The organism is Bradyrhizobium cosmicum, assembly GCF_007290395.2.
In the GTDB taxonomy this organism is placed as follows: Bacteria; Pseudomonadota; Alphaproteobacteria; order Rhizobiales; family Xanthobacteraceae; genus Bradyrhizobium; species Bradyrhizobium cosmicum.
The window spans coordinates 1,134,242-1,190,139 of the sequence record NZ_CP041656.2 but is presented as its reverse complement, the minus strand read 5'-3'; the positions used below and the strand labels follow the sequence as shown (position 1 = coordinate 1,190,139).

Below are 55,898 nucleotides of genomic sequence, written 5' to 3'. Positions count from 1 at the left end.
CATTCGGCGATGCCCAGCACCGGGCGTCCGCCAGCGGCCTCGCGCACCGCATGCAGGCCGGGATCGCTGAAGCAGGCGAGCACGAAGGCATCCGCATCGTCACGCGTGACGCGATTGACCAGCGGCATCACCACGCTGTCGGCATCGCGCTGCGAGCTGATGCCTGGCGGCCCCTCGGCAAGTCCGACCACCTCGATGTCCGGACCGCCGGCGATGCGCAGCGGTGCGACTGCCTCGTCGATTGCCGCCGTCACCGACGCCGACGAGTTGGGGTTGATGACGAGGATACGGCGATGGCTCATGGCATGGCTCAACGGTTGGCCGCCTCGTGGCGCAGGAAGTTCTCCGCGATCTTCTCGCCGGTCGTGATCCACACGTCCGGGCACGACTTGGCGTAGGTCAGGAACTCGCGCAGCAGGCGCAGCCGCATCGGGCGGCCGCTGCATTGCGGATGCAGCACGGTCGTGACCAACGCGCCCCAGTCTCTGGTCTCGTCGAGCTCGTCCTTCCAGATCGACAGCACGTGCTCCTTCGGGAAGATCGAGCGCGGGCTGAAGCGCGCGGAGAGGCCGTGCATCCAGTCGTCATAGCTCGCGGTCACCGGCAGCTCGATCGTGCCCGGCTTGCCATCGGCGAGGCGATGGCGATAGGGACGCACGTCGTCGCGGAAGGAGGATGTGTAAACAATGCCGTGCCGTACCAGCGCGACCCGCAGCTCTTCCGTGAACTCACCGTACGGCGCACGATAGCCGGTCGGCCTGACGCCGAGCCGGCGCTTCAGCGCCTCGAATCCGCGCTCCAGCTCTTCCTCGATCCAGGGATCGCCGGGATCTGGCAAGAGATGATGATAGCCGTGATGGCCGATCTCGTGGCCGGCCTTGAGGATCGACTCGGCCATCGCCGGATGCGCGTCGACCGACCATCCCGTGACGAAGAACGTCGCCTTGAGATCGAGCTGGTCGAGCAGCTCCAGCAGCTTCGGCGTGCCGACGCGTGCTTCATAGCCGCCATAGCTCATGGTGATCAGTCGCTGCGCATGTACGGCGTCCTTGCTGGTCCACGCGCTCTCCGAGTCGACGTCGAACGACAGGAACATCGCCGATCTGTACGGCTTCGGCCACGGATATTCCGGCGCGGGATCTGCGGTGTTGGCCGGGATGAGCGGAATGCTCTGGAGTGCTTTACTGTCCAGCATTGATGGTCGCCTTCTCGAGTGCGTTGTCAGTCAGTTTCCACTTGGCGAGCAGGGTCTTGTAGGTGCCGTCGGCGATCAGCGCATCGACCGCCTCCAGCATGGCCTGCTGCAGTGCCTTTTCCTTGACCGGAATGGCGATGCCGACGAACTGCGACGCAATCGTCGTTCCGACCGGCGTGTAGGCGCCGGGCTCGAGCTCCATGATGTAGGGCAGCGTCTCGTTGCCCTGCACGGCGGCGTCGATACGGCCCTGCTTGAGCTGGGTGCGGGCATCGGCCGATCCGTCGGTGCCGACGAAGACGACCGGATTGCTGCCGCAGCTCTTCTCGCTCCAGGCATTGATCATGGCCGGGAACATGGTACGGCGGCTGGCGCCGACCTTCTTGCCGCAGAATGCGGCCATGTCCTTGAACTCCGCCGCGCGCGACTGCTGCACGAAGAAGTGCGGGCCGGTCCGCAGATAGTCGATGAAGGTCGCGGTCTCGTGCCGGCTGGCATAGTCGGTAAAGCCGGAGAGGATCGCATCGACACGGCCGGTCGAGATCGACGGCATGAACTGGTCGAAGCTGGTCTCCTGCCATTCGATCTTGAGACCCAGCTTCTTGCCGATGGCCTCGCCGAGATCGATGTCGAATCCGGACAGCGTGTTGGTGGCGGGATCGCGGAACTCCATCGGCGGATAGTTCGGCACCAGCGCGACCTTGATGCTGCCGCGCTTCGCGATCTCAGCCGGCAGCTCGATCGCAACAGCCGAAACGGTCATGACGCCAAACAGCGCCGCCGCAACCAACAATCTCTTCATCAACACGCCCCCATTGTTAGATCACTGCCGAAAGAAATGCCTTGGTGCGCTCCTCGCGCGGCGCGCCCAACACGTCCGACGCGCGCCCCTGCTCGACGATCGCGCCCTGGTCCATGTAGACGACCCGATCGGCGACCTCGCGGGCGAAGCCGAGCTCGTGCGTCACCACCATCATGGTCATGCCGCTCTTCGCCAGCTCCTTCATGACCGCGAGCACCTCGCCGACGAGTTCAGGATCGAGCGCGCTGGTCGGCTCGTCGAACAGCATCAGCATCGGCTTCATCGCGAGCGCCCGCGCAATGGCGACGCGCTGCTGCTGGCCGCCGGAGAGCTGCGCGGGATAGGAGTCGGCCTTGGCCGACAATCCGACGCGCCGAAGCAGCTCGAGCGCCTCGGCCCGCACCTCGTCAGACTTGCGGCCCTGCACCTGGAGCGGCCCTTCGGTGACGTTTTCGAGCGCCGTCTTGTGCGGAAACAGATTGAAGCGCTGGAACACCATGCCGGTCTTCAACCGTTGCCGCCCGATCGCCCGCTCGTTAAGCCGATGGAGCCTGCCGCCCTGCTCGCGCACGCCGAGGAGCTCGCCGTCGAGCCAGATGCCGCCGGCATCGATCGCGGCAAGCTGGTTGATGCAGCGGAGCAGCGTGGTCTTGCCGGAGCCGGAGGCACCGATCAGGCACATCACTTCGCCAGGCCAGACGTCCAGCGACACATTTCTGAGCGCCTGGAACTCCCCAAAGTTCTTGGTGACGGAGCGGATCGCGACAAGCGGCTTTGTCATCGGCCGAACTGCAATGTGCCGCGCGCGAAGCGGCGTTCGAGCAGCATCTGGAGCGGCGTCAGGACCGAGACCACGAGCAGGTACCAGAGCCCGGCGACGATCAGGAGTTCGATCACGCGGGAATTGGCGTAGTAGATGTTCTCGGCGTTGTGCAGCAGTTCCGGATACTGGATCACGCTCGCGAGCGAGGTCGCCTTGACCATGCCAATGAACTCGTTGCCGAGCGGTGGGATCACCACGCGCATCGCCTGCGGCAGGACGATCCGCCGCAGCGCGCGCAGCCGCCCCATGCCGATCGCCTGCGCCGCCTCGTACTGCCCGATGTCGACCGACAGCATGCCGGCGCGCATCACTTCCGACGTATAGGCGCCCTGGTTGATGCCGAGCCCGAGCAGCGCGGCGAGGAACGGCGTCATGACGTCGACGGCCCGCGCGCTCCACAGGCCGGGAATCCCGATGGTCGGAAACACCAGTGCGAGATTGAACCACAGCAAGAGTTGCAGGATCAGCGGCGTGCCGCGGAACAGCCAGGTGTAGCCGGCCGCGACGGTCTTCAGCACCGGATTGGGCGACAGCCGCATGACCGCCACGACTATGCCGAGGAAGATGCCGAGCGCCATCGCCAGCACCGCCATCACCATGGTATTGACGATGCCCTCGATAATGACTTTTGCGGTCAGGAAGCGGCTGACATAGGACCATTCGATCTGGCCGCCGGCGAAGGCGCGCACGATCGCGGCCAGCACGATGACGATCAGGGCCGCGCTGAGCCAGCGAAACCAGTGCGGCTCGCGCGCGATCCGCATCCCCGACAGGTCAGGGAAACCTTCCGCGAGTGCCGGAGCCGGCTTCATTGCGGCGCCGCGTTCAGCATGGGCTGGGCGACCGCGTTGGCCCCGAGGCCCCATTTGTCGAGGACGGCCTTGTACGAGCCGTCGGCGATCATCGCGGCGAGCTTCTCGGTCACCACCTCACGCAGGGCGGCGTCGTCCTTGCGGAACATGATGCCTTGATAGCCTTTCGCAAAGGGCTCGCCGACGACGCGGTATTTGCCGGGCTCCTGCGCTTGCGCATAAGACAGCGTCTCGCTGCCCTGCACGGCCGCGTCGATGCGGCCCTGCTTGAGCTGGTTGCGGACGTCGATCGAATTCTCACCCGGGACGTACTGGATGGCGGGCTTGCCGGCCGGCTCGCAATTCTGCTTGCTCCACTTCTCGATCTCGACCGGGAAGCTGGTGCTGCGGGTGGTGCCGACCTTCCTGCCGCAGAGATCGGTCGCCGCCTTCGCCTGGTTGTCGGCCATCACGAAGAACTGCGGCCCGGTCGCGAGATAATCGACGAAATCGGCAGTCTCGCGCCGCGAGGCGCGATCGGAGATGCCGGAGATGATGAAATCGGCACGCTTGGTCTGAAGCGAGGGGATCAGCTCGGCGAACGGCGTCTCGCTCCAGACGATTTTGAGGCCACCGAGCCGCTTGGCGAGTTCGTTGGCGAGGTCGATATCGAGCCCGACGAGTTCATTGGTCGCGGGATCGCGGTATTCCATCGGCGCGTAGGTGGAATTGACCGTGAGCTTCAACGTACCCGCCTGCCTGATCTCCGCCGGAAGCTCGGCCGCCTGCGCGGACGTCACGGCAGCCAATGCTGCCAGCCCAAGAAAATGCGAGAGGCGTGTCATGTCAGCTCCTTTGCCAGCGCCGTGCAAGAGTCAGTCCGCGTCGAGAACGGCCGGCTCGATGACGCCGGCGCGTTCGGTGATCACCCGGTACTGCTCGGGCCGCCGGTGGGCGGCGAAGTTGAACATCTTGTCCTTGCCCTGGCGGCAGAGGTCGAGATCGATGTCGGCGACGATGACCTCGTCGGTGAGCGTCTGCGCCTGCGCGACGATACGACCATTGGGATCGACGATGCAGGAGCCGCCGATCAGACCGGAGCCGTCCTCCTCGCCCGCCTTCGCCACCGAGATCGCCCAGGTCGCGTTCATGTAGGCATTGGCCTGCGTGACCAGCGTCGAGTGGAAGGTGCGCAAGGAAGCGTCCTCGGTGACGCCGCCATTGGGATCGTAGGCCGCCGAATTGTAACCGATACAGACGAGCTCGACGCCCTGCAGGCCGAGCACGCGCCAGGATTCCGGCCAGCGGCGATCGTTGCAGATCATCATGCCCATGATGGCATGAGCCCAGGCCGATCCCGCGCGGAAAGCGGGAAAGCCGAGATCGCCATAGTCGAAATAGCGCTTCTCGAGCTGCTGATAGCGCGCACCCGGCCGCGGCTCGACCGAGCCCGGCAGGTGCACCTTGCGATAGCGGCCGAGGATTTCGCCGTCGCGGTCGACCAGGATGGCGCAATTGTAGCGGCGACCATCCGGTGTCAGCTCGGCAAAGCCGACATAGAACCCGACGCGCAACGCACGCGCGCGATCGAACAGCTTCATCACGGCTGGGTTCGGCATCCCGCGCTCGAAATACTGGTCGAGCTCCTCGCCCTCCAGCAGCCAGCGCGGAAAGAACGTCGTGAAGGCAAGTTCGGGAAACACCACGAGGCTGGCGCCGCGGTCGGCCGCCTCGTCCAGCATGTCGAGCATCCGCTTCAGCGTATGCTCGCGCGTATCGGCTTTTTGCGTCGGCCCCATCTGAGCTGCGGCGGCACGAAGAACACGAACCAAGATTGCCTCCAATCTGTGCGCAGTGCTGCCTCAATGGGCGAATGAACCCTTTGATGCGACGCGCAAATCCGCATCCATTACGCGGAAGCGGGGCTGCAAAATCAATTCGTTCTGCTATGATCTTTCGGCCCTGAGTATAATCGGCAGTGATATGAACCTGCGCCAGCTCGAGATCCTGCGTGCCGTCATCCGCCATCGCACCACGGTGGCGGCGGCGGACGAACTGGCGCTGTCGCAGCCCGCGGTCAGCAATGCATTGAAGACGATGGAGGCGCAGGCCGGCTTTGCGCTGTTCGAGCGCGTCAACAACCGGCTGTTTCCGACCGCTGAAGCGATGGCGCTGTACAAGGAGAGCGAGGCGATCTTCGCGCTGCACGCCAAGCTGGAGAACCGTGTGCGCGATCTGCGCGAGAATCGCTCCGGGCATCTCGCCATCGTCGCGACGCCGCCGCTGGCCTACAGCATCATCCCTTCGGCCCTGTCCAACTTCCTGCGCCGACGCCCGGAGACACGCGTCTTCTTCGACGTTCGCCGTTATGAAGGCATCATCGAAGGCGTGCTCAGCCGCGTCGCCGAGCTCGGCTTTGCGCTCGGGCTGACGCATCATCCCGGCATCGCGCACGAGGTGGTGCACACCGGCGAGATGGTCTGCGTGCTGCCGCCACAGCATCCGCTCGCCGACAAGCCCGTGATCTCGGCCGCGGATCTGTCGGGCCTGCCTTTCATCGGGCTCGAGCGCGGCACGCGGCTTGGCGAAGCCGTACGCGACAGTTTTGCCCGTGCCGGCGCGCCGTTCCGGCCGACGGTCGAGGTGCGCTACTGCAACACGGCCTGCGTGCTCGCGGCAGCCGGCGTCGGCGCCGCGGTGGTCGATCCGTTCTCGCCGTTGCAGAACGGCGGCAACGGTCTCGTGGTCCGGCCGTTCACACCGACCACGCACGCGGTGGCCTATATGCTATGGTCGGAAGCCGAACCGCTGTCTCGCCTGGCCAAGGCCTTTCTCAGCGAAGTTCGCAAGGACAGCGCGCTCTTGGAACGCACAGCGCCACACCAGCAACATGGGGCAGGAATCGACTGAGCTTGCGCCTGCGCGCGCAGCCTTTGACCGGGAGGGCACATGGCACGCATCACCATCATCGAGACCGGGCAGGTCCCGCAAAAATATCGCGAGCAGCACGGCTCGTTTCCCAACATGTTCGAACGCATGGTCCGCGCCGAGGACCCGACGGCCACGGTCGAAATCGTCAGCATCCCGAATGGCGATGCGCTGCCCGATCCGGGCAAGCTCGAGGCCGTGCTGATCACGGGCGCCGCCGCCGGCGTCTATGACGGGCTTGACTGGATCGCGCCGCTGGAAGATTTCGTTCGCACCGCCTATGCGAACAAGACACCGATGGTCGGCGTCTGCTTCGGCCATCAACTGATCGCACAGGCGCTCGGCGGCACGGTCCGCAAGTCGGAGAAGGGCTGGGGCATCGGCCGGCACGTCTATCAGGTGCTGCCCGAGAACGGCGTCGTTGAAGGTGAAGCAGTCGCGATCGCCGCATCGCATCAGGACCAGGTGATCGAGCCGCCAGACGACGCCCTGACGATCCTCTCGTCCGACTTCACCCCGCATGCCGGCCTGCTCTACGCCAACGGCACGACGCTGTCGGTGCAGCCCCATCCCGAATTCGACGTGGAGTTCGCGCAAGTGTGCTGCGAGCTGCGCGACGGCAAGCTGCCGGATGACGTGGTTGCGACCGCGCGGGAGTCACTGGCGGAGCCGCTGGACAGCGCCAAGCTTGGCGGGGCGATCACGCGGTTCCTGGCGCGCAAATCCATCGCCTCATCCTGAAGGGCCCGCCAAAGGCGGGCGTCTCGAAGGATCGAGGCCCCCGCTGCCGCAGCGAGGCCTGCATGGTTCGAGACGCCGCTTTGCGGCTCCTCACCATGAGGATTGAGAGTTACTCAGAACGGATCGGTTCCCAGCCCCGGCACATCCGCCGGCCGCGGCCCGGGCGCGGCCCAGTGAAACCGGCGATCCTTCTCCGCGATCATGATGTCGTTGATCGAGGCCTCGCGGCGCCGCATCAGGCCGTGCTCGTCGAACTCCCACTGCTCGTTGCCGTAGGAGCGATACCACTGGCCACTGGCGTCGTGCCATTCGTACTGGAAGCGCACCGCGATGTGGTTGCCGTCGAAGGCCCAGAGATCCTTGATCAGGCGATACTCCTGCTCCTTCTCCCATTTGCGGGTGAGAAAGGCGACGATGGCCTCGCGGCCCTGAAACACTTCCGAGCGATTGCGCCAGCGGCTGTCCTCCGTATAGGCGAGCGAGACGCGCACCGGGTCGCGCGAATTCCAGGCGTCCTCGGCCATGCGGGCCTTCTGCGCGGCGGTCTCTCGGGTGAACGGCGGAAGCGGCGGACGCGACATGATGGCCTCATCGATTGGGTCGGGGCCGCAAATCTATCGCCGCATCCGCCGGAGTCGAGTGGCCATCACCCGTCGGCCGATCACTTATCGGGCGATCAGGAAATCAAATCGGCCTTCATCAGCGTACGGATCGATTTAGGGATCGGCTGGGCGCGGCCGCCGCTGATGAAGGCGACGCGCACCTCGGCTTTCACCAGAACGTCCTCGGCCCGCCGTACCTCCTGCGCCAGCATGATCGAGGCGCCCTTCACCGCGACCGGCCAGGTCACGACATCGAGCACGTCGTCCATCCGCGCGGGCTTGAGGAAATCCAGGTGCATCGAGCGGACGACGAAGGCGAAGCCGGCATCCTCGGTCGCGGGCTGCTCGAACAGCGCCTGCTGTTCGGCGCCCATCAGCCGCAGATGATTAGTACGGCCGCGCTCCATGAAGCGCAGATAATTGGCGTGATAGACGATGCCGGAGAAATCCGTGTCCTCGTAGTAGACGCGGACCTGCATGTGATGGCGGCCGTCGCGGATCTCGCCGTCGAGATGGGCTGTCACGTCGCGAGCCTCTTTGCTTTTTGCAACCGGCCCGTTTTGCGCAAAAACGGCTGGTCGCGCAAGCTCGGTTACGCCACCACCGGTCCTCGCCCCAGCGTCACCTCGACGATCTCGGGCGGCACGCCGACGCGGACCGGCATGATGCTGCAACCGAGGCCACCGGAGACGATGACGTCGCATTTCAGCCGGAAATGACCATAAGCGAGCCGGAGGCCATGCTGCGGCGGAACGGCAGGCGACCAGCCGAGCAAGCGGATCTGGCCGCCATGGGTGTGGCCGGACAGCTGCAGCGCGACGCGCGCGGGCACGCGCGGCGCGATGTTGGGCTCGTGCGCGAGCAGGATGATCGGCGCGTCGTCGGTGACCTTGGCGAGCGTCGCGGCGAGGTCGTCGGCGCCGAAGCGCACCATATTCCGGAACCGCCGCGCCGGCAGAAAAGCAAGCTGATCGCCAAGACCGGCCAGCCAGAACGGGCGGCCGTCCTTGCTGAGGCGCACGGCGTCGTTCTCGTAGACGGGAATGCCTGCCGCCTCCAGCGCACGATGCGCGATGGTCGGCCCGTAGCCGGCCTGCTGCACAGTCCTGTCGTCCCAGTAATCGTGATTGCCCATGACGGCATGGACGCCGAGCGGCGCCTTGAGGCCGGCCAGCACCCTCGCCCATTCGCGCGGCGGAATGATGCGCGTGACCTGGTGAAGAGCGGTGACATAGTCGCCGAGCAGCACGATGAGGTCGGCCTTCAGCGCATTGGTGCGGTCGACGATGGCCTCGATCCGCTCCAGCGACATCCAGGGATCGCAGGCATGGACGTCGGCGATGACGGCGATCTTCAGCGGAAAATCCGACGGCCATTGCCGCGGGGGCCGGATGATAGCGGGTCACGCGAAGCCGCAGCACAGGCTCGACACCGACGGCATAAGCCGTGGTCGAGACACCGAGCGCGGACAGGGCGCCGATGGAACGGATGAGATGCCGACGCGTGATCATGAAGGCTCGCTGATGATGCGCCTCCGTGATGCGGCTCGATTGGAGCGGAATTTGGGTGCGCTCGTGCAGATCGTCTGCACGAAATTACCGGATGTTCATGACAGACGGAGGGCTTCGCACTTACGGAGACTAGTCGTCGCTCACGCGGGCGCCAAGCGAGCCGGTTTGTGCCGAGTCAACGCGGCAGAGCGCGCGCAGAGGAGGAGCCACAGCACCACCCACAGGAGCGGCACAATCATCGTCGGACCGTCCAGGATCGCACCAATCAGAATCAGCGCGACTGGCACGAACAGCAAAGCCGTCACGCCGGTCCAGAAGGCGTTGACCAGCGGCCGACCGGAAGCATTGGAGAAGACCTTGGCCGGCAACCTCGAGCCCACCACAAAAACAAGCCATATCGCAAGGTAAGGCACGAACAGCCAAAGCAGAATGTCCTGAACTTGGGACATCGGGATCACGACTGAATCGGACCACGGCGGATAGTATCCGCGCGCCAACTCGGTCATGAACAACAGATCGTAGGCTGGGATTTGCAGCAGCCAGGCCGCGCTCGCCAGACCGACGATCCAAATGCTCTTAGGCGTCGACAGCTCTCTCCAGGCCTTCTTGCGGCTCCACAACATGAAGCCAAGCATCGTCCCCCCGGACGCAGCCAGCCCTGCGCCAGCATCGACGAGGCCCCACTTGCTGGTACGCAAATTATTCATAGACCTGTACCAGTCCTCATCGCTACATCGCCGATCCGGGCTGGCGTTCGGAACACCGGGCACACACTCCTGCCCGGTCCTGATCCGTTCCACAGCGGTAGCGTCGGTGTATGCAGGTGTCACGATGCCGATGGCGATCAGCAGGAATCCGACCGTAGTTATGGAGAGAACGAGACATGCGAGCCGATAGCGTCTCGATCCGAAGCAATCTTCAACCACGCTATCCCTCTGGCTCGCAATCGACGGCAATACAGTTCAAGCGGCGGGACACCCGACGAAGGGATCATCACCCTTCACTCTAGCAAAAATTGGATGATATTGTGCAGATACTGCGCAGATCAGTCGTCGCTCTCGTCCGTGCCGAAAAGGCCGAACTGGGTTGCCGCATCGCGCGAGGGCTCGGCGATGCCGAGATGGCGGAAAGCATGCGTGGTGAGCAGGCGGCCGCGCGGGGTGCGCTGCAGATAACCGCACTGGATCAGGTAAGGCTCGATGATGTCCTCGATCGCATCGCGCGGCTCGGACAAGGCGGCCGCCATCGTCTCGACGCCGACCGGGCCGCCGCCATAGTTCATCGCGATGGTCATGAGGTAGCGGCGGTCCATGGCATCCAGGCCCGCGGCGTCAACCTCGAGTGCGCTGAGCGCGTGGTCGGCGATCTTGCGGTCGATCTTGTCGGCATCGGCGGCCGAGGCGAAATCGCGCACGCGGCGCAGCAGACGGCCCGCGATGCGCGGGGTGCCGCGGGCGCGGCGCGCGATCTCGTTGGCGCCATCGCTGCTCATTCCGACATTGAGCACGCGGGCGCCGCGGGTGACGATGCTTTCGAGTTCTTCGATGGTGTAGAAGTTGAGCCGCACCGGAATGCCGAAACGATCGCGCAACGGATTGGTGAGAAGGCCGGCGCGCGTGGTGGCGCCGACGAGGGTGAATTTCGACAGCTCGATCTTCACCGAGCGCGCCGCCGGGCCCTCGCCGATGATCAGGTCGAGCTGAAAATCCTCCATCGCGGGATACAGCACCTCCTCCACCGCCGGACTGAGGCGATGGATCTCGTCGATGAAGAGCACGTCGCGCTCTTCGAGATTGGTGAGCAATGCCGCGAGATCGCCGGCCTTGGCAATCACCGGGCCCGACGTGGCGCGAAAACCGACGCCGAGCTCCTTCGCCACGATCTGCGCCAGCGTGGTCTTGCCGAGACCCGGAGGGCCGACGAACAGCACGTGATCCAGCGCCTCGCCGCGCTTGCGCGCCGCCTCGATGAAGATCGAGAGGTTCTTGCGCGCCTGCTGCTGGCCGACGAAGTCGGACAGCGACTGCGGCCGCAGCGCGGTGTCACCGACGTCATCGGAGCGGCGCTCGGGCGAGACCATGCGGGGCGGCGTGTTCACTCGTTGCCTCTGCGGTACTTGTTCGGCAGCAGTTCGCCGATCGTGACCACCTTCGGAGCCCGGCCATCGTCAGGCACGATCACCTTCGCCTTGGCATCGTAATCATGGATCAGTTCGCGGCAGGTACCGCAGGGCGAGACGACGGCGATGTTGCCGGGCTCGCCGGGCTTCGGATGACGCACGGCGACGATGCTCTCGATGCCGTGGTCACCGGTCTCGGTAATCGCGCGCCCGATCGCAATCGCTTCGGCGCAGATTGCGTTGCGGCCGATATAGGCATCGATATTGACGCCGGTCACGATCCGGCCGTCACGGGTGCGCATGGCCGCCCCCACCTCCTGCCAGTCGTTGCGATAGCGCTGGCTGATCGCGTTGGTCGCGGCCGCAATCAGTTCCTCATCCTTCTTGGTCAGCATGGGCGAAATATGGTCCCTGATCGGTCTGCGACGAACATAGCCTATTTCGCCAGTTCCTTCAGGCCAAGCCGAATGAGCTGCGCGGTCTCGGCATTCTCACCGGCGCTGCGCGAAGCCGAGGCGATCGCGGCGGCCGCCTGCGGCTGGCCGTAGCCGAGATTGACCAGCGCCGAGATCGCGTCCGCAACCGGCCGTGGCGCGCGCTGGTCGTCGACTGCGCCTGCAAGATGCACGACGGCTGGATCGACATTGGCGAAGGCCGGCGCCTTATCCTTCAATTCGGTGACGATGCGCTCGGCGACCTTGGGGCCGACGCCCGGCGTGCGCGCCACCGCGGCCTTGTCGCGCAGCGCGATCGCGTTGGCGAGATCGGAAGGCGCCAGCGTGCTGAGCACGGCCAGCGCGACCTTGGCACCGACGCCCTGCACGGTCTGGAGCAGGCGAAACCACTCGCGCTCCTGGTCGGTGCGGAAGCCGAACAGTTTGATCTGGTCCTCGCGGACATAGGTCTCGATCGACAGCACGGCCGCCTCGCCGGGCGACGGCAGATGCTGCAGCGTGCGGGCCGAGCAATGCACCTGATAGCCGACGCCGCCGACGTCGAGGATGACATAGTCCTCGCCGTAGGAGTCGATCAGGCCCTTGAGCTTGCCGATCATAGCCCCGCCACCTTCAGCCGCAGCGCCGTGCTCTGGCGGTGATGGGCATGGGTGATGGCGATGGCGAGCGCATCGGCGGCATCCGCGGACGGCGGCTCGGCCTTGGGCAGCAAGATCTTCAGCATCATCGCGATCTGATGCTTGTCGGCGTGGCCGGCGCCGACCACGGTCTTCTTGACTTGGTTCGGCGCGTATTCGGCGACGCTGATGCCGAACATCGCAGGCGCGAGCATGGCGACGCCGCGGGCCTGGCCGAGCTTCAGCGTCGCAACGCCGTCCTTGTTCACGAAGGTCTGCTCGACCGCAGCCTCCATCGGCTGGTGGCCGGACAGGACGGCTGCAAGCCCTTCGTGGATCGCGAGCAGGCGGCTCGCCAGCGGCAGGTTGTCCGGCGGTTCCACCGACCCGCAGGCGACGTAGATCAGGCGATTGCCGTCAGCCTCGATCACCCCCCAGCCGGTGCGGCGCAGGCCTGGGTCGATGCCGATGATGCGAACGGGGCCACGAATCGGGAGCGCAGTCATGCGCCAGTGATAGCGGTTGGCTGCCGTGGGGGAAACAGAAACAGAACGAAGGCAACAGGGGAAAGCGGGCCCCTACCCGCCCATCTTCGCCATCAGCGCGTCCGACACCTCGAAATTGGCGTAGACGTTCTGGACGTCGTCGTGCTCGTTGAGCAAATCCATCAGCTTGAGCAGCTTCTCGCCGGTCTCGTCGTCCACCGCGACCGTGTTCTGGGGCTTCCAGATCAGCGCGGCCTTGCGCGGCTCGCCGAACTTGGCTTCCAGCGCCTTGGCGACGTCGCGATAGCCTTCGGTCGAGGCGTAGATCTCGTGGCCGCCTTCGCCCGAGACCACATCGTCGGCGCCGGCCTCGATCGCGGCATCGAGCACGGCGTCGTCGGAGGCGACGCTGCGGTCATATTCGATGATGCCGGTGCGGTCGAACATGAAGGAGACCGAGCCGGTTTCACCGAGATTGCCGCCCGACTTGGTGAAGAAGGAGCGGATGTCGGAGGCGGCGCGATTGCGGTTGTCGGTCAGCGCCTCGACGATGACGGCAACGCCGCCGGGGCCGTAACCCTCGTAGCGGATCTCGTCATAGTTCTCGCCCTCGTTACCGAGCGCCTTCTTGATCGCGCGCTCGATATTGTCCTTCGGCATGTTCTCCTGGCGCGCCGCGGTGATGGCCGCGCGCAGGCGCGGGTTCATGTTGGGGTCAGGCGTCCCCAGCTTGGCCGCGACGGTGATTTCCCGCGCCAGCTTGCCGAACAGCTTCGACTTCTGGGCATCCTGCCGCCCCTTGCGGTGCATGATGTTCTTGAATTGGGAATGTCCGGCCATGCGGGTCTCGTTAAGGAATTGTCAGCCAAGGAGAGTGTGGGAAGCGCGGCCTTATAGGCCGCCAACCCACCGGAATGAAAGAGGCTCTACGACTTTAAGGTAGTACCGTAGTGTCCCGTGCCCAGTAGTCAGGCACTGTTAACCATGATTTCATTCCGGCCTGCGAAAATAGCGTCCGCCCACCCTCCCACAAGAGTGACCTGATGGCGTTCGCAATATTTCGGAAGCGTCTGCCGGACGTACCTGCGCCCGCCGCAGGCCCGCAGGTTGCGCCGTCGCCGGCCGATTCCGCGCCGGCCGGAGCTGCCGGGGACGATTCCGCCCGGGAGATCCTGGAACTGCTGGAACTTGAGCTCGGCGCCATGATCCGCCAGCTCGAGCGCGCCGCCAATTCGGTCGCCGGGGGCGCCGAGGCGACCGCCAACACGCTTGCCGCCATCCGCGACCGCACCGACGCCCTGACCGGCCGCACCAATGCGGCGCAATCGAACGCCTCCACCTTCGCGCATGCCGCCGACAAATTCACCCAGTCCGCCCAAGGCATCGGCGCGCAGGTGCGCGAGGCCGGCAAGCTCGCCGACGCGGCCAGCGCCGCCGCGCAGGAAGCGCGCGCCAATGTCGACCGCCTGCGCGAATCCTCCGCCGCCATCGGCAACGTCGTCAATCTGATCGCACAGATCGCGCGGCAAACGACGCTGCTCGCGCTCAACTCCACCATCGAGGCCGCGCGCGCGGGTGCCGCCGGCAGGGGCTTTGCGGTGGTCGCCACCGAGGTGAAGGCGCTCGCTGTGCAGACCCAGGGCGCCACGGAAGAGATCACCCGGAAGATCGACGCGCTGCAGCGCGACGCCACCGGCTCCGCGGATGCGGTGCACCGCATCTCGCAGGCGATCGAGGCGATCCGCCCGGTGTTCGAGACCGTCAACGGCGCGGTCGCCGAGCAGAACGCCACCACCAGCGAAGTCTCCGGCAACGCCGCCAGCGCATCGGAGTTCATCATCTCGGTCGGCCAGAGCGCAGCCGAGATCGATGCCGCGACCAAGGCGGCCGAAACGCATGGCGAGAATGTCGCCAGCGCCGGCCGGGCCGTCACCACTTTCGCGCAAAAACTGAAATCGCGCTGCGCGGTGCTGCTTCGCCAGAGCGAGCACGATGACCGCCGCAAGACCGAGCGGCTGCCCTGCCATCTCAAGTTCGAAACCGCGCGCGGCGTGATGCCGGTCTATGAAATCGCGATGGACGGCGTGCTGATCGGCGGACCGGACGCCGGCCGGCTTGCGCCGCAGGCCATCATCGAGGGCAGCCTCGAAGACGTCGGCGCCTGCCGCCTGCGCGTGACCGAGCAATCCAAGGCCGGCGCGCGCGCGCAGTTCGTCAATCCCGATGCCGCGCTAGCTGAGAAGATCGAAGACAGGCTCTGGTCGATCCACGAGGAGAACAGCGAGTTCGTCACCCGCGCCATGGAAGCGGGCACCGCCCTGACCCGGATTTTCGAACAGGCGGTTGCACGCGGCGAGGTCAGGATCGACGATCTCTTCGACACCGATTATGCGGAGATCGCCGGCACCAATCCGCAGCAATACCGCACCCGATATCTCGATTGGGCCGACCGCGCGCTGCCGCCGTTCCAGGAAGCGTTTCTCGCCAGGGACCCGCGCATGGCGTTCTGCGCCATGGTCGACCGCAACGGCTTCCTGCCGGTGCACAACAAGATCTATTCGCATCCGCAGCGGCCGGGTGACGCGGGCTGGAACACCGCCAACTGCCGCAACCGCCGCATCTTCAACGATCCGGCCGGGCTTGCCGCCGCGCAAAATCTGCGCTCGTACCTGGTCCAGAGCTATGCGCGCGACATGGGGAACGGGAATACGGTGATGATGCGCGAGATCGACGTTCCGATCCGCGTCCAGGGCCGGCACTGGGGCGGTTTCAGGACGGCCTACAAACTGTAGTGCACGCTCAGGCAAGACGCCGGGCGCGAATCACCTCTTTGAATAATGTTGGAATGGGAATGCCGCGGAGAGCCGGCGAACGGCTCCGATTTGAGGAAGCCCGTAAATGTCCCTCGCCCAGCTTGCCGTCATGGACACAGGATCGAACCGCACGCTCGCCGAGCGGCTGATCGACCAGCTCGCCGACCGCATCGGCGGGCTCGGCGTGGAACTCGCCGACATCGCCGGTAACGTCCAGGAAGTTGCAAGCCGCGTCGCCAACCAGTCGGAGCGGTTCCATCACCTGCAGAGAACGGCCGAGACCATGGTCGCGGCCAACCGCGGCATCGCCAATGCGTCGCAGGCGGTGCAATCGACCACGTCGGCCGCGGTCGGCGAGATCGCGCAGTCCCGCGGCGCGGTCGATACCGCGGTCAGCCACATCTCCGAACTCGTCGCGGCCGTGGAGCGGATCGAGGGGCGGCTGAGCGCCGTCGGCTCGGCGCTGGCGCAGGTCGCAAAAGTCTCCGGCGCGATCGAGGCGATCGCGAAGCAGACCAATCTGCTCGCACTCAATGCCACCATCGAAGCCGCGCGCGCCGGCAATGCCGGCCGCGGCTTCGCGGTGGTCGCAAGCGAGGTGAAGAACCTCGCGGAGGCCACCCGCCAGGCCACGCTCCAGATCTCCGACACCGTGCGCGATCTCGACGGCCAGATCGAAGGCCTGATCGGCGAGAGCAGCGACGCCTCGCAGCGTGCCAAGACCGCCGGCGAAGGCGCGCAAGCGATCTCCGGCATCATCTCGCGGGTCCAGCAGGGCTTCGCCTCGGTCGAAGCTGAGATCGACAGCGTCACGCGCGCGGCAACTTCCAATCTCGGCCATTGCGACACCGTCATCAGCGAGCTCAACGAGCTCGCCAGGGGCGTCGACCTGTCCTCGCGCGACCTCAAGAGCGCCGACCAGCGGGTGACGCAACTGCTCGACACGTCCGAAGGCCTGATCGCGATGATCGCCAACAGCGGCGTGGAAACGTCGGACACGCCGCTGATCCGCGTCGTGGTCGACACCGCCAAGCGGATCTCCGCCGAATTCGAAGCCGCGATCGATCGCGGCGAGATCACGCTCGACCAGCTCATGGACGAAAAATATCGCGAAATCCCCGGCACCGATCCAAAACAGTATCTCACCAACTACGTCGAATTCACCGACCGCGCGCTCCCCGCGATCCAGGACCCGATCCAGAAATCCGATCCTCGCATCGTGTTCTGCGTCGCATGGACCAAGGGCGGCTATCTGCCGACCCACAACCCGAACTACAGTCTGCCGCAGGGCAAGGACCCGGTCTGGAACAACGCCAATTGCCGCAACCGCCGCCTGTTCACCGACCGCACGGTCAAGAAGGTCGGGGCCAACACCAAGCCGTTCCTGCTGCAGACCTATCGCCGCGACATGGGCGGCGGACAGTTCGTGCTGATGAAGGACCTGTCCTCGCCGATCATGGTCCGCGGCAAGCACTGGGGCGCGTTCCGGATGGGTTTCCGGCAGAGCTGACGACGTCGCGACGGCCTTTCAAATCGGAAACTGCAAAACAACCCCATGCACAGTAGCCGGTGCCTGAGGAATCAATGGCTTGCGCCTCATCGCGCGCCAGGCGCCTGACGAGCCCTTGACCCGTCGGGCAAAACAGGCGCACAATGCTATTATTCCGAAATTTTGAGAGAATGCTTCTGCGAGGGTCGCTGCGCTTTCCCGAAGGGAGAGCTGTCGCGTAAAGGCGGGCTTGGCGAAGCGCCTCGCCCTTCGAGAAGACCGCTTTGCGGTCTCCTCAGGATGAGGCTGAGTGGCATTGGTACTCGTGAGGATTACGGCCGCACACGCGGTCCTCATCCTGAGGGCCCGCCGCAGGCGGGCGTCTCGAAGGATGCGTCGCAAGCAAGGACGCGTCCCCGCCCGACTTTCCCAATCGCACGACTTTCGCCATCGCATGGTTTTGCGCGTTCGCACGATCATCTGCGGCGATCGACGGCGCGCGCGATGAAACGCGTCAAAAAATGACGCTTATCATATCAATTGGCCCAAACTTCCCGCAGTGATCGCCGCACAAATTCGTGAACGTCATGGCCTCGCGTCGCAGCCGCGCAAATATGCATTGCGAGAAAATTCGAAGCTTCATCGTTTCGCATCGGTATGATTATGGTCGCGCGAATTCGCCGACCCGGTCGCCGCAAGCGATCGTCGAGCAAGGGGATGCATATGGCAACGACACTCACCGTCAACGGCGAACAGAAGACTTTCGACGCGCCACCTGACATGCCGCTGCTGTGGGTGCTGCGCGACATCCTCGGAATGACCGGCACCAAGTTCGGCTGCGGCATCGCGCAATGCGGCGCCTGCACGGTGCATGTCGACGGCAAGGCGGTGCGGTCCTGCGTGCTGCCGGTGAGCGCGGTCGCCAACCGCTCCATCACCACCATCGAGCATATCGGCACCACGCCCGCGGGCGCGAAGGTGCAGAAGGCCTGGCTCGATGCCGAAGTGGTCCAGTGCGGCTACTGCCAGTCCGGCCAGATCATGTCGGCGGCCGCGCTGCTGGCAGCAACGCCCAACCCTGATGATTCCGACATCGACGCCGCAATGGCCGGCAACATCTGCCGCTGCGGCACCTATGTGCGGATCCGCGAGGCCATCAAGCACGCCGCCAACGGCAAGCAGTCGTGAGATCAGCCATGAATGCACTCGACAATGTCTCTCGCCGCGCGCTGCTGACCGGCGGCCTCGCCACCGGCTTCCTGCTCGCCTTCCATCTGCCGCTGCGCGCCGCCATCAACGAGCCGGTGCAGCCGGAGGACAAGACCGACGGCAAGTTCGCGCCCAACGCCTTCATTCGCATCGACCCGGAAGGCGTGACCACGCTGGTGATGCCTCAAGTCGAGATGGGTCAGGGAATCTACACCGCGGTCTCGATGATCCTGGCGGAAGAGCTCGACGCCGACTGGTCGAAGGTCCAGCTACTGCACGCACCGGCCAACGAGAAACTCTACGGCAATCCGATTTTCATCATTCAGGCGACGGGAGGCTCCACATCGGTGCGGGCGTTCTGGAAGCCGCTGCGCGACGCCGGCGCCGGCGCGCGCGCCATGCTGGTGCAGGCGGCGGCCGCGCAATGGAGCGTCGACCCCGCCAGTTGCACGACCTCTAAGGGTGTGGTGACCCACAAGGCGAGCGGCCGGACGCTCGGCTATGGCGCGCTGGCAGCCGCCGCGAGCGGCCAGACGCCGCCCAAGACCATCCCGCTCAAGGACCCCAAGGATTTCGTTTACATCGGCCAGCCGTTCAAGCGGCTCGACACCCCCGACAAGGTCAACGGCAAGGCCGTCTACGGCATCGACGCCATCGTGCCCGGCATGAAGTTCGCGACCCTGGCGCAGTGCCCGGTGTTCGGCGGCAAGATCGGCAAGGTCGATGACCGCGCCGCGAAGACAATTCCGGGCGTGCGGCAGATCGTCGTGCTCGACGATCTCGTCGCCGTCGTCGGCGATCACATGTGGGCGGCGAAGAAGGGTCTCGACGCGCTCGACATCGAATGGAACGAGGGACCGAACGCGAAGATCGATTCGAAGGCGATCTGGGACGATCTGCGTGCCGCCAGCACAAAGGACGGCGTGGTCGCCAAGTCCACCGGCGACATCGCCAAGGGCCTCGCGGCCGGCGAAAAATATGAGGCGTCGTTCGAGCTGCCGTTCCTCGCGCACGCGACGATGGAGCCGCTGAACGCCACGGTGCATTGCAAGCCCGATTCCTGCGAGATCTGGACCGGCACGCAGATCATGGCGCGCGTGCAGTCTGAGGCGGCGAAGGCCGCCGGACTTCCGGTCGAGAAGGTGACGGTCAACCAGCATCTGCTCGGTGGCGGCTTCGGCCGCAAGCTCGAGCCCGACATGGTGGTCACGGCGGTTCGCATCGCCAAGCAAGTCGACGGGCCGGTCAAGGTGGTGTGGACCCGCGAGGAAGACATTCAGCACGACGTCTACCGACCGGTCTATCGCGACACGATCGCGGCGACCTTGTCGGGCGGGAAAATCGCCAGCTGGAAATACAAGATCGCCGGCGCCGCGATCCTCGCGCGCTGGCTGCCGCCGGCGTTCCAGAAGGGCATCGATATCGACGCGATCGACAGCGCCACCGACGTGCCCTACGACATCCCGAATTTCCACGTCGAATATGTCAGGGCCGAGCCGCCGGCGATACCAACGGGGTTCTGGCGCGGCGTCGGCCCCAACAACAACGTGTTCGCGGTCGAATGCTTCATCGACGAATTGGCGCGCAAGGCGGGCAAGGACCCAGTCGAGTTTCGCCGGGGCATGCTGGCCAATCAGCCGCGCTTCCTCAACGTTCTCAATCTCGCAGCTGAGAAAGCCAATTGGGGTCAACCCCTGCCGGCACGCGTCGGACGCGGCGTGTGCCTGCAGCCTTCGTTCGGAAGCTTCATCGCAACGGTGGTGGAAGCGGAGGTCGACGAGCAGGGCGAGATCAATCTGCGACGTGCCACCTCGGTGGTGGACACCGGCATCGCCGTCAACCCCGACACGATCGTGGCCCAGGTCGAGGGCGGGCTGATCTTCGGCCTGACCGCTGCGCTCTATGGCGAGATCACCATCGAGAAGGGACGCGTCCAGCAATCCAACTTCAATGACTACCGGATGCTGCGGATCAACCAGACACCCAAGATCGAGGTTCACGTCGTCAAGAGCGGCGAGGCCCCCGGTGGAATCGGCGAGACCGGCACCACGGCGGGACCGCCGGCGCTGCGCAATGCGATTTACGCTGCAACCGGCGTGGCGCTGCGGCGCCTGCCGATCGATCGGAAACTGCTGGCTGCGGGGAAAAAGGCATGAGCGGCAAGATGCGTATCCTCGGAAGCCTCGTCGTCATTGCCATCGTCGTGGCCGGCCTCGGCCTCTGGATCATCCGCGGGCCCGGCCCGCTCGACTTTTCCGGCGGCACGAAAGTGGCGCTGGCCGATTACCGCGCGGGCAAGCCCACCGGGGTGCCTGCCAAGCTGGAGAAGGCAAGTCTCGTCGAGCGCGGCGAGTATCTCGCCAAGGCGGCGGACTGCATGGTCTGCCACACCAAGCCCGGCGAGAAGGACTATTCCGGCGGGCTCGCCTTCAAGCTGCCGTTCGGCACGCTCTATTCCACCAACATCACGCCGGACAAGGACACCGGCATCGGCAATTACAACGACCAGGATTTCCTGAACGCGGTCCAGCACGGCAAGCGCCGTGACGGCGCGCGGCTGTATCCGGCGATGCCGTACACGTCCTACACTTTCATGACGGACGAGGACGTGCTGGCGGTGAAGGCTTATCTGTTCAGCCTGCCTGCCGTGCGCGCGAAGGCGCCGGACAACACGCTGTCGTTCCCGTTCAACCAACGCTGGGCGATGATGTTCTGGTCGGCGGTGTTCAATCCCGATACGCGCTTTGCGCCGGATACCTCGAAGAGCCCGGAATGGAATCGCGGGGCGTATCTTGCGGAAGCTTTGGCGCATTGCGGCGAGTGCCACACGCCGCGCAATCTCGGCTTCGCGCTGGACAACCGCAAGAAGTTCGCCGGTGCCGTCACGGCTGGGTGGCGCGCCTTCAACATCTCCTCCGACAAGGCGACCGGCCTCGGCAATTGGAGCGATGCGGATCTGATTTCTTACCTATCGCTCGGTCACGCACCGGGACACGGCTCGGCATCGGGCCCGATGGGTGAAGCCGTCGATCACAGTTTCAGCCAGTTCGCCCCCGAAGATATCCGCAGCATCGTTGCGTATTTGCGCAGCGTGCCGCCGCAGCCCTCGCCCGATCTGCCAGCCACCACGGCGCCGGTCGCGCCGGCCTCGCACAAGGACGGCGTGACGGCGGATGCCCGCGGCAAGCAGCTGTTCGCCGGCGCCTGCGCCAGCTGCCACGGCTGGAGCGGCGAGAGCCCGGTGTCGCCGATGGCAACGCTCACGGGCACCTGGGCGGTGAATGACCCCGCGGCCACCAACGTCGCGCAGATCGTGATCTCGGGCACCAAGCGCCGCACGCCTGACGGCGCGCTCTCGATGCCGGCGTTCGGCAACGCGTATACGGACGATGAGATCGCGGCGGTGGCGAATTACGTCACCGGGCGGTTCGGGACGAAGGGCTCGAAGCTGACGGCGAAGGATGTGGCGGAGTTGCGGGGGCAGACAGCGGAGTAGGTGTCGCCACTGGTGCGGCGACCGTTGTTGCCATAGAAAGGCTGCCGCACATTCGGGGCGCGGACCCGAACACAATCGACTGGCTTTCGATGTCCCTTCCACCCGCCCAAATCGGCGCGCCGCTTTCCGAGATCGATACGCCGGCGCTGATCATCGACCTCGACGCCTTCGAGCGCAATCTCGACACGATGGCGGCGGCGGTCGGCAAGCTCGGCGTTCGGTTGCGCCCTCATGCGAAGACCCACAAGTCGCCGATCATCGCGGCCAAGCAGATCGCGCGCGGCGCGGTTGGCATGTGCTGCCAGAAGGTCGCCGAGGCCGAGGTCCTGGTGGCGGGCGGGGTGAGCGATGTGCTCGTCAGCAACGAGGTGGTGGGCCTGCGGAAGCTGGAACGGCTCGCAGGCCTGGCGCGCCACGCACGCATCAGCGTTTGCGTCGACGATTCCATCGCGGTCGAGCAACTGGCGCTCGCCGCGGAGCGGGCCGGGTCGCACATCGAGGTCCTGGTCGAAGTCGATGTCGGCGCCGGTCGCTGCGGCGTCAGGCCGGGCCCGGCGGCGGCTGGCCTGGCGCGGCAGGTGGCGGATTCGCGCTTCCTGTCGTTCGGCGGCTTGCAGGCCTATCACGGCTCCGCCCAGCATTTGCGAACGCCGGAAGAGCGGCGCGCGGCCATCGCCAGCGCTGCGAACGCGACCAGGGAGACGCTGCGCGCCCTTGAGCATGCGGGCTTTCAATGCCGGACGATTGGAGGCGCGGGAACCGGGACGTTCGAGCTCGAAGGCGCGAGCGGCATCTGGAACGAATTGCAGGCCGGCTCTTATATCTTCATGGACGCCGACTACGCGAAGAACGTCGCCGACGGGGCGCGCAACGCCAGCCCGTTCGAGCATGCGCTGTTCGTGATCGCGACCGTGATGAGCACCGCTTCCGGCGAACGCGCAGTCATCGATGCCGGCCACAAGGCCCTGTCGAACGACAGCGGATTTCCGGCCGTGCTGGGCCGTCCCGACCTGCGCTATAACAGACCCTCTGACGAACATGGCCTGCTCGACTTCGACGGCGCGTCGTCGCGGCTGGCGCTCGGCGACAAGGTGACGCTCATCCCGGGTCATTGCGACCCCACCGTCAATCTCTACGACTGGTATGTCGGCGTGCGCGGCTTCAACACGCCGGATGCCCGCGTGGAGGCGCTTTGGCCGATCGCGGCGCGCGGCGCGGTCACCTGAGATTGACGCACGAGCGCGCGTCGATCTCCGCCGTCGTCCCGGACAAGCGAAGCGCAGATCCAGGCCCCATACGGCGCAGCAATAGTTTCGCGAAGACTCGGAGTGACCGTCTTCGCGCAATAACTACTCCCTGGGGTTATGGGTCCCCGCGTGCGCGGGGACGACAGTGAGTGTGGCGTCGCGCCTCAGCTCAACCAGAATTTCGGCGTCGTCGGCTCCAGCCTGCCGCCGACACGCACGGGCGCAACTCGTAGCGCGAGCCCCGTCGCATCGTCCGTTTCCACCGCAACGCCGCTGAGCGTCGCCGCGCCCGCGGCCGGCTCGAACCGGCCCGATGGAATTCCCGACGTGAACCTCCGCAGCGGCTCTTCCTTCTGCATGCCGATGATCGAGTCGTAATCGCCGGTCATGCCGGCGTCGGTCATGTAGGCGGTGCCGCCCGTGAGGATCTGGTGGTCGGCGGTCGGCACATGGGTGTGGGTGCCGACGACGAGGCTGGCGCGGCCGTCGCAGAAGAAGCCGATGCCCTGCTTCTCGCTGCTCGCCTCGGCATGGAAATCGACGACGATGGCATCGGCAGCGACGCCGAGCGGACAGGCCCCTAACTCGCGCTCCAATGCTGCGAAGGGATCGTCGAACGGGGTCATGAAGACGCGGCCCAAAGCGTTGACGACGAGGGCATGCTTGCCGTTCTTGGTTTCGACCAAAGCGGCGCCGCGGCCGGGCGTGCCGCGCGGATAGTTGGCGGGGCGCACCAGGCGTTCGGCGCGCTCGATGAACACCAGCGCCTCGCGCTGGTCCCAGGAATGATTGCCGAGCGTCACCGCGTCGGCGCCGGCGTCGAGAAACTCCTGATAGATCGCTTCCGTGATGCCGAAGCCGCCGGCGGAGTTCTCGCCGTTGACGACGACGAAATCGAGCGACCAGTCCCTGACCATGCCGGGCAGATATTCGGCGATGGCGTTGCGCCCGGCACGGCCGACGACATCACCCACGAACAGAATGCGCAACTTCAGAACTCCGGAAATCGAATACGTCCGATTCCGTTAGCACATAATCCAGCGCGACGTCGTGGGCTAGTGCCGGAACGGCCTCGATCTCTTGCGCTGCAAAAGCAAGCCCGATGCCGACGATCTGCTTGGTCTTGCGCAAATGCGCAAAGGTGAAATCGTAATGCCCCGCGCCATAGCCGATGCGATGGCCGAGACGATCGAACGCCGCGAGCGGCGTCAGCATGATGTCGGGGATGACCTCGGCGGCAGCCGGTGATGGCTCGGGAATGCCGAGCGGGCCCATCATCAGGCGGTCGTTCGGATGGAAGATGCGGAACACCAGCGACTGGCCGCGCGCGGTGACGCAAGGCAGCGCCAGCGTCGCGCCCGCTTCCGCGAGTTTCTTCAGCAGCGGCATCGGATCGATCTCGTTGCGGATCGGCGAATAGCCAGAGACGATGCTGCCCGGCAGCAGCTTGAACGGCAACCCGCGTTTGGCGAGCTTTGTGGCGGCAGCGGTGCGCTTCTTCTCGCTCAGCGCGTCGCGCGCCGCGAGGGCTTTGGCGCGGAGTTCGGCTTTGGAGTTGGGCATGCGCGTTTTCGCTCCGCCGTCATCGTCCGCAACAGCGGACGGACATGACCCTGAGAGTGAACTGGACCGCCGGTTTGTCGTGGACTCAATTCGAAGAACGCAATTCAAGAAATAACAGTACGAAGCCGCGAACGCCGTTGAAGCACTCGATCCCGGAGTTCCCTACGAAAGTAGGTGGGCACCATATGCTCGGGCCCACGGGCCCGAACAGGGACAGTTCCCTAAAGGATCGATAAGGCCCCGGGGATATATGGCTCCTGACGCGCGTCGCAGCCTCGCCTTCGCAATGTAACAACGATACTGACGAATCGCCAGCCCGGCGAGCGGGTCGCCGCTTTCGCGCGGCATTCACGGGTCTTACCCTCCCCTGGAGGGGGAGGATCGTGACGCATGGAGCGAAGCGAAATGCGGCGCGGGGTGGGGGTGATCTCTCCACATCGCACACTGCCCGTGCTGAGAGATCACCCCACCCCGCTCGCGCTTCGCGCGATCGACCCTCCCCCTCCAGGGGAGGGTGGGCGCGCGGATACATCGAGTGCTACCCGATCGCGATGCCGCCTCCGACGGTCCGGTTCAGGACCTGGGTCGACTTCTCGATCCGCTCGGCGGCGGCGTTCAGCGCGTTGACCACGGCGGTCTGGGTCAACCGGGCGCGCTCGACGGCGGCGTTGCGGAAATCCCGGAGCTCGGTGAGCTCCTGCTCCATGGTGCGGATGCGGTTGCCCGAGTCGACCAGCTCGTCGCAGACGGTCAGCGCGGCCATCACGGTGAGCCGCGCATCGCCGATCTCGCCGAATTTTCCGCGCAGCGACTGAATCCGCGTCTCCAGGCTCTCGGCGAGCTTCAGCAGCCGCACCTCCTGGCCCTCCTCGCAGGCCATGCGGTATTGCCGGCCGTTGATGGTGACATTGATGTGGCTCATCCATCCTCTCCGGTATCGAGCACCGAGCGTATCGTGACGATGGCCGAATCCAGCCGGTCGGAGATCTCGCGGTTGGTGCGCTCGAGCTTGCGCGCCTTCACCAGCGCGCCGTCGAGCTCATCGGCCAGCCGCGATCGATCCGCGCCCAGCGCCTGGATCCGCGCGGCAAGCTCGTTCTCGTCGCGATCGGCATCACGTCGCCGCTCCACCGCGCTTTCGAGCGCGTCGAGCGCCGCCGTGAGCCTGCGGGTCGCGATCTCGATCTCGACGGCGGAGGACTCCGTCATGGCAGAGCTGTTGGACACCCGATCGTTCATGCAGTCAGCGGCGGAACCTGTGGCCTTGCCCTTGGACTTTGCCTTGGGCTTTACCCTGGAGCTTGCCGTCCGGCAAAAGACTCGGTTCGGCAAGCGGTTAGAAGCAGAAATTTACGTGGCAAGCTAGGGAAGCGCAACGCCGCCGCGAAACTATGCACTGCTAAGCAACTTTTACGGCCAAACCGGCGTTTGATTGCCTTGGCCTGCCGGAACCGAGGTGCTAATTCAGCCCCGACCCCAGTGGCCGAAAGGCTCTTTCCCGCGCGGGCACAACCGTCGCCAAGCGCCTCATTTCAGACGGATTTCAGACATGACGCAGGTCGATCACAACCGTATGGCCAACGCGATCCGCGGCCTCGCAATGGACGGCGTGGAGAAGGCGAAATCCGGCCATCCGGGCCTGCCCATGGGCGCCGCCGACATGGCCACGGTGCTGTTCACGCAGTTCCTGAAATTCGACGTGGCTGCACTGGACTGGCCCGACCGCGACCGCTTCGTGCTGTCCGCCGGCCATGGCTCGATGCTGCTCTATGCGCTGCTGCATCTGATCGGCAGCCCCGAGATGACGATCGACCAGCTCAAGGATTTCCGCCAGCTGGGATCGCTGACACCCGGACACCCTGAGCACGGCCATACCAAGGGCGTCGAGACCACCACCGGTCCGCTCGGCCAGGGTCTTTCGACCGCCGTCGGCATGGCGCTCGCCGAGAAGATGCTCGCCGCCGAGTTCGGCAAGAAGATCGTCGATCACCACACCTATGTGCTCGCCTCCGACGGCGACCTGATGGAAGGCGTGTCGCAGGAAGCGATCGCGCTGGCCGGGCACTGGAAGCTCAACAAGATGATCGTTCTCTACGACGACAACGGCATCTCGATCGATGGCCCCACCTCGATCGCCGATTCCGTCGACCAGGTGAAGCGCTTCAAGGCGTGCGGCTGGGCCGCCGAGAAGATCGACGGCCACGACCCGATCGCCATCGCCGCCGCGATCACGCGCGCGCAGAAATCCAACAAGCCGACGCTGATCGCCTGCCGCACCACCATCGGCTTCGGCGCGCCGCATAAGGCCGGCACCAACAAGGTGCACGGCGAAGCGCTCGGCGCTGACGAGCTCAAGGCCGCCAAGGAGAATCTCGGCATCTCGCTCGAGCCGTTCTCGGTGCCGGACGACGTGCTGAAGGCGTGGCGCGCCGCCGGCACCCGCGGCGCAGCGGCCCGGCAGGAATGGGAGACGCGGCTCGGTGAGCTCGGCAGCCGCAAGCGCGCCGAGTTCGAGCGCCGCCTGCGCCACGAGCGTCCGGCCGCGCTCGCCAAGGCGTTCCGCACCTACAAGAAGGAGCTGCTGGAAAAGCCGATGACTGCGGCCACCCGCAAGTCCTCCGAGGCCGTGATCGAGGTCATCGCCGGCGCGATGCCGATGGAGTTTCTGGCCGGCTCGGCCGACCTCACCGGCTCCAACAACAACAAGGCGAAGTCGGCGACCGCGTTCTCCGCCAAGACGCCGAAGGGCCGCTTCATCCATTACGGCATCCGCGAGTTCGGCATGTGCGCCGCCATGAACGGCGTCTTCCTGCACGGCGGCTTCGCACCGAACGGCGCGACCTTCCTGGTGTTCACCGACTATGCCCGCCCGGCGATGCGGCTTGCCGCGCTGATGGGGACCGGCGTGGTCTATGTCATGACCCACGATTCCATCGGCCTCGGCGAGGACGGCCCGACCCATCAGCCGGTCGAGCACCTGTCCGCACTGCGGGCCATTCCCAACATGCGCGTGTTCCGCCCCTGCGATGCCATCGAGGTCGCCGAGTGCTGGGAGATTGCACTGAATCGGATCGACGGCCCGACCGTGCTGGCGCTGACGCGGCAGAACCTGCCGCAGCTGCGGACGAGTGTAAACGAAAACCCCTGCCAATATGGCGCTTACGAGCTGGTCGCGGCCCAGGGCGAAGCCAAGGCGACGCTGTTCGCCTCGGGCTCCGAGGTCGAGATGGCGGTGGCCGCCCAGAAGCAGCTGGCCGAGCGCGGCATTCCGACACGGGTGGTCTCGGTGCCCTCGCTCGAGCTCTTGCTAGCGCAACCAAAGGAGCGCCGCGATGCGATCATCGGCAACGCGCCGATCAAGGTCGCCATGGAAGCAGCGGTGCGCTGGGGCTGGGATGCCGTGATCGGGCAGGATGGCGAATTCATCGGCATGCATTCGTTCGGCGCCAGTGCCCCGTTGAACAAGATCTTCAAGCACTTCGGGATTACCGCCGAGGCTGCGGTTAACGCTGTGCTGAAACGCGTTTCCTGAGAGTTGAGCTTGCCAAAAAAAAGGACTACGTAGTCTCTCATATGATCAAGCACCGCCCGGCCGAACCGGGCGTCCGCCCCTAAAAAACCTTCGCAGGCGCGTATGGCGCGTTGTGCGGGAAGACTAGGCGTTATTGAACCCGTCATTGAACGGTCATAAGGAGACGAAACATGGCAGTCCGCGTCGGAATTAATGGTTTTGGCCGCATCGGCCGTAACATCCTGCGGGCTATCGCCGAGTCCGGCCGCAAGGACATCGAGGTCGTCGGTATCAACGACCTCGGCCCGGTCGAGACCAACGCCCATCTGCTCCGCTTCGACAGCGTCCATGGCCGTTTCCCCGGCACCGTGACCGTCGATGGCGACACGATCAGCCTCGGCGGAAGCAAGATCAAGGTGACCGCCGAGCGCGATCCCTCTAAGCTGCCCTGGAAGGATCTCGGCGTCGACATCGCGATGGAATGCACCGGCATCTTCACCTCGAAGGACAAGGCCTCTGCGCATCTGACCGCCGGCGCCAAGCGCGTGCTGGTCTCCGCGCCCGCCGACGGCGCCGACGCCACCATCGTCTACGGCGTCAACCACGAGACGCTGACCAAGGACCATCTGGTCGTCTCCAACGGCTCCTGCACCACCAACTGCCTCGCACCGGTCGCCAAGGTGCTGAACGACCTGGTCGGCATCGAGACCGGCTTCATGACCACGATCCACGCCTATACCGGCGACCAGCCGACGCTCGACACCATGCACAAGGATCTCTATCGCGGCCGTGCGGCGGCGATGTCGATGATCCCGACCTCGACCGGTGCGGCAAAGGCGATCGGCCTCGTGCTGCCCGAGCTGAAGGGCAAGCTCGACGGCGTCGCGATCCGCGTGCCGACCCCGAACGTCTCGGTGATCGATCTCAAGATCATCGCCAAGCGCGCCACCGATGCCAAGGAAATCAACGCAGCGATGAAGCGCGCCTCCGAGCAGCAGCTCAAGGGCATCCTCGGCTACACCACCGCGCCGAACGTCTCGATCGACTTCAACCACGACCCGCACTCCTCGACCTTCCACGAGGACCAGACCAAGGTGCAGAACGGCACGCTGGTGCGCGTGATGTCCTGGTACGACAACGAGTGGGGCTTCTCGAACCGCATGGCGGACACCGCCGTCGCGATCGCGAAGGTGATCTAAGCAGGGGTCTCGTGTCCCGGACGCGGTGCAGCGCGCAAGCGCTGCTCCGCAGAGCCGGGACCCATCTAACCGCGGGACTCGCTGTGATGTGGGTCCCGGTTCTGCAGCGCACCGCTTCGCGCTGCGCAGCGCCCGGGACAAGAGAGCCAGAGATGACCAACAAATTCCGCACCCTCGACGACGTCGACGTGAAGGGCAAACGCGTGCTGCTGCGCGTCGATCTCAACGTGCCCATGGAGAACGGACGCGTCAGCGACGCGACCCGGCTCGAGCGCGTCGCGCCGACCATCACCGAGATCTCGGACAAGGGCGGCAAGGTCATCCTGCTGGCGCATTTCGGCCGGCCGAAGGGCCGCGATGCCAAGGACTCGCTGAAGCCCGTCGCGGAAGCGCTGGCGAAGGTCGTGAAGAAGCCGGTCGGCTTCGCCGACGATTGCATCGGCGAGCCCGCGGCCAAGGCGGTGGCGGCGCTGAAGGATGGCGACATCCTCTGCCTCGAGAACACTCGCTTCCACAAGGAAGAGGAAAAGAACGATCCCGCCTTTGTCGCGGAGCTCGCAAAACTCGGCGACATCTGGGTCAGCGACGCGTTCTCGGCGGCACACCGCGCCCACGCCTCGACCGAAGGCCTCGGCCACAAGCTGCCGGCCTATGCCGGCCGCACCATGCAGGCCGAGCTCGATGCGCTGGAGAAGGCGCTGGGCTCGCCGACCAAGCCGGTCATTGCAATCATCGGCGGCGCAAAAGTCTCGACCAAGATCGACCTTTTGGAAAATCTCGTCACCAAGGTCGACGCGCTGGTGATCGGCGGCGGCATGGCCAACACCTTCCTGCACGCCCAGGGCGTCGGCATCGGCAAATCGCTGGCCGAAAAGGATCTCGCGCCCACCGCGCTGCGCATCATGGAAAAGGCCGAAGCCGCCAATTGCGCGATCATCCTGCCGGTCGACGCCACCGTCGCCTACCACTTCGCCGCCAACGCGCCGTCGCATGCCTACGGCCTCGACTCGATCCCGGCCGACGGCATGATCCTCGACGTCGGTCCGCAGTCGATCGCGCGGGTCCATGCCGCCATCGACGATGCGGCGACGCTGGTCTGGAACGGACCGCTCGGCGCCTTCGAGATGCAGCCGTTCGACCGCGGCACGATGGCCGCCGCCAAGCATGCCGCCGAGCGCACCAAGGCCAAGAAGCTGATCTCGATCGCGGGCGGCGGCGACACCGTCGCGGCGCTCAACCAGGCCCATGTGGCCGGTCAGTTCACCTATGTTTCGACCGCCGGTGGCGCATTTCTTGAATGGATGGAAGGCAAGCCCCTGCCCGGCGTCGAAGTTCTGCGCATCAAGTAATCAGTCTGCAAGAAACTAGCGGCCGCCAGAGGCCCAACCGGAGAGAAAGACACATGGCTCGGATCACGTTGCGTCAATTGCTCGACCATGCGGCTGAGAACGATTACGGCGTACCGGCCTTCAACATCAACAACATGGAACAGGCGCTGGCGATCATGGACGCGGCCAATACGGTCGACGCGCCCGTCATCATCCAAGCCTCGCGCGGCGCGCGTTCCTACGCCAACGACATCATGCTCAAGCACATGATGGACGCGGTCACCGAGATCTATCCGCACATTCCGGTCTGCGTGCATCTCGACCACGGCAACGAGGCAGCGACCTGCATGACCGCGATCCAGGCCGGCTTCACCTCGGTGATGATGGACGGCTCGCTCAAGGCCGACGGCAAGAGCCCGGCCGACTGGACCTACAATGTCGGCGTCACCAAGACCGTGACCGACATGGCCCATCTCGGCGGCATCTCGGTCGAGGGTGAGCTCGGCGTGCTCGGCTCGCTCGAAACCGGCATGGGCGACAAGGAAGACGGCCACGGCGCCGAGGGCAAGCTCAGCCACGACCAGCTCCTGACCAATCCCGACGAGGCCGTGAAGTTCGTGCAGGAGACCAAGGTCGACGCGCTCGCGATCGCGATGGGGACGTCTCACGGCGCCTACAAGTTCACGCGCAAGCCCGACGGCGACATCCTCGCCATGAACGTGATCGAGGAAATCCACCGCAAGCTGCCGAACACGCATCTGGTGATGCACGGCTCCTCGTCGGTGCCGCAGGACCTCCAGGACATCATCAACGAGTTCGGCGGCAAGATGAAGCCGACCTGGGGCGTGCCGGTCTCCGAGATCCAGCGCGGCATCAAGCACGGCGTGCGCAAGATCAACATCGACACCGACAACCGCATGGCCATGACCGGCCAGATCCGCAAGGTGTTCAAGGAGCACCCGGAAGAGTTCGACCCGCGCAAGTACCTGAAGCCCGCAATGGAAGCGATGACCAAGCTGTGCAAGCAGCGGCTGCAGGAGTTCAATACCGCAGGCCAGGCCTCCAAGTTCAAGAAGGTTCTGACCCCGGCCGAAATGGCCAAGCGCTACGCCAAGGGCGAGCTGGACCCGAAGGTGGCGTAAGCGATCGCGCGGTGGCGTAAGGCTGGCTGCGCCCTATCCTCCCCTCGCCCCGCTTGCGGGGAGAGGGTTGGGGTGAGGGGGAGTCTCCCCGGGGACGCTGGCAATTGGACCCGCGGAGAGTCCCCCTCACCCGGAATACGCGCTTTAAGCGCGCATTCCGGCCTCTCCCCGCGAGCGGGGAGAGGCGAACAACCCTGACCTCCCGCCCCTTTACCCTGCGACGAACGTTAACTCGGCAATTGCCCGAGAACCGTCTATTTTCACAGGCAAGGGCAGAATCGTTTTGGGAGGACCTCTCGATGAATCTGACTGAGCTCAACAAGATCGCGACCGCCATGGTCGCGCCGGGCAAGGGCATTCTTGCCGCCGACGAATCCTCCGGCACCATCAAGAAACGTTTCGACGCGATCGGCGTGGAATCGACGGAAAGCAATCGCCGCGACTATCGCGAGATGCTGTTCCGCTCGAAGGAGGCCATGAGCCAGTATATTTCCGGCGTGATCCTCTATGACGAGACGATCTGGCAGGACGCCGCGGACGGCACGCCGCTGGTGAAGCTGATCGAACAGAGCGGCGCCATCCCCGGCATCAAGGTCGACGAGGGCACGCAAGCCCTGCCGATGTGCCCGGGTGAGCTGGTCACCGTCGGGCTCGACAAGCTCGCCGAGCGGCTGAAGAAATACTACGAGCGCGGCGCGCGTTTCGCCAAATGGCGCGCGGTGATCGACATCGGCAGCGGGATTCCCTCGATGACCGCGATCAGCGTCAACGCCCACGCGCTGGCGCGCTACGCCGCGCTGTGCCAGGCGGCGCAGATCGTGCCCATCGTCGAGCCGGAGGTGCTGATGGACGGCGATCACGACATCGACCGCTGCTATGAAGTAACCCAGCGCGTGCTCAACAAGACATTCCAGGAGCTGCGCGTGCAGCGCGTCGCGCTTGAAGGCATGGTGCTGAAACCGAACATGGCGATCTCAGGCAAGAAGTGCCCGAAGCAGGCCTCCGTCGAAGAGGTCGCGGAGAAGACGATCCGACTGCTGAAGGCCTGCGTGCCTGCGGCGGTGCCGGGCATCGCCTTCCTGTCCGGCGGCCAGTCGGACGAAGAGGCCACAGCGCATCTCAACGCCATGCACAAGCTCGGCCCGCTGCCCTGGGGCCTGACGTTCTCCTACGGCCGCGCGCTGCAGGCCGCGCCGCAGAAGGCCTGGTCGGGCAAGGCCGAGAACGTCGCGGCCGGGCAAAGCGCCTTCAGTCATCGCGCCCGCATGAACGGGCTCGCCTCCAGGGGCGAGTGGCAAAGCAGCCTGGAAAAGAAAGCAGCCTAGATCTTGTCGAACAAATCGCCTCCGCCGCGCCCCGCGCCGCGCCTCTATCTCGCGACGCCTGTCGTCGATGATCCCGCTGCGCTTCAAGCCGAGTTGCCGGCCCTGCTTGCTGCCGCCGACGTCGCGGCCGTGCTGCTGCGGCTGAAGGAGACCGACCAGCGCACCATGATCACGCGCATCAAGGCGCTCGCGCCGGTCGTGCAGAAGGCGGGTGCCGCGCTGCTCGTCGAAGGCCATCCCGAGCTCGTTGCACGCGGCGGCGCCGACGGCGCCCATCTGCCCGGCATCGCCGCGCTGAAAGAGGCGCTGCCATCGCTCAAGCCCGATCGCATCGCCGGCGTCGGCGGGCTGACGACGCGGCACCATTCCATGGACGCGGGCGAGATCGGCGCGGATTATGTGCTGTTCGGCGAACCCGACGGCAAAGGCCAGCGCCCGTCATCGCAGGCGATCGCCGAGCGGCTGGACTGGTGGGCCGAGCTGTTCGAGCCACCTTGCGTCGGCTTTGCCACCTCGCTCGAGGAGGCCCATGACTTCGCGGCCTGCGGCGCCGATTTCGTGCTGGTCGGCGAATTCATCTGGGCCGATCCGCGCGGGCCCAAGGCTGCGCTGGTCGAGGCCGACGCTGCGATCAAGAAGGCCCATGCGACTGCGCTTGCAGAGCAAAATCCTGTGAGCGGCGAGCACGGCTAGCGCCCGACATGAAGCTCCCGCGCATCACCCTCCTGGCCACGCTGCTGCTCACGGCGCCCGCCGCCGCGCAGCTCCAGATCGCGCCGCAGGTGACCACGCCGAGCGCGCCCGCCGAAAAGCCGAAGCCCAAACCGCACACGATCACCAAGAAGAAGGAGGCCGCGCCGGCGCCAAAGCCTTCGGCGTCGCCCAAGCCGGCCCCCTCGCCCAAGCCGGCGCTGCCCGCGACCGTGATTCCCGCGCCGGCGACCGACACTCCCGGTGTCGATCTGGTGTTCGGCGCCTATCAGCGCGGCCAGTACAAGACGGCGTTCGATCTCGCCACCGACCGCGCCAAGGCCGGCGATCCCAAGGCGATGACCATGCTCGGCGAGCTCTATTCCAATGCCATGGGCATCCGCCGCGATTACGCCAAGGCGCTCGAATGGTACAAGCGCGCCGCGGACGCCGGCGACCGCGAGGCGATGTTCGCACTCGCCATGATGCGCATGTCCGGCCGCGGCGGCCCTGTCGACAAGGGCGAGGCGGTCAAGCTGATGGCCTCCTCCGCCAAGCTCGGCGAGCCCAAGGCGGCCTATAACCTGGCGCTGCTCTATCTCGACGGCCAGACCCTGCCGCAGGACGTCAAGCGGTCCGCCGAGCTGTTGCGCCAGGCGGCCGATGCCGGCCTGCCCGAGGCGCAATACGCGCTCGCGACGTTCTACAAGGAAGGCACCGGGGTCCCGAAGGACGCGGAACGCGCGGTGCGGCTGCTGCAGGCCGCGTCACTGGCCGACAATGTCGATGCCGAGGTCGAATACGCCATCGCCATGTTCAACGGCACCGGCACGCCGAAGAACCAGCCCGCGGCTGTGGCCCTGCTCCGCAAGGCCTCCCGCCAGGGCAGCGCGATCGCGCAGAACCGGCTGGCCTGGGTGCTGATCAACGGCATGGGCACGTCCGTGGACAAGGTCGAGGGGTTCAAATGGCATTTGGTCGCCAAGACCGTCGGCAAGGGCGATCCGGAGCTCGACAAGCAGTTTTCCGACCTGCCGGCCGAGGACCGCTCCAAGGCCGAGGCCGCCGCCCGGAAATGGCTCGGGACCAAATGACTTGACCCAATGACTTGACGTCAGGCGCCCCGCAGGGCACCCCATCCCTCAAAGACGCGCGATTTCGCGCCATTTTCCCCGATCAAGACCAGAGCACATGCTGTATTCCGCCACTATCAACGTCATGGTCAAGGCCGCGCGCCGCGCCGGCCGCAGCCTCAAGCGCGATCTCGGCGAGATCGAGCATCTCCAGGTCTCGCTGAAGGGCCCGGCCAATTTCGTCTCGCTCGCCGACAAGCGCGCCGAGGAGATGCTCTACCAGGACCTCGCCAAGGCCCGGCCCGGCTACGGCTTCATCGGCGAGGAAGGCGGCACCCGCGAGGGCAGCGACAAGAGCCACACCTGGATCGTCGATCCGCTCGACGGCACCACCAACTTCCTGCACGGCATCCCGCAATTCGCGATCTCGATCGGCCTCGCCCGCGAGGGCACCATCATTGCTGGCGTGATCTACAACCCCGCCAATGACGAGCTCTACATCGCCGAGCGCGGCAAGGGCGCCTTCCTCAACGACCAGCGCCTGCGGGTGGCCGGCCGTCGCCAGCTCAACGAATGCGTGGTGGCCTGCGGCCTGCCCCATATCGGCCGCGGCGACCACGAGGAATTCCGCCGCGAGATGACTGCGATCCAGGACCGCGTCGCCGGCTTGCGCCGCTTCGGCGCCGCCTCCCTCGACCTCGCCTTCGTCGCCGCCGGCCGCCTCGACGGCTACTGGGAGCGCAACCTCCAGTCCTGGGATGTCGCCGCCGGGCTGATCATGGTGCGCGAAGCAGGTGGGACGGTGACCGACATCGACACGCCGGGCGACCCGGTTGTGACCGGTCATGTGGTGTGCGGGAATGAGTTCGTGCACGGGGAATTGGTGAAGATTTTGCGGAAGCCGGCGTAACAGCGCAAGCTCGACGCCCAGCACTCATCGCGCGGAGGCGCCCCCCTCGGAGCGGCTTTTCGATGTCGCGCGGGAAGGCTCTTTGTGACCACACGGCGGTTGCCCGGTTTTCTGCCGAGAACATCAGCCTGACGTCTGCAGCAAGCACCTACGAGGACGATATGTCCGACACTCAAATCAGCCTGGTGAAAGTCGACGCAATCGATATCGGCGATTTCAAAAAGGAATTGCAGGACGCCTTTTCGATAGCTGTTAAGGAGGAATTCGACAATCTGCCGGATGGGCCCATTCCTTCAGACGACGACTTGGACCATTCGATCAACGCCAAGGGAGCGGTGGCGCTGCGGATCATGTGCGATGGCAGAAAGGTCGGCGGCGCAGTGGTGAGCATCAATGAAGAAACCCACCGCAATACGCTGGATCTTTTCTTCTTGAAGGTTGGCGAAGAGGGGCGCGGTTTGGGCCACAAAGCCTGGCTTGCTTTGGAACACCGGTATCCGAAAACAGTGGCGTGGCGGACTCACACTCCATATTTCGAGAAAAGAAACATCCACTTCTACGTTAACAAGTGTGGTTTCAAGATCATCGAATTCTTCAACGACCGGCATACCGATCCGAACCACCCAGTTGTTTCGGACGATCCGGCGGGGAGCGAAGGATTCCTGTTCGAAAAGGTCATGTAGGTAACAGCCCTCCTCGGCGGGCTGGTGAAGATCTTGAGGAAACCGGCGTAAGGGCGCAGGCTAGTCCGCATTCTCCGCCGTCATCATCCGCGAAGGCGGATGATCCAGTATCCAGAGACATCAGTTGGATCCGGAGTGGCTGCGGCGCACTGTATGCCCCGCCCCCGTGCGCAAGAGCGCACTAGGCGGGGCATGACAGTTTGCCCTATGGCTTCACCGGCGCCGGCGGCCCGTACGCCTGGGCTTCCTTGTCCGCCTTCGGCTCCCGATCCCCACCCAGCACGCGCTGCACCGAGACGAAGAACACCGGCACCATCAGCAGCGCCAGGATCACCACCGCGATCATGCCGCCCATCACGATTGAGCCGAGCGCCTGCTGGCTGGCGCCGCCGGCGCCGTGGGCGATGGCCATGGGCAGCACGCCGCAGATGAAGGCAAGGCCGGTCATCAGGATCGGGCGGAAGCGCAGGCGGCAGGCTTCGATGGTGGCTTCCACCAGCGGCTTGCCCTCTTTCCGCAGATCCTTGGCGAACTCGATGATCAGGATCGCGTCCTTGGCCGCAAGACCAATGATGGTGATGAGGCCGACGGTGAAATAGACGTCGTTGGGCAGGCCCCGCAGCAGCGCCGCGACCACCGCGCCGACGATGCCGAGCGGCACGGTCAAGAGCACCGCGAGCGGAATGGTCCAGCTCTCGTAGAGCGCGGCGAGGCACAGGAACACCACGAACACCGAGAGGGCGAGCAGGAACGGCGCCTGCGAGCCCGACAGCTTTTCCTGCAGCGACTGGCCGGTCCAGTCATAGCCGAAGCCGCGCGGCAGCTTGCCGGCGAGCCGCTCCATCTCGGCGATGGCGTCGCCCGAGGTGAAGCCGGGCCGGGCTTCGCCGGAGATGCGCACCGCCGGATAATAGTTGAAGCCGGCGATCTGCGTCGGGCCGCGCGCCCACTCGACGGTGGCGAAGGACGAGAACGGCACCAGCTGGCCGCGGCTGTTCTTGACGTTGTAGTTGAGGATGTCCTCGGTCCGCATGCGGTCGCGGGCGTCGGCCTGCACCACGACGCGCTGCATGCGGCCGCGGTTCGGGAAGTCGTTGATGTAGTTCGAGCCGAGATTGGTCGAGATCGTGTTGTTGATGTCCTCGAAGGTGACGCCGAAGGCGCCGGCCTTCTCGCGGTCGATCACGAGGTTGACGACGCCGGCCTCGGGCAGGCCTTCGACATAGACCTTCTGCAGCACCGGGCTCGCATTGGCCTCCGCGATCAGCTGTTCGGCGGCGCGCATCAGGGCCGGATAGCCCTTCTGGCCGCGGTCCTGGAGGCGGAACGAGAAGCCCGAGGAGTTGCCGAGATTGTCGATCGGCGGCGGCTGCAGCGCGGAGATCTTGGCGTCGCGGACCGACGCGCCCAGATCACGGTTGATGTCGGCGACGATCGCGGCGGCGGAGTCCTGCGGCCCACGCTCGGACCAGTCCTTCAGCGTGATGAAGGCCTGCGCGGTGTTCATGCCCTGGCCGGAGAAGCTGAAGCCGGTGAGGAAAGTGACGTTGTCCACGCCCGGCCGCTGCGCCAGATATTTTTCCACCTTCTCGATCACCGCCTCGGTGCGGGCATAGGACGAATCCGACGGCGTCTGCACGTCGGTGGTGACGAAGCCCTGGTCGTCGACGGGCAGGAAGCCGCCGGGCAGATTGACGAAGGCCCATGACAGGCCGACGAGCAGCGCGACATAGACCAGCATCAGCCGGCCGGTGCGCTTCAGCGAGAAGCCGACGGTGCGCGCGTAGCGAAACCGGCAGGCCTCAAGCAGGTGATTGAAGCGGCTGAACACGACATTGGTCGAATGGCCGTGCCCCTTGGCGACCGGCTTGAGCAGCGTCGCGCACAGCGCCGGGGTCAGCGACAGCGCCAGGAAGGCGGAGAAGCCGATCGCGGCGACCATGGTCACGGAGAACTGGCGGTAGATGATGCCGACCGAGCCCGGAAAGAACGCCATCGGCACGAACACCGCCATCAGCACCAGCGTGATGCCGATGATGGCACCGGTGATCTGCGACATCGCCTTGCGCGTCGCTTCCTTCGGCGGCAGGCCTTCCTCGGCCATGATGCGCTCGACGTTCTCGACCACGACGATGGCGTCGTCGACCAGGATGCCGACCGCCAGCACCATGCCGAACATCGAGAGCATGTTGATGGAATAGCCGGCGAGCAGCAGGATGGTGCAGGCGCCCAGCAGCGCCACCGGCACCACGATGGTCGGAATGATGGTGTAGCGGATGTTCTGCAGGAACAGGAACATCACCACGAACACCAGCACCACGGCCTCGAGCAGCGTCGTCAGCACCTTCTTGATCGAGGCCTCGACCACGGGCGTGATGTTGTAGGGAATCTCGTAGGCGATGTTGGCCGGGAAGAAGCGCGACAGCTCCTTCATCTTCTCCTCGACCGCGCTCGCGGTCGCCAGCGCGTTGCCTGTCGGCGACATCAGCACGGAGAGACCGGCGGTCGGCTTGCCGTCGAGACGGGTGTTGAACTGGTAGCTGAGGCCGCCGACCTCGATGCGCGCGACGTCGCGCAGACGAACGGTCGAGCCGTCGGCATTGGCGCGCAGGATGATGGCGCCGAATTCATCCGGGGACGAGAGCTGGCCCTTGACCAGAACAAGCGCCGAGGTGCGCTGGGTCGCGGTCGACGGCTCGGCGCCGATGCTGCCGGAGGCGACCTGCGCGTTCTGCGCGGATATCGCCTTGTTGACGTCATCGGCGGTCAGCCCATAGCCGACGAGCTTGGCCGGATCGACCCAGACGCGCAAGCTGCGCTCGGTTGAATAGAGCGTGGCGCGGCCGACGCCGGGGATGCGGCGGATCTCGCCGAGCACGTTGCGGATCATGAAGTCGCCGAGGCCGACCTCGTCGAGGCTGCCGTCGGTCGAGTTCAGCGTGATGATCTGGAGCACCGCACTGGAGGCTTCCTCGACCAGGATGCCCTGCTGGATCACCGCGCGCGGCAGCCGCGCCTCGACACGCTTGAGGCGGTTCTGCACCTCGACCGAGGCGTCGTTGGTGTTGGTGCCCGGTTGGAAATTGGCGATGATCTCGACTTGGCCGAGCGAGTCGCTGGTGGATTCGAAATTGAGGATGCCGGAGGCGCCGTTGAGCTCCTCCTCGATCAGCCGCGTCACGCTGTTGTAGAGGTTCTCGGGCGAGGCGCCAGGATAGCTGGTCGAGATCGAGATCGAGGGCGGCGCGATGATCGGATATTGCGCGACCGGCAGCAGCGGGATCGAGATCGCGCCGATCAGACAGATGAACAGCGCGACGACCCAGGCGAAGATCGGCCTGTCGATGAAGAAGCTGGCCATGGCGGGTTACCGCGTGACCTTGAGAGCGTGCCGGTTGTCGGCGCTTGCCTCGGCCTCGGACCAGGATTGCGGCTTGACCTTGTCGCCGGCCGCGAATTTCTGGAAGCCTTCGACCACGACCTTATCGCCGGCCTTCAGGCCGTCGGTGACGAACCAGACGCCGTCCTGCACCGAGCCGGTGCGCACCGGCTGCACCGCGATGCGGTTGTCGTCCTTGACCACGAACACCTCGCTGCCACCGCCGCCGTTGCGCTGGATCGCCTGCTGCGGCACCGCGATCGCGTCGGAGTCGAGACCCTGGTCGATGCGGACACGGACATACATGCCCGGCAACAGCTCGCGCTTGGGATTGCGGAACTCGCCGCGCAGCGTGACCTGGCCGGTGTGGGCGTCGACCTTGGCATCGGAGAACAGCAGCTTGCCGTCGAGCGAATAGAGAGTGTTGTCGTCGAGCACGAGGTTCACCTTGGCGGCATCGGCGGCGATGCGCTCGAGGTCGCCGCTCTCGAAGGCGCGGCGCAGCTGGTTGAGCTCGTTCACCGACTGGGTGAAGTCGGCATAGATCGGATCGAGCTGCTGGATGGTGGCAAGATTGGTCTCGTTCTGGACCGCGAGCGCGCCTTCGCTGACCAGCGCCGCACCGACGACGCCGTCGATCGGCGCCCGCACGGTGGCATAGTCGAGATTGAGTTTTGCGCGCGCGAGATCGGCCTTGCGGCCCTCGACTTCGGCATGGGCCTGGCGCTCGCCCGCGATGGCCTTCTCGTTCTCGGCCTCAGGCGCGGCGCGCTGGCTGGTGAGCGTCGCGATGCGGTGCGCCTGCTGCCTGGCCTGCATCAATGCGGCCTCGGCTTTGGCGAGCGCAGCCTCGTTGGCCAGCACCTCGACCTCGAACGGACGCGGATCGATGCGGTAGAGCGGATCGCCCGCCTTCACTTCGCTGCCCTGTCGGAACAGACGCTCGACCACGATGCCGGAAATGCGCGGCCGCACGTCGGAGACGCGCGTCGGCGAAATGCGGCCAGGCAGTTCGCGCACCACGGCGCGCGGCTGCGGCTTGACGACGACGATGCTGACATCAGGATCGACCGGCTGCACGGCGGAAACAGCGGAGGCCGAATCGTCACAAGCGCCGAGCAGCGGCGCACAGGCCGCGAGCATCAATGCAACGCATGCCGATCGCGCGCGAAGTCCTGACATGAAGTTAAGTGCCCCGATGTTGTTGAAACTGATCACGCTCCGCGCCCGGCCCATTCTGGGCGATTCCGCGCGGCTCGTGCCCTCAAAATAGAAGAGACTTGCTGCAACGCAACGCATGCCGCGGGCGGCCCAATGTCACACGGCCTATCATGCTGAGTTCAGGCCGCTTTTTGTGTCTCACCAGATTGTGAGTCGGGTTCCATCGCCGCGTGCTGCGACAGAAGACCGCAATTATACGGCGGCCTTCATCCTGTAGCGGCTGACGCCCCATTCGGTTCCATCGGCGTAGCCGAACATTCCTGCCGTTGCGAGCAAGAACCAGCGCCAGCGCCGCATCCACAGAGCGGCCTCCTCGCCATGGACCTGGCGCAATGAGGCTTCGATCGTGTCGCGATGCGCATCGAAATTGGCGAGCCAGTGATTGGCGGTGCGCTGATAATGCGTTCCGCTCCAGCACCATTCCTTCTCGATCGCGAAGATGTCGCCGAATTGCCTGACGAGGTGATGGCTCGGCATCACCCCGTCGGTGAAGATGTGCTGCGCGATCCAGTCCTCGCGATCGGTCCGATCGAACAGATGGGAGCCGGAGCGATGGGAGACGATATGCATGAAGAAGCGCCCCTCCGGCGCCAGCCATGATCGCACGCGCGTCAACAGCTTGCGCCAGTTCGTCATGCGCTCGAACATCTCGATCGAGACGATGCGGTCGAACCGGCCCTCGGGTGCGAACACGTTCATGTCGGCGGCGATCACGCGCAGGTTCGAAAGCCCGCGTAACCGCGCCTCGTCCTCGACATGGGCGCGCTGGGCCCGCGAGTTCGACACCGCCGTGATCCTGGCGTGCGGAAATTGCCGCGCCATCCACAGCGACAGCGAGCCCCAGCCGCAACCGAGCTCGAGGATGGTCTGGCCGTCGGCAAGGCCGGCATGCTCGACGGACTGGCGCAGCGCCTCCTCCTCCGCCTCCTGCAGGGTGGCGGCAGCGGTCTTGTAGAAGCAGGACGAGTATTTGAGGTTGGGTCCAAGCACCTGCGCGAAGAACGAAGCGGGCGCCTCGCGAGGCCCGGCATCCGCGTCCTCGGCGATCGGCCGCAACATCATCCGCCCGGCGAAGGCGGCATCGTCGGCCGCGCCCAGTCCGGACAGCCGCACGGCCGTGCGCGCGCAGAGGCGCTGGATCGCGGCACGGACCACCACATCCGGCAGCGGCACGCGTTCGGCAGTTCCGATGATCGCGGAAACGACGCTCATGCGACAACTCCGTCTTTGGGCGGCAGGAGGCAAAAATGCGGCCTGGGCCTGTGGAATGCCGAAGTTTTGCGAGATACGCGGGTATCAAAGCGCGGTTTCAGCATTGGGTTCCGGGTCCCGCGCGGAAATCCGCGCATCCGGCGCTTTTTTTGGCCGGGCGCTGTGCCATAGTGCGCATCGCAATCAAGTTCGTAACGGATGATACCGGCCATGCCGTCAGGCGCCTCGCCCCGCTCCCCCCTGGATATCGAGTACACGAAACTGTCCTCACCCAGCGTTTTCCTGGTGCGGATGTTGGTCTTTCTGGTGCTGTGCGCGCTGGTGGGCGTGGTGCTCTACAAGCAGATCATCCAGGCCTTTTTCGCCAATCCGGGCCTCAACGCCCTGATCGGGGCGGTGCTGTTCATCGGCATCGTGCTGGCGTTCCGCCAGGTCATCCGGCTCTACCCCGAAGTCTCCTGGGTCAATAATTTCCGCATCGCCGATCCGGGCCTGGCACCGGCCCGCCACCCAAAACTGCTGGCGCCGATGGCGATGATCCTCGGCGGCGAGCGCACCGGGCGGATGTCGATCACCCAGACCACGATGCGGCACCTGCTCGATTCGATCGCGACCCGCCTCGATGAGGCTCGGGACATTTCCCGCTACATGACCGGGCTGCTGGTCTTCCTCGGCCTGCTCGGCACCTTCTGGGGCCTGATCGAGACGGTCGGCTCGGTCGGCAAGGTGATCGACGGACTTAAAGTCGGCGGCGATTCCGGCGCCCTGTTCGACACGCTGAAGGAAGGCCTCGCCGCCCCGCTCGGCGGCATGGGCATCTCGTTCTCGAGCTCCCTGTTCGGCCTCGCCGGATCGCTGATCCTCGGCTTCCTCGATCTGCAATCGAGCCAGGCCCAAAATCGCTTCTACACCGACCTCGAAGACTGGCTCGCCACCACCGTGCGCGAATATGGCCACGGCGACGTCGCGGTCGGCTCCGGCGGCGGTGTTGCCAGCGGCGAGCTTCAGGCCGGGGTCGAGCGCTTGCGCTCCGTGCTCGAGGAAGGCAGCGCCAGCCGCGGCACCACCGCAGCAATGGCGAGCCTCGCCGAAGCGATCCAGGCGCTGGTCTCGCATATGCGGACCGAGCAGCAGATGATCCGCGAATGGGCCGACGGCCAGGGCGAGCAGAACAAAGAGATCCGCCGCCTGCTGGAGCGCATCGCGCGCCAGCCGGAGAAGGGTTAGCGACATGGCTCTGGCGCGCGGCCGCCGCGGCGATACCTCCTTCAACTACTGGCCCGGCTTCGTCGACGCGCTGTCGACGCTGGTACTGTCGATCGTATTCCTGCTGTCGGTGTTCCTGGTCGTGCAGTTCTTCCTGTCGCAGGAGGTCACCGGCAAGGACAAGATGCTGGAGCAGCTCAACGCCAAGATCGCCCAGCTCAACGAGCTGCTCTCGCTGGAAAAGCTCGGCAAGCTCACGCTCGACGACCAGGTCTCGCAGTTGAAGGCCGGGCTCGCCTCCGCCGAGACCGAGCGCGATCGCATCAAGGGCCTCTATGACGGACTGGCTGCCGCCGGCAACGACGCGCAAGGCAAGACCTCCGAGCTCGGCAAGGCGCTGGACTCGGAGAAAGCGGTCTCGGCGCGGGCGCTGGCGCAGATCGAGGTCCTGAATCAGCAGATCAGCGCGCTGCGGCGGCAATTGGCGGCACTCGAAGAGGCGCTGGATGCCAGCGAGAAGCGCGACAAGGAATCGCAGAATCGCATCGCCGACCTCGGCTCCCGCCTCAATGTCGCGCTGGCGCAGCGCGTGCAGGAATTGTCGCGCTACCGCTCGGAGTTTTTCGGCCGGCTGCGTGCCATCCTCGGCAACCGCCCAGACATCCGCATCGTCGGCGACCGCTTCGTGTTCCAGTCCGAAGTGTTCTTCGACACCGGACAGGCGATGCTGCTGCCCGAAGGCCGCGCCGAGCTCGACACGCTGGCAACGGCGCTGATCGAGCTCGACAAGAAGATTCCGAACGAGATCCCGTGGGTGCTGCGCGTCGACGGCCATACCGACGTGCGGCCGGTGAGCGGCGCCAATTTCAAGTCGAACTGGGACCTGTCCGCGGCACGCTCGATCTCGGTGGTGCAGTACCTGATCTCGCTCGGCGTCCCCGCCCAGCGCCTCGTCGCCGCCGGCTTCGGCGAATTCCAGCCGCTCGATACCGGCAATACGGAAGAGGCCTACAAGCGCAATCGCCGCATCGAGCTGAAGCTGACGGAGCGGTAGAGTGAGGATCGCACGATACTCATCCTACCGTCATGGCCGGGCTTGTCCCGGCCATCCACGATCTTCGGTCCGCGCTGACAGAAAGGCGTGGATGCCCGGGACAAGCCCGGGCATGACGACCTTCGTAAAATGAGCGCGCTCAACCTTCGCCCCTACCGGCCCGAGGACGAAGCAGCTTCCATCGACCTCTGGCATCGCACCTGGCAGCAAGCCTATCCGCAGATCGACTTCGCCGCGCGGCTGGAATGGTGGCGCGAGCGCTGGCGCAAGGATCTGGTGCCGAAGGCGTCCATAGTCGTCGCGGAAGCGGATGGTGCTCTCACCGGCTTCGTCACCATCGACGGCGACGGCTATCTCGACCAGCTTGTGGTCGACCCGGATCACTGGGGCTCTGACGCGGCCCGGCTGCTGGTCGAGGAAGCGAAACGCCTGTCACCATCAGGCATCACGCTGCTCGTCAACAAGGACAACACCCGCGCCATCCGCTTCTACGAGCGCAACGGCTTTTCGCACGCGGGCGACGACGTGAACCCGACCTCGGGCCGGCCGGTGCTGAAGATGGTTTGGCGAGCGTGACGCCTGTCACGCCGGCATCCTCTCACGTCGGTTATTCGTTATCCCAGTCAGGACAAGCGGATGGAGATGAACGATGCGACTGAGCGACCTGGCCAAGGGGTCTTCGGTCTTTCTGGGCGTCTTCGTCGCTGGCTATCTGTCGACGACCTATGTCGACCAGCGTTTGGCAACGCCGGTGAAGGCGGGTAACACCGAGCCTGCAAACAGCCCTGCTGCATCGGCCTGCGTCGATGCGGACGGGAGCTGGAAGAACTGGCCGTGGCCGAACGTGCCAACGCTCTCGCCGAAGTGCCGGTAGAGCCGAAAGCGCGTTCCGAGAAACCTTACGCCGTCTCAGCCTGACGCCGAAGCCAGAGGTTCGGAACGGCTTCGTTCGAATAGCCGGAGATGAAGTCGCGAGCAGATCCCGTCCGGGCGTCGAAGATGGAGCGGCGGATCGTTCCGATATTGCCGCCATAGACGTGAATGCTGATCGAGGACCGATCCGGCAACCCGTTCGAGATGGCGTGAATGTCGCCAATGTCGGGCGACACGGCCCCCACGCTCCCCTGCGTAAGCCGCTCCGCCGGGCCAGCCTCGAGCGAACCGTCGCCGGACCGCGCGTAGCTGACCGAGATCTCTTCGCCGCGCAGAACGCCGACCAGTCCCCAGACGCGATGGTCATGAATGGGTGTGCCTTGGCCGGGTCCCCAGACGAAGCTCACGACCGAGAAGCGATCAAGTGGATCGGCATAGAGCAGATGCTGCTGATACGCCTTGCCGTCGGCGACGGCGTAAGCGGCCGGCAGCCAGTCATCGACACTGACGAGTGCCTTCAGTTTCGGACTGAGCTCGGCGACGATGGCCGCCTCGCCCGATCCGGACTCGACGATGCGGGCGGCGTCAGCGACGAAGTTCGCGAGACGGGCGATATTGGTCATTGCAGTTTGCCTGAAACATGGGGGAACGAAGTCATGGACGTCATCGCCATCGCTCTTGCGGATTGACGGTCGCGTCCCGGACGAACGCCAGGTGCATTCGTGCCACTTTTCGATCAATCGCGCGAACAGAGCATGCAGGGACGCAAGATATTTCATACCCCTCCACGTTCGGCGGGGTCTCGGCGTTCGCGATACCACGTCTCGTCCGGCTTCGAAAACAGCTAACCGCGAACGCAGGCGTCAAATCGTCGTTTCGAAAAACGATGCTGCGATGCCATCGCTGAAGAGAACAGCGTCGACGTCGCGTCGCAAAAAATGGATTTCCCTGCCATCGAATTTTGCGTCGGAGTTTGCGAAGTTGTCCCCGCCTCGATCGAGGTGGAGAATTCTCGCATTCATGACGGACGCATCACTACTTTCCGGGCCAGCCGCTGCCGCAGCGAGCGCGGCGGTCGTTCGCAAGGAGGCCGTGCCGCGCGCCTGCGCCCCCGTCGTCGTGTCGGTCGTTGCCGATATATCCGATCGGGCCGGCGGGATGGCGCCGGCACGCGCGCGCGGTGCGGCCCTGCGGCGGGTGCTGCTGCCCTGGCTGCTTCCGCTTGGACTGCTGGGGATCTGGCAGCTGCTGTCGGCGACGGGAATCATCTCGACCGCGATCGTGCCCGCGCCACTCGACATCTGGGATGCCGCCGTGCAGCTCGCGCAGCGCGGCGAATTGCAGCGCGACATCCTGGTCAGCCTGCGCCGGGTGGCAATCGGATTTGTCATCGGCGCGACCGGGGGCCTGCTGCTCGGCCTGTTCGTAGGCCTGTTCGAGCCGGTCCGCGATCTGCTCGACCGCTCGTTGCAGATGATACGGACCATTCCGCATCTGGCGCTGGTGCCGTTGATGATCCTCTGGTTCGGGATCGGCGAGGAGCCCCGGCTGATCCTGGTGGCGATTGGATCGCTGTTTCCGGTCTACATCAACACCGTCGGCGGCATCCGCAACGTTGATCCGAAATTGATCGAACTCGGCAAATCCTACGGTCTCGGGCGGACCGAGCTGATCTGGTCCATCGTGCTGCCGGCCGCGCTCCAGCCGATCCTGGTGGGCATCCGCTATGCGCTCGGCGTCGCCTGGCTCACCCTCGTTGTCGGCGAAACGATCGCATCGCGCGACGGAGTGGGCTATCTCGTCCAGAACGCCCGTGAATTGCTCCGCATCGACATCATCGTCCTCGCCATCATCCTCTACGCCATCGCGGGCTGGCTGTCCGACCTCGTCACCCGCGTGATCGAGCGGCGTCTTCTGCGCTGGCACCCCAACTACGCCGATCGGGCAAACGCATGAGTGGCGCGGAGGTCAGCCTGCGCGGGCTGGGCAAATCATTCGGCACACGCGAGGTGCTGCACGCCGTCGATCTCGATGTCGCGGCGGGCCAGTTCGTTTCGATCATCGGACCGAGCGGTGCCGGCAAGTCGACCCTGTTGCGCCTCGTCGCCGGGCTGGATTCGGCGACCACCGGTCGTATCGAATTGCGAACGCGAGGCCACAAGGCCGATGTCCGCATGATGTTTCAGGAGGATCGGCTGCTGCCGTGGCGCACGGTCCAGCGCAACGTGGTGCTGGGCCTCAAGCGCCGCGAGCAGGATGCGGCGGATATCCTGCGCGCCGTAGGGCTTGAAGGGCGCGGAAGCGAATTTCCGATCGTGCTGTCCGGCGGACAGCGCCAGCGCGTGGCGCTGGCTCGCGCGCTGATTCACGAGCCGGACCTGCTGCTGCTCGACGAGCCCTTCGGCGCGCTCGACGCGATTACCCGCGCGGCGATGCAGCTGCTGCTCGAGCAGCTCCTGGCTGCACGTCCCCGGACCGTCCTGCTCGTGACCCACGACGTGGAGGAAGCCCTGCTGCTGTCGGACCGCGTGCTTCTGATCAAGGACGGCGGAATTGCGCGGGACCTCAGCTTCGACGGGCCCCGGCCGCGCCATCGCGGCGATCCCGCACTCGCGGCGCTGAAGGAAGAACTGCTCGACGGGTTGCTGACGGCCGAGGGGAGCCTGGCGGCGGTCGCATGACACAACGAAAGGACAGACAGATGACATCTCATTCGAACGGCGCCAAGACAAGCGGGATTTCGCGGCGACGCCTGCTCGCCGCGTCTGGAGCTGCGGCCGTCACGGCATCGATCGGTGCGCGCGGATTGTCCGGCGCGCACGCCGCCGAGGCTGCGCCGCCGCAATTGACGGTGGCGGTGATCGGGGACGGCCGCACCGGCGTGTGGGCGTCACTGCGGGCAGGCGTCGGCGGACGCAATCTCGAGCAGGAACTCGGCACCAGGATCGTCTGGCAGCCGGGCTTCACGGCATCGCTCCCGGTCATGGAGGCCGTCAAGGCCGGATCGGTGGACTTCACGTTTGCGACCGCGACGGCCGTGGTGAACGCCATTCCGGCGCGCGTGCCGATCGTGCCGCTGGCGGCCTATCCGCTGCCGTCGGACGAGGTCGATTTCTTCGTGCAGGCGAACTCGCCGATCAAAACCGCAGCCGATCTCAAGGGCAAAAAGATCGCCCATCAGAACGGAACCACCGGGACCTACAGCCTGATCAAGTACCTTGAGACGGCGGGTTTGCGCCTCACCGACGTCCAGGCCGTCAGCCTCAGCGGTGCAGACGCGTTCACGGCCTTTGCCCAAGGCAGCGTTGACGGCTGGATCCACTGGCAGCCGGCGACCGCGCTGGCACTCGCCAAGCTCGGCGACAAGGCGCGTCCGCTGCCAAACGTGAAGACCTACGACTATGCCTTCTACGTCGCGCGCAGCGAGGTGGCTGCAAAGTACCCGCAGGTGTTTGCGAAATTCGTCAAGATCATTCGCGAGACGCAGGCCTACATCTTCGCCCATCCGGCCGAGTCCGTCGCCCTGTGGGCGTCCCAGGGCGGCTTCCCGCCAAACGGCAGCGAACAGGCGGTCTATGAGAGGTTGATCCGCGATGCACGGCTCTCCGATTCAGGCGCGATTGCCCTGAAGCCGGTCGACGAAGCAGCCGCGGCCGCGACCCAGGACCTCGCCGACAACTTCCATTCGCTCGGCGTGCTGCCGAACAAGGTCGACGTGCGGTCATTCCTGCTCGGCTCGCAATTCGACGCGGCCAAGAAGGCCGTCGCATCGGAGCTTGGCGCATGAGGCAGCGCCGGGCAGCCGACAACACGGAGAAGACGTCATGAGTGCTTCAGTCGGCGAAACGGTGACGATCACCTCCGCCGCCATCGGCCTGTTCGGCCGCTACCTGATCAGCGCGGGAAAGAACCACTTCGTCTCCGACCAGCGCGCCGCAGCCGGCGGGCCCGGCGAGGCGATCACCGCCGGCGAGTTGCTGCTGTCGTCACTCGGCAGTTGTTCGCTCGGCCTGATCCAGAAGAACGCGGCCGAGCAGGGCATCGGCTTGCGCGATGCCGCGACCGCGGTGTCGTTTCAACGTCATGCCACCGATCCCACGCGTTACGAATGGATCCGCATTGCGGTGAAGTTGTCCGGCGTAACGGCAAGCCAGGCCGAAGTGCTGGTCGGCGGCTTTACGTCCACCTGCCCGATCTACAACACGCTGAAGCGTGGCGGGCCTGTCGAAATCTCCTGGACTGTGAGCTGACCATGTCTGCCAAGAAGCTTCATCTTGCCGCCTTCGTCTCCGCCGGTCCGGTGTCCGGCAGTCACGGCGGGTGGCGACACCCGCAGGCCAGCGGCGATCTGCTCTCCGCCAGCTATTACCAGGAGATCGGCCGCCTGCTGGAGCAAGGGTGTTTCGATCTCCTCTTCATTCCCGACATCGTCGCCATCCCCGACACGCTCGGCCACAGCCTGGACAGCCAGCTCCGCTACGGCGCGCTGGGCGCGCTGCGGCTCGATCCGCTGGTGGTGCTGTCGATCGTGGCGGCGGCGACCAAGCACATCGGCCTCGGCGTGACGATCTCCACGACCTACACCCAGCCGTTCATCCTGGCGCGGGCGCTGGCGACGCTCGACCATCTCAGCGGCGGCCGCGCGGCGTGGAACATCGTCACATCGTTCCAGCAGGCGGAGGCGCGCAATTTCGGCCTCACCGACCAGCTGTCGCGCGAGCAGCGCTACGAACGCGCCGACGAATTTCTTGATGTTACGACCAAGCTGTGGAATTCGTGGCAGGACGACGCCCTGGTCCGCGACCGCGAGGCGCCGCTGTTTGCCGATCCGGACCGGGTGCACCGGATCGATCATTCCGGAAAATATTTCAACGTGCAGGGACCGCTCAACGTGAGCCGACCGCCGCAGGGGCGCCCGGTGTTCATCCAGGCCGGTGCCTCGGATCGCGGCCGCGATTTTGCCGCGCGCTGGGCCGAGATCGTCTTCGTCACGCCGGGCCTCGTCGATGTCGCCGTCGAATTCCGCAACGATTTGCGCGCGCGTGCCGCCAGGTTCGGACGCGATCCGGATACGCTGAAGGTGCTGCCGGGCATTGCGCCCGTGATCGCCGATACCGAGAAGCAGGCCAAGACATTGTGCGACGAATTGTACGGCCTTGCCGATCCGACCGCTGGCCTTTCGACGCTGTCCTATCATCTCGGCGTCGATCTCTCGCACTTCCCGCAGGATCAGGTTCTGCCGGAGAATCTCGACGTGCCGGGAGTCCAGGGCCACTACCGCGAGGTCTCGGAGCTCACCCGCCGTTCGGGTCTCAGCCTCGCCAACCTCGGACGGCAGTACGGCGCCGGGCGCACCACCATCGGCTTCACCGGAACGCCGGGGTCGGTAGCCGATCGCATGCAGGAATGGTTCGAAGCCGGGGCCTGCGACGGCTTCATGCTGCAGATCCCCTATTTCCCCGGCGGCGTCGAGGACGTCGTGCATCGGCTGGTGCCGGAATTGCAGCGTCGCGGTCTGTTCCGCACCGAGTATGACGGCCCGACCCTGCGCGACTCGCTCGGCATTGCGCGGCCCGCAAACTGAGAAGCAGCGATTAGCGGTTGGGACGCAAAGCTCCTGCGACAAGCTCACCTGTCATCACCCCGCGAAGGCGGGTGATCCAGTACGCCGCGGCTTCTCGATCGATCACTGTGGTCTCGAAGTACTGGATCGCCCGCTTTCGCGGGCGATGACACCTCGGGTGGAGCGGCGCTCAGAACGCCTCACTCGCTCACGCCCCCTCGAACTGCAACCTCGCCAGCCGCGCATAAAGTCCGTTCGCAGCCACGAGCTCGGCATGCGTGCCCTGCTCGACGATTCGGCCCTGGTCCATGACCAGGATGCGGTCGCAGGACAGCACGGTGGCGAGGCGATGCGCGATCACCAGCGTGGTGCGGTGGCGCATCAGCTCTTCCAATGCGGTCTGCACCAGCGTCTCGCTTTCGGCATCGAGCGCGGAGGTGGCTTCATCGAGCAGCAGCAGCGGCGCATCGCGCAGGATCGCGCGGGCAATGGCGATGCGCTGGCGCTGGCCGCCGGACAGCGTCACGCCGCGCTCGCCGAGCGGGGTGTCGAAACCTTCGGGCAGGCGGCGTATGAATTCGGCGGCGTGCGCGAGCTCGGCGGCGCGCTCGACCTCGGCGTCGGTCGCATCGGGACGGCCGAAGCGGATGTTCTCGCGGGCGGTCGCCGCGAACACGTTGGATTCCTGCGGCACCAATGCGATGCGGGAGCGGACATCGCGCGGATCGGCGGATCTGACCGGCACGCCATCGAGCGAGATGGCACCGCCACGCGGATCGTAGAAGCGCAGCAGCAGATGGAAGATCGTGCTCTTGCCGGCGCCGGACGGACCGACGATGGCGACCTTCTCGCCCGGGCGCACCGCGAATGACACGGCATCGAGCACTCTGACGTCGGGCCGCGCGGGATAGGAGAAGCTGACATGGTCGAAGCCGACCTCGCCGCGCGCCGGCACCGGCAGCGCGCGCGGCGATGCGGGCGCCGCGATCTCGGGCTTCACGTGCAGAATCTCGAACAGCCGCTCGGCGGCACCGGAGGCGGACGAGACTTCGCCCCAGACTTCGCTGAGCTGGCCGAGGCCCGCAGCGGCAAAGGCGGCGTAGAGCACGAACTGTCCAAGCCGGCCCGGCGTGATCGCACCGCTCAGCACGTCGTGCGAGCCGATCCAGAGGATCGCGACCACGCTTGAGAACACGATGAAGATGATGATGGCGGTTAGCACGGAGCGGGCCTGAGTAGACGTGCGCGCGGCTTCATAGGCCTGCTCGACCTCGCCGCCAAAACGCTTCCCGGCAAACGGTTCGCTGGTATAGGCCTGCACGGTACGGATCGCGCCGACCAGCTCGCCCGCGTAGGCCGAAGCTTCCGCCAGCGTGTCCTGCGCATTGCGCGACAGACGCCGCACCCAGCGGCCGAAGGCAACCAGCGGCAGCACGATCAGGGGAATGGCCAGCAGCACGAAACCCGACAGCTTCGGGCTGGTGATCACCATCATCGCCGCCGCGCCGAAGAACATCATCAGATTGCGCAGCGCGATCGAGACGGAGGCGCCGACTGCGGATTTGAGCTGGGTGGTGTCGGCGGTGAGCCGCGAGATCAGCTCGCCGCTGCGCGCCGAATCGAAGAAGGCCGGGGAGAGCGACAGCAGATGGGCGAAGACGTCGCGCCTGAGATCGGCAACGATACGCTCGCCGATCGTCATCACGAGGTAGTAACGCGCGGCGCTCGCCAGCGCGAGAACGGCGACCACCGCGATCATCACCGAGAAGTAGCTGTTGATCAGTTCGATGCCTTCCGGCGTCAGGCCGAAATCGATCATCCGGCGTACCGCCACCGGCACCAGCAGCGTGGTCAGTGCAGCGATCGTCAGTGCGACGAAGGCGAGCGCCGCGCGGCCACGATAGCGGGCGACGTAGGGCGCAAGCGCCATCAACGGCCGCAGCTTGGCGCGGCTCTTCGCCGGCTGCTCGATCAGTTCGGCTTCGATCGACGAGGCTTCTGCGGGCCCGGCTTCAACTGCGCTCATTGGAATCCGACCAAAAAAGAGACGTTGGCTCCACATAGGCCGGTGCAGGGGGAGTGGCAAATCCGGAATGTCCCTTAGGGGACGGCCCGGTTCTCCTGTCCCGACAAGGGCTTGTTTTAGGGGGGCAAGCTTGTCTTCAAGGGGTCTGTGGGGTATAGAGCGCCCAAATCCGTCATCGACATCACTCAAGCGAGCGGCGCCGGTCGCCCTAGGAATTGCCATGAAAGCCGAAATTCATCCGGATTATCATACGATTAAGGTCGTGATGACCGACGGGACCGAGTACCTGACCCGCTCCACCTGGGGCAAGGAAGGCGACACGCTGAACCTCGACATCGACCCGAAGTCGCACCCGGCCTGGACCGGCGGCAACGCCCAGATGCTCGATCGCGGCGGCCGCGTCTCGCGGTTCCAGAAGAAGTTTTCGGGCTTTCTCAAAAAGGATTGATCCGGCCCACAAGGCTGGAACGCAAAACGCCCCCGGGAGACCGGGGGCGTTTTGTTTTTTGGGCTACTGTTAGGGGTGCTCCATCCCCGTCATCCTGAGGTGCGAACCATGCGACGCAACGCGTCGCGTGGAGAGCCTCGAAGGATAGACGGCCGGGATGCACCAGCCGGGCCGTCGCCCTTCGAGGGCCGCTGAAAAAGCGGCCACCTCAGGGCGACGGAGTTGGAATTAGACCCTACCGCTCGAACGCCGCCTTCAGCGCGTTGAGGTGCGGCACCAGCGGGTTGCCGATGGCGACGTGTTCAGCCGGCGGGGTGTGGATGGTGGTGTCGAGACGACGCACGCGGGTCTGCAGGCTCATCGAGCGATGGATCAGGTCCTGCAACTGCGTGGGCAGCTTCTCGATGGTGTCGCTCGGGCCGGGATCGGCGGCCGAGAGCTTGACCTTGGTCTTCTCGCGATTGGCCTGGCCCAACGTCATCTCGCCTTCCTTCACCGCGCGGTGCAGCAGCAGCCACGAGGCGAGCTGCATCAGGCGGGTGGTGAGGCGCATGCTTTCGGTCGCATAGGTGAGGCTGACGGCGCGATCGAGTGCCTTGGCTTCGATGCGGCCGGCGCCGTCGAGATAGGCCGCAGTCTCTTCGACGAGGTCCATGCCCTCGCGGAACAGCGTGCCGAACGCCGCAGAATTGGTGAACCGCTCGCTGAGTTGAACGAGAGCGCCGTCGGCTTGCAAACGTTCCATGGTTAACGCCCCTTACGCAACTGTTTACCCATCCGGCTTAGGCGCCGGCTTATGATGAACAAATCATTGCGCGGGCCGGACCCGGAGTCCAGCGACAAGCGCGGATATGGTTTCCGCGGGTCTTTCCCCGGAATTCAACCTGATTTCACCCGGGGTGGGAGGCAAAAAAAGAGCCGCCGGAAAACCGGCGGCTTTGAAAGTTGATAACAGGGAGGCGTCAAACAGAGTGGACAGGAGCCACTCGGTGTCCAAACAAGGACAGTTCCTAGTCATAAACCCGAAAGCTTAATCGGGAGTAAACGAGCTAAATTTTTGAGGGTTCGTTAGCCATGTCGGCCAGAGGCCGAGGGGGTCTCGTGCCCCGGACGCGGTGCGGCACGAAGTGCTGCACTGCTGAGCCCGGGCCCATGCTGCGCCATCCCGTGTGGCTTCTTAGGTCCCGGCTCCGCGGAGCGTCACTGCGTGCCGCACCGCGTCCGGGACACGAGAGCGGAGTACTGCGCCCTACGACTTGAAAATGCTGTTCGCCGCATCGCGCGAGGCGCGCTTTTTGGTGGCGGCTTCTTCCAGCCTTGCGATTTCGGCCTTGAGCAGGGCGACACGCTCGGTCAGTTCCTCGACCGACAAGAGTGAGAGATCCTGTCCGATGTCATGGCTGATCTTCCTGCGCGGGCGGTCGTCGTCTTCCGTCGGCATCCTCGTTCCTCCTGCGTTCGCGCCGGCACGCGGCTGAGGCTGTTGCCAGCTTGGACCGCGCTGGCTAAGCAATGGCCTCAATGCATCCCGCACCTTTGCTCAAGGACACATCATGGACAAGCTGCCCGCGCAAATGACCGTGGTCGCCATCTCCAAGCCCGGCGGACCGGAGGTGCTGGTGCCGGAACAGCGGGCGCTGCCGCAGCCCGGCCCCGACGAGATCCTGGTCAAGGTGCAGGCCGCCGGCGTCAACCGGCCCGACGTGGCGCAGCGCTCCGGCGCCTATCCGCCGCCGCCCGGCGCCAGCGACCTGCCGGGGCTCGAGATCGCCGGTGAAGTGGTCGCCGTCGGCAGCAACGCCAGGCGCCACAAGATCGGCGACAAGGTGATGTCGCTCGTCGCCGGCGGCGGTTATGCGCAGTACTGCATCGCCCAGGACGCCCAGGCGATGAGCGTTCCGCCGGCGCTGTCGATCAAGGAAGCCGGCGCGCTGCCGGAAACCCTGATGACGGTCTGGCACAACGTATTCGAGCGCGGCGGCCTGAAGGCCGGCGAGACGCTGCTGATCCATGGCGGCTCTTCCGGCATCGGCACCATGGCGATCCAGCTCGCGAAAGCGTTCGGCGCAAAGGTGTTCGTCACCGTGGGATCGCAGGACAAGATCGATGCCTGCCTCAAGCTAGGTGCCGACCGCGCCATCAACTACAAGACCGAGGACTTCGTCGCCG

The 55,898-nt window shown here is 65.4% G+C and carries 55 protein-coding genes, 1 other RNA gene and 1 pseudogene (2 of these 57 running past the window's edge); 29 read left to right on the top strand and 28 right to left on the bottom strand.

Annotation, left to right across the window (positions count from 1 at the left end; translation table 11 throughout):
* The 7 genes in view from FNV92_RS05495 to FNV92_RS05465 are tightly spaced (at most 30 nt apart) and all read right to left on the bottom strand, a layout consistent with a single transcriptional unit that may run on beyond the window.
* Positions 1–302 carry the beginning of an aspartate/glutamate racemase family protein gene (locus tag FNV92_RS05495; protein ID WP_143841792.1) on the bottom strand. The gene continues 355 nt to the left of window position 1, outside the view, so 302 of the gene's 657 nt are visible here — the first part of the coding sequence; the start codon lies at positions 300–302; its stop codon lies beyond the left edge, outside the window.
* Between the two features lie 8 nt (positions 303–310).
* Positions 311–1,195, bottom strand: a complete 885-nt coding sequence (locus FNV92_RS05490; protein ID WP_143841793.1) for a polysaccharide deacetylase family protein — start codon at positions 1,193–1,195, stop codon at positions 311–313.
* A complete protein-coding gene (locus FNV92_RS05485) occupies positions 1,182–1,997 on the bottom strand; it encodes an ABC transporter substrate-binding protein (protein WP_041748047.1) in 816 nt (271 codons plus the stop codon). The genes FNV92_RS05490 and FNV92_RS05485 overlap by 14 nt, the downstream gene beginning before the upstream one ends.
* A 16-nt stretch (positions 1,998–2,013) precedes the next feature.
* A complete protein-coding gene (locus FNV92_RS05480; RefSeq protein WP_143841795.1) occupies positions 2,014–2,778 on the bottom strand; it encodes an amino acid ABC transporter ATP-binding protein in 765 nt (254 codons plus the stop codon).
* Complete coding sequence (locus FNV92_RS05475) at positions 2,775–3,632, bottom strand: amino acid ABC transporter permease (protein WP_168213336.1); 858 nt, start codon at positions 3,630–3,632, stop codon at positions 2,775–2,777. Before FNV92_RS05475 ends, FNV92_RS05480 begins: the two co-directional genes overlap by 4 nt.
* Complete coding sequence (locus FNV92_RS05470; RefSeq protein ID WP_143841797.1) at positions 3,629–4,456, bottom strand: ABC transporter substrate-binding protein; 828 nt, start codon at positions 4,454–4,456, stop codon at positions 3,629–3,631. The genes FNV92_RS05475 and FNV92_RS05470 overlap by 4 nt, the downstream gene beginning before the upstream one ends.
* 30 nt (positions 4,457–4,486) lie before the next feature.
* Positions 4,487–5,410 carry an N-carbamoyl-D-amino-acid hydrolase gene (locus FNV92_RS05465; RefSeq protein WP_014439743.1) on the bottom strand — a complete coding sequence of 308 codons (924 nt, stop codon included), beginning with the start codon at positions 5,408–5,410 and terminating at the stop codon, positions 4,487–4,489.
* Between the two features lie 184 nt (positions 5,411–5,594).
* Here FNV92_RS05465 and FNV92_RS05460 point away from each other — a divergent pair, with 184 nt between their 5' ends.
* Together FNV92_RS05460 and FNV92_RS05455 are read left to right on the top strand one after the other, a co-directional pair.
* On the top strand, positions 5,595–6,521 hold the full coding sequence (locus FNV92_RS05460; RefSeq protein WP_143841798.1) for a LysR family transcriptional regulator: 927 nt from the start codon (positions 5,595–5,597) through the stop codon (positions 6,519–6,521).
* Between the two features lie 39 nt (positions 6,522–6,560).
* Entirely contained in the window at positions 6,561–7,280 is a 720-nt protein-coding gene (locus FNV92_RS05455) for a type 1 glutamine amidotransferase (protein ID WP_143841799.1), read from the top strand.
* Between the two features lie 113 nt (positions 7,281–7,393).
* Here the strand turns inward: FNV92_RS05455 and FNV92_RS05450 are convergent, their stop codons facing one another.
* The 9 genes and pseudogenes from FNV92_RS05450 to FNV92_RS05410 form a co-directional block, all read right to left on the bottom strand.
* Positions 7,394–7,861 (bottom strand): nuclear transport factor 2 family protein, encoded by a 468-nt coding sequence (locus FNV92_RS05450; protein ID WP_014439740.1) that lies wholly within the window; start codon positions 7,859–7,861, stop codon positions 7,394–7,396.
* Between the two features lie 95 nt (positions 7,862–7,956).
* A complete protein-coding gene (gene ybgC / locus FNV92_RS05445; protein WP_244623811.1) occupies positions 7,957–8,361 on the bottom strand; it encodes a tol-pal system-associated acyl-CoA thioesterase in 405 nt (134 codons plus the stop codon).
* Between the two features lie 113 nt (positions 8,362–8,474).
* Positions 8,475–9,393 (bottom strand): annotated as a pseudogene (locus FNV92_RS05440) (metallophosphoesterase).
* 140 nt (positions 9,394–9,533) lie between these two features.
* Complete coding sequence (locus FNV92_RS05435; protein WP_143841801.1) at positions 9,534–10,319, bottom strand: hypothetical protein; 786 nt, start codon at positions 10,317–10,319, stop codon at positions 9,534–9,536.
* Between the two features lie 119 nt (positions 10,320–10,438).
* Positions 10,439–11,491, bottom strand: coding sequence for a Holliday junction branch migration DNA helicase RuvB (gene ruvB / locus FNV92_RS05430; RefSeq protein WP_168213337.1), 1,053 nt, complete (start codon positions 11,489–11,491; stop codon positions 10,439–10,441).
* Positions 11,488–11,907 (bottom strand): cytidine deaminase, encoded by a 420-nt coding sequence (locus FNV92_RS05425; RefSeq protein WP_014439735.1) that lies wholly within the window; start codon positions 11,905–11,907, stop codon positions 11,488–11,490. Before FNV92_RS05425 ends, ruvB begins: the two co-directional genes overlap by 4 nt.
* A 41-nt stretch (positions 11,908–11,948) precedes the next feature.
* Positions 11,949–12,566 carry a Holliday junction branch migration protein RuvA gene (gene ruvA / locus FNV92_RS05420; RefSeq protein WP_014439734.1) on the bottom strand — a complete coding sequence of 206 codons (618 nt, stop codon included), beginning with the start codon at positions 12,564–12,566 and terminating at the stop codon, positions 11,949–11,951.
* Positions 12,563–13,090 (bottom strand): crossover junction endodeoxyribonuclease RuvC, encoded by a 528-nt coding sequence (ruvC, locus tag FNV92_RS05415; RefSeq protein ID WP_143841802.1) that lies wholly within the window; start codon positions 13,088–13,090, stop codon positions 12,563–12,565. Before ruvC ends, ruvA begins: the two co-directional genes overlap by 4 nt.
* A gap of 72 nt (positions 13,091–13,162) precedes the next feature.
* Positions 13,163–13,909 carry a YebC/PmpR family DNA-binding transcriptional regulator gene (locus FNV92_RS05410; protein WP_143841803.1) on the bottom strand — a complete coding sequence of 249 codons (747 nt, stop codon included), beginning with the start codon at positions 13,907–13,909 and terminating at the stop codon, positions 13,163–13,165.
* Positions 13,910–14,112: 203 nt separating this feature from the next.
* Between FNV92_RS05410 and FNV92_RS05405 the strand changes: the two genes are divergently transcribed.
* The 6 genes from FNV92_RS05405 to FNV92_RS05380 all read left to right on the top strand — a co-directional run bounded on the left by FNV92_RS05405 (position 14,113) and on the right by FNV92_RS05380 (position 23,302).
* Positions 14,113–15,861 (top strand): methyl-accepting chemotaxis protein, encoded by a 1,749-nt coding sequence (locus FNV92_RS05405; protein ID WP_143841804.1) that lies wholly within the window; start codon positions 14,113–14,115, stop codon positions 15,859–15,861.
* A gap of 106 nt (positions 15,862–15,967) precedes the next feature.
* Positions 15,968–17,392 (top strand): methyl-accepting chemotaxis protein, encoded by a 1,425-nt coding sequence (locus FNV92_RS05400; RefSeq protein WP_143841805.1) that lies wholly within the window; start codon positions 15,968–15,970, stop codon positions 17,390–17,392.
* A 702-nt stretch (positions 17,393–18,094) separates the two neighbouring features.
* A complete protein-coding gene (locus FNV92_RS05395) occupies positions 18,095–18,559 on the top strand; it encodes a (2Fe-2S)-binding protein (RefSeq protein WP_186355500.1) in 465 nt (154 codons plus the stop codon).
* Positions 18,560–18,567: 8 nt separating this feature from the next.
* The gene (locus FNV92_RS05390) at positions 18,568–20,736 is read left to right on the top strand and encodes a xanthine dehydrogenase family protein molybdopterin-binding subunit (RefSeq protein ID WP_168213338.1); all 2,169 of its coding nucleotides are present in this window, start codon (positions 18,568–18,570) and stop codon (positions 20,734–20,736) included.
* The gene (locus FNV92_RS05385) at positions 20,733–22,076 is read left to right on the top strand and encodes a c-type cytochrome (RefSeq protein ID WP_143841808.1); all 1,344 of its coding nucleotides are present in this window, start codon (positions 20,733–20,735) and stop codon (positions 22,074–22,076) included. Before FNV92_RS05390 ends, FNV92_RS05385 begins: the two co-directional genes overlap by 4 nt.
* Positions 22,077–22,165: 89 nt before the next feature.
* Positions 22,166–23,302: a DSD1 family PLP-dependent enzyme gene (locus tag FNV92_RS05380; protein WP_143841809.1), complete on the top strand. Its 1,137-nt coding sequence runs from the start codon at positions 22,166–22,168 to the stop codon at positions 23,300–23,302.
* Between the two features lie 185 nt (positions 23,303–23,487).
* Here the strand turns inward: FNV92_RS05380 and FNV92_RS05375 are convergent, their stop codons facing one another.
* The 5 genes from FNV92_RS05375 to FNV92_RS05355 form a co-directional block, all read right to left on the bottom strand.
* On the bottom strand, positions 23,488–24,312 hold the full coding sequence (locus FNV92_RS05375; protein ID WP_168213339.1) for a TIGR00282 family metallophosphoesterase: 825 nt from the start codon (positions 24,310–24,312) through the stop codon (positions 23,488–23,490).
* Positions 24,290–24,886, bottom strand: a complete 597-nt coding sequence (locus FNV92_RS05370; RefSeq protein WP_168213340.1) for a 5-formyltetrahydrofolate cyclo-ligase — start codon at positions 24,884–24,886, stop codon at positions 24,290–24,292. The genes FNV92_RS05375 and FNV92_RS05370 overlap by 23 nt, the downstream gene beginning before the upstream one ends.
* A 118-nt stretch (positions 24,887–25,004) precedes the next feature.
* Positions 25,005–25,165: non-coding RNA, 6S RNA (gene ssrS, locus FNV92_RS05365), on the bottom strand.
* A gap of 259 nt (positions 25,166–25,424) precedes the next feature.
* Positions 25,425–25,808, bottom strand: a complete 384-nt coding sequence (locus FNV92_RS05360) for a cell division protein ZapA (protein ID WP_014439723.1) — start codon at positions 25,806–25,808, stop codon at positions 25,425–25,427.
* On the bottom strand, positions 25,805–26,125 hold the full coding sequence (locus FNV92_RS05355) for a DUF4164 domain-containing protein (protein WP_014439722.1): 321 nt from the start codon (positions 26,123–26,125) through the stop codon (positions 25,805–25,807). Before FNV92_RS05355 ends, FNV92_RS05360 begins: the two co-directional genes overlap by 4 nt.
* Here FNV92_RS05355 and FNV92_RS05350 point away from each other — a divergent pair.
* The 10 genes from FNV92_RS05350 (at position 26,094) to FNV92_RS05305 (ending at position 36,747) form a co-directional block, all read left to right on the top strand.
* Entirely contained in the window at positions 26,094–26,252 is a 159-nt protein-coding gene (locus FNV92_RS05350; RefSeq protein ID WP_158324543.1) for a hypothetical protein, read from the top strand. The genes FNV92_RS05355 and FNV92_RS05350 overlap by 32 nt on opposite strands.
* A 183-nt stretch (positions 26,253–26,435) precedes the next feature.
* Positions 26,436–28,418 carry a transketolase gene (tkt, locus tag FNV92_RS05345; RefSeq protein ID WP_143841811.1) on the top strand — a complete coding sequence of 661 codons (1,983 nt, stop codon included), beginning with the start codon at positions 26,436–26,438 and terminating at the stop codon, positions 28,416–28,418.
* Between the two features lie 170 nt (positions 28,419–28,588).
* Positions 28,589–29,596 (top strand): type I glyceraldehyde-3-phosphate dehydrogenase, encoded by a 1,008-nt coding sequence (gene gap, locus FNV92_RS05340; protein WP_014439720.1) that lies wholly within the window; start codon positions 28,589–28,591, stop codon positions 29,594–29,596.
* Positions 29,597–29,748: 152 nt separating this feature from the next.
* On the top strand, positions 29,749–30,945 hold the full coding sequence (locus tag FNV92_RS05335) for a phosphoglycerate kinase (RefSeq protein WP_143841812.1): 1,197 nt from the start codon (positions 29,749–29,751) through the stop codon (positions 30,943–30,945).
* A gap of 53 nt (positions 30,946–30,998) precedes the next feature.
* Positions 30,999–32,066 carry a class II fructose-bisphosphate aldolase gene (fba, locus tag FNV92_RS05330; RefSeq protein ID WP_143841813.1) on the top strand — a complete coding sequence of 356 codons (1,068 nt, stop codon included), beginning with the start codon at positions 30,999–31,001 and terminating at the stop codon, positions 32,064–32,066.
* Between the two features lie 299 nt (positions 32,067–32,365).
* The gene (locus FNV92_RS05325; RefSeq protein ID WP_143841814.1) at positions 32,366–33,391 is read left to right on the top strand and encodes a class I fructose-bisphosphate aldolase; all 1,026 of its coding nucleotides are present in this window, start codon (positions 32,366–32,368) and stop codon (positions 33,389–33,391) included.
* Between the two features lie 3 nt (positions 33,392–33,394).
* The gene (locus FNV92_RS05320; protein ID WP_143841815.1) at positions 33,395–34,084 is read left to right on the top strand and encodes a thiamine phosphate synthase; all 690 of its coding nucleotides are present in this window, start codon (positions 33,395–33,397) and stop codon (positions 34,082–34,084) included.
* A gap of 8 nt (positions 34,085–34,092) precedes the next feature.
* A complete protein-coding gene (locus tag FNV92_RS05315) occupies positions 34,093–35,175 on the top strand; it encodes a tetratricopeptide repeat protein (protein WP_143841816.1) in 1,083 nt (360 codons plus the stop codon).
* 97 nt (positions 35,176–35,272) lie between these two features.
* Positions 35,273–36,064, top strand: coding sequence for an inositol monophosphatase family protein (locus FNV92_RS05310; protein WP_143841817.1), 792 nt, complete (start codon positions 35,273–35,275; stop codon positions 36,062–36,064).
* Positions 36,065–36,126: 62 nt separating this feature from the next.
* Positions 36,127–36,747, top strand: a complete 621-nt coding sequence (locus FNV92_RS05305) for a GNAT family N-acetyltransferase (RefSeq protein WP_210248043.1) — start codon at positions 36,127–36,129, stop codon at positions 36,745–36,747.
* A gap of 205 nt (positions 36,748–36,952) precedes the next feature.
* On the opposite strand, the gene FNV92_RS05300 is transcribed toward FNV92_RS05305, so the two are convergent.
* The 3 genes from FNV92_RS05300 to FNV92_RS05290 form a co-directional block, all read right to left on the bottom strand.
* Entirely contained in the window at positions 36,953–40,108 is a 3,156-nt protein-coding gene (locus FNV92_RS05300) for a multidrug efflux RND transporter permease subunit (RefSeq protein WP_143841818.1), read from the bottom strand.
* Positions 40,109–40,114: 6 nt separating this feature from the next.
* A complete protein-coding gene (locus FNV92_RS05295; RefSeq protein ID WP_143841819.1) occupies positions 40,115–41,308 on the bottom strand; it encodes an efflux RND transporter periplasmic adaptor subunit in 1,194 nt (397 codons plus the stop codon).
* A gap of 231 nt (positions 41,309–41,539) precedes the next feature.
* Positions 41,540–42,559, bottom strand: coding sequence for an SAM-dependent methyltransferase (locus FNV92_RS05290; protein ID WP_143841820.1), 1,020 nt, complete (start codon positions 42,557–42,559; stop codon positions 41,540–41,542).
* Positions 42,560–42,769: 210 nt separating this feature from the next.
* Here FNV92_RS05290 and FNV92_RS05285 point away from each other — a divergent pair, with 210 nt between their 5' ends.
* From FNV92_RS05285 to FNV92_RS05270, 4 genes are all read left to right on the top strand, one after another.
* Entirely contained in the window at positions 42,770–43,786 is a 1,017-nt protein-coding gene (locus FNV92_RS05285; protein WP_334266090.1) for a flagellar motor protein MotA, read from the top strand.
* Between the two features lie 4 nt (positions 43,787–43,790).
* Positions 43,791–44,819, top strand: a complete 1,029-nt coding sequence (locus tag FNV92_RS05280) for a peptidoglycan -binding protein (RefSeq protein ID WP_143841821.1) — start codon at positions 43,791–43,793, stop codon at positions 44,817–44,819.
* A 129-nt stretch (positions 44,820–44,948) separates the two neighbouring features.
* Entirely contained in the window at positions 44,949–45,395 is a 447-nt protein-coding gene (locus FNV92_RS05275; protein WP_143841822.1) for a GNAT family N-acetyltransferase, read from the top strand.
* 73 nt (positions 45,396–45,468) lie between these two features.
* On the top strand, positions 45,469–45,693 hold the full coding sequence (locus FNV92_RS05270) for a hypothetical protein (RefSeq protein WP_143841823.1): 225 nt from the start codon (positions 45,469–45,471) through the stop codon (positions 45,691–45,693).
* A 25-nt stretch (positions 45,694–45,718) separates the two neighbouring features.
* Here FNV92_RS05270 and FNV92_RS05265 read toward each other — a convergent pair whose 3' ends face one another.
* Positions 45,719–46,315, bottom strand: a complete 597-nt coding sequence (locus tag FNV92_RS05265; protein ID WP_143841824.1) for a cysteine dioxygenase family protein — start codon at positions 46,313–46,315, stop codon at positions 45,719–45,721.
* Between the two features lie 397 nt (positions 46,316–46,712).
* Between FNV92_RS05265 and FNV92_RS05260 the strand changes: the two genes are divergently transcribed.
* From FNV92_RS05260 to FNV92_RS05240, 5 genes are read left to right on the top strand one after another with little or no spacing between them, the layout of a single operon-like run.
* Entirely contained in the window at positions 46,713–47,648 is a 936-nt protein-coding gene (locus tag FNV92_RS05260; RefSeq protein WP_186355501.1) for an ABC transporter permease subunit, read from the top strand.
* On the top strand, positions 47,645–48,373 hold the full coding sequence (locus FNV92_RS05255; RefSeq protein ID WP_143841825.1) for an ABC transporter ATP-binding protein: 729 nt from the start codon (positions 47,645–47,647) through the stop codon (positions 48,371–48,373). Before FNV92_RS05260 ends, FNV92_RS05255 begins: the two co-directional genes overlap by 4 nt.
* A gap of 20 nt (positions 48,374–48,393) precedes the next feature.
* On the top strand, positions 48,394–49,479 hold the full coding sequence (locus FNV92_RS05250; RefSeq protein WP_143841826.1) for an ABC transporter substrate-binding protein: 1,086 nt from the start codon (positions 48,394–48,396) through the stop codon (positions 49,477–49,479).
* Positions 49,480–49,516: 37 nt separating this feature from the next.
* The gene (locus FNV92_RS05245) at positions 49,517–49,942 is read left to right on the top strand and encodes an OsmC family protein (RefSeq protein ID WP_143841827.1); all 426 of its coding nucleotides are present in this window, start codon (positions 49,517–49,519) and stop codon (positions 49,940–49,942) included.
* A gap of 2 nt (positions 49,943–49,944) precedes the next feature.
* The gene (locus tag FNV92_RS05240) at positions 49,945–51,276 is read left to right on the top strand and encodes an LLM class flavin-dependent oxidoreductase (RefSeq protein WP_014439700.1); all 1,332 of its coding nucleotides are present in this window, start codon (positions 49,945–49,947) and stop codon (positions 51,274–51,276) included.
* A gap of 187 nt (positions 51,277–51,463) precedes the next feature.
* Here the strand turns inward: FNV92_RS05240 and FNV92_RS05235 are convergent, their stop codons facing one another.
* Entirely contained in the window at positions 51,464–53,281 is a 1,818-nt protein-coding gene (locus FNV92_RS05235) for an ABC transporter ATP-binding protein/permease (protein WP_143841828.1), read from the bottom strand.
* 220 nt (positions 53,282–53,501) lie between these two features.
* On the opposite strand from FNV92_RS05235, the gene rpmE reads away from it, so the two are divergent.
* Positions 53,502–53,729 (top strand): 50S ribosomal protein L31, encoded by a 228-nt coding sequence (gene rpmE, locus FNV92_RS05230; protein WP_014439698.1) that lies wholly within the window; start codon positions 53,502–53,504, stop codon positions 53,727–53,729.
* Positions 53,730–53,964: 235 nt separating this feature from the next.
* Here rpmE and rcdA read toward each other — a convergent pair whose 3' ends face one another.
* Both rcdA and FNV92_RS05220 read right to left on the bottom strand, forming a co-directional pair.
* Complete coding sequence (gene rcdA, locus FNV92_RS05225) at positions 53,965–54,474, bottom strand: protease adaptor protein RcdA (protein ID WP_014439697.1); 510 nt, start codon at positions 54,472–54,474, stop codon at positions 53,965–53,967.
* 504 nt (positions 54,475–54,978) lie between these two features.
* The gene (locus tag FNV92_RS05220; RefSeq protein WP_143841829.1) at positions 54,979–55,170 is read right to left on the bottom strand and encodes a DUF1192 domain-containing protein; all 192 of its coding nucleotides are present in this window, start codon (positions 55,168–55,170) and stop codon (positions 54,979–54,981) included.
* A 112-nt stretch (positions 55,171–55,282) separates the two neighbouring features.
* Between FNV92_RS05220 and FNV92_RS05215 the strand changes: the two genes are divergently transcribed.
* Positions 55,283–55,898, top strand: partial view of an NAD(P)H-quinone oxidoreductase gene (locus tag FNV92_RS05215; RefSeq protein WP_143841830.1) — the 5' portion only. The gene runs 383 nt beyond the window's last position; the window shows 616 of its 999 coding nt (coding positions 1–616); its start codon is at positions 55,283–55,285; its stop codon lies off the right edge, out of view.

Excerpts from the sequence above, each read along its gene's own strand:
- FNV92_RS05490 (WP_143841793.1), bottom strand. The coding sequence starts at position 1,195 with ATGCTGGACAGTAAAGCACTCCAGAGCATTCCGCTCATCCCGGCCAAC.
- FNV92_RS05485 (WP_041748047.1), bottom strand. The coding sequence starts at position 1,997 with ATGAAGAGATTGTTGGTTGCGGCGGCGCTGTTTGGCGTCATGACCGTT.
- FNV92_RS05480 (WP_143841795.1), bottom strand. The coding sequence starts at position 2,778 with ATGACAAAGCCGCTTGTCGCGATCCGCTCCGTCACCAAGAACTTTGGG.
- FNV92_RS05475 (WP_168213336.1), bottom strand. The coding sequence starts at position 3,632 with ATGAAGCCGGCTCCGGCACTCGCGGAAGGTTTCCCTGACCTGTCGGGG.
- FNV92_RS05470 (WP_143841797.1), bottom strand. The coding sequence starts at position 4,456 with ATGACACGCCTCTCGCATTTTCTTGGGCTGGCAGCATTGGCTGCCGTG.
- FNV92_RS05465 (WP_014439743.1), bottom strand. The coding sequence starts at position 5,410 with ATGGGGCCGACGCAAAAAGCCGATACGCGCGAGCATACGCTGAAGCGG.
- FNV92_RS05460 (WP_143841798.1), top strand. The coding sequence starts at position 5,595 with ATGAACCTGCGCCAGCTCGAGATCCTGCGTGCCGTCATCCGCCATCGC.
- FNV92_RS05455 (WP_143841799.1), top strand. The coding sequence starts at position 6,561 with ATGGCACGCATCACCATCATCGAGACCGGGCAGGTCCCGCAAAAATAT.
- FNV92_RS05450 (WP_014439740.1), bottom strand. The coding sequence starts at position 7,861 with ATGTCGCGTCCGCCGCTTCCGCCGTTCACCCGAGAGACCGCCGCGCAG.
- ybgC (WP_244623811.1), bottom strand. The coding sequence starts at position 8,361 with ATGCAGGTCCGCGTCTACTACGAGGACACGGATTTCTCCGGCATCGTC.
- FNV92_RS05425 (WP_014439735.1), bottom strand. The coding sequence starts at position 11,907 with ATGCTGACCAAGAAGGATGAGGAACTGATTGCGGCCGCGACCAACGCG.
- ruvA (WP_014439734.1), bottom strand. The coding sequence starts at position 12,566 with ATGATCGGCAAGCTCAAGGGCCTGATCGACTCCTACGGCGAGGACTAT.
- ruvC (WP_143841802.1), bottom strand. The coding sequence starts at position 13,090 with ATGACTGCGCTCCCGATTCGTGGCCCCGTTCGCATCATCGGCATCGAC.
- FNV92_RS05410 (WP_143841803.1), bottom strand. The coding sequence starts at position 13,909 with ATGGCCGGACATTCCCAATTCAAGAACATCATGCACCGCAAGGGGCGG.
- FNV92_RS05405 (WP_143841804.1), top strand. The coding sequence starts at position 14,113 with ATGGCGTTCGCAATATTTCGGAAGCGTCTGCCGGACGTACCTGCGCCC.
- FNV92_RS05400 (WP_143841805.1), top strand. The coding sequence starts at position 15,968 with ATGTCCCTCGCCCAGCTTGCCGTCATGGACACAGGATCGAACCGCACG.
- FNV92_RS05395 (WP_186355500.1), top strand. The coding sequence starts at position 18,095 with ATGGCAACGACACTCACCGTCAACGGCGAACAGAAGACTTTCGACGCG.
- FNV92_RS05390 (WP_168213338.1), top strand. The coding sequence starts at position 18,568 with ATGAATGCACTCGACAATGTCTCTCGCCGCGCGCTGCTGACCGGCGGC.
- FNV92_RS05385 (WP_143841808.1), top strand. The coding sequence starts at position 20,733 with ATGAGCGGCAAGATGCGTATCCTCGGAAGCCTCGTCGTCATTGCCATC.
- FNV92_RS05380 (WP_143841809.1), top strand. The coding sequence starts at position 22,166 with ATGTCCCTTCCACCCGCCCAAATCGGCGCGCCGCTTTCCGAGATCGAT.
- FNV92_RS05370 (WP_168213340.1), bottom strand. The coding sequence starts at position 24,886 with ATGCCCAACTCCAAAGCCGAACTCCGCGCCAAAGCCCTCGCGGCGCGC.
- FNV92_RS05360 (WP_014439723.1), bottom strand. The coding sequence starts at position 25,808 with ATGAGCCACATCAATGTCACCATCAACGGCCGGCAATACCGCATGGCC.
- FNV92_RS05350 (WP_158324543.1), top strand. The coding sequence starts at position 26,094 with ATGGCAGAGCTGTTGGACACCCGATCGTTCATGCAGTCAGCGGCGGAA.
- FNV92_RS05355 (WP_014439722.1), bottom strand. The coding sequence starts at position 26,125 with ATGAACGATCGGGTGTCCAACAGCTCTGCCATGACGGAGTCCTCCGCC.
- tkt (WP_143841811.1), top strand. The coding sequence starts at position 26,436 with ATGACGCAGGTCGATCACAACCGTATGGCCAACGCGATCCGCGGCCTC.
- gap (WP_014439720.1), top strand. The coding sequence starts at position 28,589 with ATGGCAGTCCGCGTCGGAATTAATGGTTTTGGCCGCATCGGCCGTAAC.
- FNV92_RS05335 (WP_143841812.1), top strand. The coding sequence starts at position 29,749 with ATGACCAACAAATTCCGCACCCTCGACGACGTCGACGTGAAGGGCAAA.
- fba (WP_143841813.1), top strand. The coding sequence starts at position 30,999 with ATGGCTCGGATCACGTTGCGTCAATTGCTCGACCATGCGGCTGAGAAC.
- FNV92_RS05325 (WP_143841814.1), top strand. The coding sequence starts at position 32,366 with ATGAATCTGACTGAGCTCAACAAGATCGCGACCGCCATGGTCGCGCCG.
- FNV92_RS05315 (WP_143841816.1), top strand. The coding sequence starts at position 34,093 with ATGAAGCTCCCGCGCATCACCCTCCTGGCCACGCTGCTGCTCACGGCG.
- FNV92_RS05310 (WP_143841817.1), top strand. The coding sequence starts at position 35,273 with ATGCTGTATTCCGCCACTATCAACGTCATGGTCAAGGCCGCGCGCCGC.
- FNV92_RS05305 (WP_210248043.1), top strand. The coding sequence starts at position 36,127 with ATGTCGCGCGGGAAGGCTCTTTGTGACCACACGGCGGTTGCCCGGTTT.
- FNV92_RS05300 (WP_143841818.1), bottom strand. The coding sequence starts at position 40,108 with ATGGCCAGCTTCTTCATCGACAGGCCGATCTTCGCCTGGGTCGTCGCG.
- FNV92_RS05295 (WP_143841819.1), bottom strand. The coding sequence starts at position 41,308 with ATGTCAGGACTTCGCGCGCGATCGGCATGCGTTGCATTGATGCTCGCG.
- FNV92_RS05290 (WP_143841820.1), bottom strand. The coding sequence starts at position 42,559 with ATGAGCGTCGTTTCCGCGATCATCGGAACTGCCGAACGCGTGCCGCTG.
- FNV92_RS05285 (WP_334266090.1), top strand. The coding sequence starts at position 42,770 with ATGCCGTCAGGCGCCTCGCCCCGCTCCCCCCTGGATATCGAGTACACG.
- FNV92_RS05280 (WP_143841821.1), top strand. The coding sequence starts at position 43,791 with ATGGCTCTGGCGCGCGGCCGCCGCGGCGATACCTCCTTCAACTACTGG.
- FNV92_RS05275 (WP_143841822.1), top strand. The coding sequence starts at position 44,949 with ATGAGCGCGCTCAACCTTCGCCCCTACCGGCCCGAGGACGAAGCAGCT.
- FNV92_RS05270 (WP_143841823.1), top strand. The coding sequence starts at position 45,469 with ATGCGACTGAGCGACCTGGCCAAGGGGTCTTCGGTCTTTCTGGGCGTC.
- FNV92_RS05265 (WP_143841824.1), bottom strand. The coding sequence starts at position 46,315 with ATGACCAATATCGCCCGTCTCGCGAACTTCGTCGCTGACGCCGCCCGC.
- FNV92_RS05260 (WP_186355501.1), top strand. The coding sequence starts at position 46,713 with ATGACGGACGCATCACTACTTTCCGGGCCAGCCGCTGCCGCAGCGAGC.
- FNV92_RS05255 (WP_143841825.1), top strand. The coding sequence starts at position 47,645 with ATGAGTGGCGCGGAGGTCAGCCTGCGCGGGCTGGGCAAATCATTCGGC.
- FNV92_RS05250 (WP_143841826.1), top strand. The coding sequence starts at position 48,394 with ATGACATCTCATTCGAACGGCGCCAAGACAAGCGGGATTTCGCGGCGA.
- FNV92_RS05245 (WP_143841827.1), top strand. The coding sequence starts at position 49,517 with ATGAGTGCTTCAGTCGGCGAAACGGTGACGATCACCTCCGCCGCCATC.
- FNV92_RS05240 (WP_014439700.1), top strand. The coding sequence starts at position 49,945 with ATGTCTGCCAAGAAGCTTCATCTTGCCGCCTTCGTCTCCGCCGGTCCG.
- FNV92_RS05235 (WP_143841828.1), bottom strand. The coding sequence starts at position 53,281 with ATGAGCGCAGTTGAAGCCGGGCCCGCAGAAGCCTCGTCGATCGAAGCC.
- rpmE (WP_014439698.1), top strand. The coding sequence starts at position 53,502 with ATGAAAGCCGAAATTCATCCGGATTATCATACGATTAAGGTCGTGATG.
- rcdA (WP_014439697.1), bottom strand. The coding sequence starts at position 54,474 with ATGGAACGTTTGCAAGCCGACGGCGCTCTCGTTCAACTCAGCGAGCGG.
- FNV92_RS05220 (WP_143841829.1), bottom strand. The coding sequence starts at position 55,170 with ATGCCGACGGAAGACGACGACCGCCCGCGCAGGAAGATCAGCCATGAC.